The organism is Intestinimonas butyriciproducens, from assembly GCF_016901775.1.
Classification (GTDB): Bacteria; Bacillota; Clostridia; order Oscillospirales; family Butyricicoccaceae; genus Pseudobutyricicoccus.
This window is the reverse complement of sequence record NZ_JACJKW010000012.1, coordinates 56,928-97,732: the sequence shown is the minus strand read 5'-3', so window position 1 is coordinate 97,732 and position 40,805 is coordinate 56,928. Positions and strand designations below refer to the sequence as shown.

Sequence of the window (40,805 nt, the reverse complement as noted above, 5' to 3'; positions counted from 1 at the left end):
GGGATCATACGCCCAATGGGCACGGGCCCGTGGGCCCGTTAGCGGGCCATGCTGTCCTTTTCACCGAAAAATTTATCATGTAGTGCCTGCATGCTTTCCCCATGGGAGCCTGGCTCCCATGGGGGCCCCATTTGAATAGATCCCTCCGGCAAAGCCGAAGGGATCATACGCCCAATGGGCACGGGCCCGAGGGCCCGTCAGCGGGCCATGCTGTCCTTTTCACCGAAAAATTTATCATGTAGTGCTTGCATGGCCCGCTGGGCATCCTGGCTTCGGATGATCACCGACACCTTGATCTCGCTGGTGGCGATGAACATAATATTGATCCCCGCTTCATACAAAGCCTGGAACATATCGGAAGCTACGCCGCTGCTGCCTGCCATACCGGCTCCCACAATGGAGATCTTGCTCACCTCCGGGTCCATGGACAGGCTGGCGTATTCCACATCCTTCTGCTCCCGGATGATGGACAGCGCCCGCTCACCCTGACGCTTCTCCACGGTGAAGCAGATATGTTTGCACCCGTTTTCCCCGGCAGACTGAACGATCATATCCACGCTGATTTTTTCCTTGGCCAGACGGTCAAAAATCTGATAGGCAATGCCGGGCACATCGGCGGTGCCGGTCAGGCTGATGACCGCCACATCCAGATCCCGGGCAATGCCGCTGACTGTTCTCCGTTCCATGGTCTCCTCCTTTACTACCGTTCCCGGCGCATCGGTAAAGCTGGAGCGCACCTCCAAAGGCACACCGTGGCGTTTGGCCATTTCCACCGACCGGTTGTGAAGCACCTGTGCTCCCATGGACGCCAGTTCCAGCATCTCGTCATAAGTGATGTCATCCAGTTTCCTGGCCCCTTCCACCATCCGGGGATCGGCGGTATAGACCCCATCCACATCGGTATAAATGATGCATTTTTCTGCACCCAATGCGGCGGCCAGAGCCACTGCCGTAGTGTCTGAACCGCCCCGGCCGATGGTGGTGATATCCTTTTGTTCATCCAGCCCCTGAAAACCGGCCACTACCACGATCTTTCCCTTTTCCATCTCTTCTTTCAGCCGGGCATTCTCCACAAACCGCACCCGGGCCACGGTGTGCTGGCTGTCGGTGCGCACGCCGGCCTGCCAGCCGGTGAGGGACACCGCCGGGCATCCCAGCTGATGAAGGGCCATGGCGAGCAGGGCAATGGAAATCTGCTCCCCGGTGGCAAGGAGCATATCCATCTCCCGGGGCGGCAGATCGCGGCCGATCTCCGCCGCTTTTTCCAACAGTTCATCGGTGGTATCTCCCTGGGCGGAGACCACTACCACCACCTGATGTCCCTGCTGCCAATTTTTTTTCGCAATGGCGGCCGCATGGAACAGGCGCTCTTTGCTCCCCACCGAGGTGCCGCCGAATTTCAATACCATCAAAGACACGCTATCGTCCTCCAATATCTGAGGCGCGGGCCAAAGCCTATGCTCCGGCCTGCCGATTCATTACCAGTATATGAGCCCCCGTGCCAAAGGGCCGCTCTTCCTCTCCACATTTTAAAGGGGCTTTCTGTTTTTTTAAAGAGCAATGTTACATAATATTTTTAAAGCTGCCTGAGAGACTTTTGCCCATTGTCCCATAAAAGGAGTGAAACCCTGTGCATCTGCATGAAAACCGAGCCATTGACCTGCTGCTCAAGCTGATCTATCTTCTGCTCATCGCCGGAGGAGTGTGGCTGTTTTTCCGCTATTTCTTCGACTGGGTACTGCCGCTGGCCATCGCCTATCTCCTCTCCCGTCTGATCCAGAAGCCGGTGGCTTTCCTTCAGCAAAAATGCCGGCTTCCCCGGAATATGGCGGCCTTCCTTTGCACCATTCTCGCCGCAGGGATTCTGGGATTAAGTGTTTATTTTGTGCTGTCCCGCCTTTTTATGGAAGCCCTGGCCCTTTTCCAGGCCCTTCCCATCTATCTGGAAGATCTGCCCCAAAAGCTGGAGCAGGCCAATCAGGCTCTGGGGCAATGGGCTGCCCGGTGGCATCTCTCCTTCATCGACCCGGCCCTCTTATCCTTTGAAACCCTTCTGGCCCAGATCAAACCGCCCTCTGTGGATGTGACCCAGATTCTGAGCACCCTGGGATCGGCAGCCACCGGCCTGCCTTCGGCGCTTCTTACCCTGGCATTTATCCTGCTGGGCACCTATTTTATGAGCGGCGAACAGCACCGGATCTCCGGCTTTCTGGCCCGATGCCTGGGGGAAAAGGGCACACAGCTATGCCGGCAGCTGCGCTCCTTTCTCTATGAAAGCATGGGAAAGTGGCTGCGGGCCCAGTGCATCCTCATCTGCATCACCTTCTGTGAGCTTTCGGTAGGATTCTTCCTTTTAAAGCTGCCCTATGCCGGGCTTTTGGCCTTGCTCACCGCCCTCATTGACGCCCTGCCCATTCTGGGCGCAGGTACCATACTGCTGCCCTGGGCTTTCTTTTCCTTGCTCCTGGGGCAAAAGGGCCTGGCCCTGGGACTGGGGCTGCTTTACGCAGTGATGCTTCTGGCACGCAGCCTCCTGGAGCCCCGCATCGTGGGAGCCCAGCTGGGCCTTGACCCCTTTGTCACATTGCTGTGCATCTATTTTGGCTTCCGGATCGCAGGTCTTGCCGGCATGTTCATTCTGCCGGTGGTGGTGCTCACCGCTTTGAAACTGAAGGAATGGGGCTGTTTCCCTTTGGGAAAGGACACTGGATCTTCCCATGGAATGCAATAAAAAAGCCCCTTTTGCCCTGGCGACACCGGACCCGTAGTAACCTGCTCTTTCCGCAGGTGGGTCCGCTCTTCGCTGTTTCAGCGCTTCCAACTTCCGACTCTCCGAAGAGGGCGGGAGGCCTGCAATCCGCAGCGAAATACGCGGTCCCGTTTCGTTACTTTGTGGGTTAAAATGGATCCGGCGCCGCCAGCGCAAAAGGGGCGGCAAATCTTATGATATGGAGATAAGAAGATCAATATCCCTCTTTCCGGGCTTCTTCTTCCTCCAGCTCTTCGTAATAATCCTCCAGACGCTGGGAGAAGATCTCAAACACCTTTTCCAGCAGGTCTTCCTCTTCCACGGTGGCCAGGATCTCTTCTCCTGTCTGCTCATCGGGCTCCACCCGCAGGATCATCAGTTCGTATTCATCAGAGAGAGACATCTCGGCCGGGATGAAGGCCATATAGGTCTCTCCTTCATATTCCAGAGTGTCCAAGTGCTCCAGCTCCAGCTGATTGCCCTCATCATCGGTGAGGGTGAGAAAATCATTGCCGTAGCCGTCTTGGTTTTGGCTCAATGTGCTCATAAAGCATCTATCCCGCCGGAAGATCCGGCTTTTCCTTTCGGTTTTGTTTTTATCTTTCGTTTTTATTATTATACCACAATCAGGGCAAAGAAAAAGAGTTGACACAAAAAGATTTCGCTGGTATACTATCTTTGGTAAAACAAAGCAGGGCTGACCGCCCTCACCCTCATGGCTGACAGAAAGGGTTAAGACTGGATTTCTCTTTTCTTTTTGGGGAAAGAGCGGTTTTTGTAGCTTAGGCGGTCGCTTTGCGCCTGAGCTTTTTTCATTTTCAAGGAGGTGCTTTTACATTAGCATCATGGAACATCAAATCAACGAGGAAATCCGGGAAAAGGAAGTCCGGCTGATCGACAGCGAGGGCCAGCAGCTGGGGATCATGTCCCTCCAGAAGGCGCTGGAAGCCGCCGAAGAAAAGGGACTCGACCTGGTGAACATCTCCCCCAAGGCCAATCCCCCCGTCTGCAAGATCATGGACTATGGCAAGTTCCGCTTTGAGCAGGCTAAAAAAGAGAAGGAAGCCAAGAAAAATCAGCGCATTGTGGAAGTCAAAGAGATCCGCTTTTCTCCGAAGATCGATGTGCATGATTTCGAGGTAAAAGCCCGCAACGCCACCAAGTTCCTCACCGGCGGCGACAAGGTGAAGGTCACCGTCCGCTTCCGCGGCCGTGAAATGGCTCACACCCAGATCGGTATGGATCTGCTGAAGAAGTTCGCCGAAACCTGCAAGGAAGTGGGCAATGTGGAAAAAGAGCCCAAGCTGGAGGGCCGCCAGATGATCATGTTCCTGGCCCCCGTCAAGAAAAAACCATAACGGCTGTGCCGTTTGTTTTAAGAGAGGAGTTTCAAAAGCTATGCCGAAGATCAAAACTCATACAGGCGCCAAAAAAAGATTTAAGCTGACCAAGTCCGGCAAAATCAAGCACGGTTCCATCAACAGACGCCATTTCAACAATGGCCATGGCTATACCGCCAAGAGAAGACGCCAGCTGCGCAAGGCTGACTATGTGGATTCCACCAAGGCCGCTCAGATCAAGCGTCTGCTGCCCTACAACTAAACAAAGCATACACAGGAGGCTGAAATACAATGGCTAGAGTAAAAGGCGCGATGATGACGCGCAAAAGAAGAAAAAAGACCCTCAAGCTGGCGAAAGGCTACTGGGGCAATAAAAAGAACCATTACAAGGTTGCCAATCAGCAGGTGATGAAGTCCCTGAAGTATGCCTATGTGGGCAGAAAGCTGAAAAAGCGCGACTTCAGAAGACTGTGGATCACCCGTATCTCTGCGGCTTGTGCCCAGAACGGCATCAACTATTCCCGCTTCATGAACGGCCTGAAGAAGGCTGGTATCGGTCTGAACCGGAAGATGCTGGCCGAGCTGGCTGTGTCCGATATGGCTGCTTTCACCTCCCTGGTGGAAAAGGCCAAGGCTGCTCTGTAAATTTTATCGTTTATCAAAAAGCGAGACAAAATGTCTCGCTTTTTTCTTTTGCAGGACGGGAACTTTTCCCTCTCCCCTTCGTCTAAAGAAGGCACGAACCTCTATGAGACCGAAAGGAGACTGTATCCCATGAACAAAAAGCATTACCTGGCCCGGCCTGCGGCCGCAGCCCTTTCCCTTACCATGCTGTGGAGCGCCGTTTCCGCCGCTTCCTTCAGCGACATCCAGGGCCACTGGGCTGAGGAGAATATCTCCCGCTGGGTGGAAGCCGGCAAACTGGGCGGCTATGAGGACGGCACTTTCCGTCCCGACAACAACATCACCCGGGCGGAATTTGCCAACATTCTGGCCAACCTGCTCTCTCCGGCGGCCGAAACTCCCGAAAGCCCCTTCTCCGATGTGAAGGAAGGAGATTGGTACTATGCCGCTGTCACCAAACTGCTGGCCTATGGCGTCGTTTCGGAAGATACTTCCTTCCGTCCCTCCCAGAATATCACCCGCCAGGATGCCATGACCATGGCCGGGCGTGCTTTCCGCATCACCTCGGCAAACGCCGATGTGCTGGACAAGTTCTCTGATGGAGAGCAGGTGGCCGCTTATGCCCAGTCCTCTGTGGCCGGTTTTGTGGAAGAAGGCTATCTGGGCGGCTATCCCGACGGCACCCTCCGTCCTCTGGCCAACATCACCCGGGCGGAAAGCGTCAAGCTGCTGGATTCCCTGGGCCTGGTTCACGATGCCGATTCCCTGGAAGGGATCATTGAACGCACCTATGCCGGTCTGGAAGATCCCGATGCCATTCCTATGGTGACCACCACCCCCATCACCGATGAGACCGCCGAATACTTCCTGGGCCTGAAAGATCTGTCCCAGGTTTCTGAAGCGGTGGCTTCGGAAGCGGCCATTGGCTCTATCCCCCACTCGGTGTGCCTGGTGCGGGCCAAGGACGGCGTGGATGTGGAAGCTCTGAAAGAAGAAATCCGCACTTCGGTGAATCCCCGGAAGTGGATCTGCGTGGGCGTGGAGCGCGAGGACATCGTCATGGCCAACCAGGGCAACCTGATCCTGATGGTCATCAACCCCGATATCCCCCAGCAGATCGCCGACAGCTTCATGAAGCTGGACCTTTCCCCCAAACTCACACCGGACGCCAACGGCCTGATCCAGTATGAGGACTATTACATGGATGATATCGGCACTCTGCGGCCCGATTCGGTGAAAAATTTTGCCGCGAAGATCGAAAACCTGGCTGCCGATCAGCTGAAAGAAGCGGCCAACCTGTACTATTCCGTCATCCCCAGCAAATCCTATTTTGTCAATGACAAGCTGGAGACCTCCTTTGACTATGACCAGATGAAGTCCATTCTGGGCGAGAATGTGAAGAGCGCTCAGTATATCGACCTGTTCGGCGCACTTCAGCTGGAGGACTACTACAAGACCGATCCCCACTGGCGCCAGGAATGCCTGCAGGATGTGGTGGATGCTCTGGGCAATGTGATGGGCTTCTCTGTTGACCTGTCTACCTTCACCCAGAACACCACCATCGAAGGCATCACCGGCCAGCACGGCCAGGGCAAGGATGGCTTCCCCACCGAGACCCTGACCTATCTCACCTCCGCCGCCATGGAGCAGGTCAAGGTGGATAACTGGGATGAGACCGCTCCCGCTGCCATTTACGATGTGGCCGCTCTGGAGGGAGACTCCCCCTACGATGTGTTCCTCTCCGGCCCCACGCCCCTGGTAACGCTGGAAAACCCCAACGCCACCTTGGATAAGGAGCTGGTGATCTTCCGGGATTCCTATTCCTGCAGCCTGGCTCCCCTGCTGGTGGAGCAGTACAAGACCGTTACGCTGGTGGATCTGCGCTATATGATGAGCTCCTTCCTGCCCCAGTATGTGGACTTTGCCGGCAAAGATGTGCTCTTCCTCTATAACGAGCAGGTGGTCAACCACAGCGAAATGCTCAAGTAAATACACCTCTCCCCTTGCAGACTCCTGCCTGGGGGAAAACCGCACCGGGGAAAAAAATTTTTCCCCGGTGTTTTTTTTGTAAAGTTCCTGCAAAACCAGAGGATATCCTGTGAAAAAGTTGCGAAAATGAAACAACTGGATTGTGCTGGTTTTTGCCCCCTCTTGCGGCGCTGTGAAGGGGTGTGTTAGTATGGGGGCAAGGGAGCTGCCGCTCCCCCATCAAAAAGGGAAGGATGGGGAAGATGGACAAAAAGCAAGTCAACCGGGATATTTTCAAAATGGTACTGCCGATTATCATTGAGAATATGCTCCAGATGTCTGCCGGACTGGTGACCACGGCCATGATCGGACGGCTGATGGCCGATGACATTGCCGCTCAGGGTGTGGGCAACCGAATCATCAACACCTTCTGGGCTCTCTTCAAAGGCATCGGCATCGGCGCTACGGTCATTGTGGCCCTGCGCTATGGCCAGCAGCGATGGGATCAATGCCGGCGTACGGTGGAGCAGGCCTATGTGACGGTCATCCCCGTCTCCCTGCTTTGTGTGCTGGGCACATTGATTTTCCTTGACCCGATCCTTCATCTCTTTACCCAGGATCAGGCTTTGCTGGATACCGCCCGGGGCTTTGCCCGCATCGCCATTTTCGCTGTGCCCTTTATGGCCCTGTCCAGTCTGAACGCCGCCGCCTTCAACGGCCACGGCAACACCAAAACCCCTATGTACATCGCCTTTTTGATGAATGGGGTCAATATCGTCCTGGGCTTTTTGCTGATCTTCGGCCCTGGCCCTCTTCCGGCCCTGGGGCTTACCGGCGCTGCCATCAGCACCCTTTGCTCCTGGATGACAGGCGGACTCACCGGCCTTTTTCTTCTCTATGCCCCCAAAGGCTATTTCAGCCATGAAATCCACAACCAGTCCTTTTTCTCTCTGGACAAACATGTGCTGGCCCAGATCTATAAAACCGGCATCCCTGCCGCCTGTGAAAATGTATTCTGGCAGCTTTCGGCCATTGTGCTGAGCAATGTGATCCTGGGCTACGGCAGCGCCGCTTTCGCCGCTTACAACCTGGGACTTCAGGCCGAGACCATCTGCGAAATGCCGGGCATCGGCTTTGTCACGGCATCCACCGCCCTGGCGGCCCGGGCCATCGGCATGAATGACGATGCCCTGTACCGGCTGTACTTCAAACAGATGCGGAAGTTCTCCTTCTTCACCGGCGTCTTTGCCAGCGTGGCCCTCTTTACCTTTGCCGGCGGCTTTATGACATTGCTCACCGACAAAGGGGAGATCCAGGCCCTGGGCCAGGTCTATGTGTTCATCATGGGCTTCGCCCAGATCCCTCAGGACCTGGCCAAGGTCTATAACGGCACCATCCGCTCGGCGGGCTACCGGAATGTGCCCATGACGGTGTCTTTTGTGGGCATCTGGTGTGTGCGTGTGCCTATGGCCGTGATCTGCGGCAAACTTCTTCACCTGGATCTGTCTTTTATCTGGATCGCCATTGCCCTGGATCAGATCGTGCGTATTCTGATCAACATGGCTATTTTCCAGAAAAAACGAGTGATCGATGTGATCTCCGATGGGCGAGCCGCTCGCCTTCAGGGCGAAAAAACCTCTGTATCATGATTTTGAAAATCCCCTCACCGCCGGTGAGGGGATTTTTTTGTCCAAAAAATTCTTGACAATGGGGGATTCCTTGTGTATATTAGAAATAGAATAATTCTAATTCTTATTTCTTCAGGACTTCCTGGAAATTCATTTACAAGGAGGACAATGCTATGCGAAGCATCACCACACTGGATCTGCAATACGCCCATCGTTTTTACGGCTTCAAGGGAGAGGCCCAATATCTCCACGGCCACACCGGTGTTCTGACCATCGAGGTAGAAGACACCATCGAACCTGGGGTCAACATGGTTTTCCCCTGCAACGAAATTCAAAAGACCGCCTGGGAAGTGCTGAAGAACTTTGACCACGCTCTCATCCTGCGGGAAGACGATCCTTTGCTCCCCGCTGTTCTCCAGGTGTATGAGGACCAGGGCATCCGCAACGGCGCTCCCCAGAACCAGATGAAAGGCCCCGCTTTCCAGACCGAGCTGGCCAAGGCCTACCCCGAATGCCGCCTGGTGGTCACCAAGGAGACCCTGACGGTGGAAGGCATGATCAAAATCGTTTATGATCTGCTGAAGGACAAGCTGAATATCGCCAAGATCACCTTCACCAGCGGTGTCAATGCCGCTTCTGCGGAATTTGTCACCAAGAACCAGATCGACCGCTGCCCCCTGTGCGGCATCGCCCTGAATGAAAAAGGCATCTGCCCCAAGTGCGGCTATCAAAAGAAATAACTTCCTCCTGTTCTATAGATCAAAAGCCCTGGCCGTGCGGCCAGGGCTTTGCGTATCGGAAAAGTGGCAAAATCCACTTTTTCGAGTTTTTGCAAGGGGCTGCATGCACGCTTTGGCGCACACTTGCCCCTTGAAAGGTGCAAAAAGCTGCGCACAGGTCGCAGCTTTTTGCGGATTGATGAGGGGAAGGGCACATATTTCTCTCCAACTGGATCAGTTTTTCGACAGTCTGTCTATTATCCTTTTCCTTCCCGACGCAGTTTGTCCAGTATCACCTGATCGGCAGGGCAGAAGGGGTAATTTGTGATCTCCGCCGGAGTGATCCACCGCAGATCCTGATGCTCCAGCTTTTGGGGGATTCCCCGGACAATGGAAGCGTGAAACAAGGTGAGATGCACCGTGAGATCGGTATACTCGTGGGTTACCTCCAAAAAGACATCCCCCACCTGAATCTCCACATCCAGCTCTTCCCGGCACTCCCGGATCAGTGCTTGCTCCTTACTTTCCCCAGGCTCGGTCTTTCCCCCTACAAATTCCCACAAAAGCCCCCGGGCTTTGTGCTCCGGCCTCTGGCCGATGAGAAACCGATCCCCTTCCCAGATCAGCGCTGCCACCACCTCTGTCATGTTCTGCTCCTTTCTTTTGACCAAAAAAGGGCTTCCCGATTTGCAGGAAGCCCTTTTTGCCCCTTATTTGCCCAGCTTCTTGTTTTTCTCCGCAGACCCGGCCACGGCCTGGATGCAGGCGCTGCGCAGGCCGCCTTCCTCCAGTTTGGAGACGCCCACAATGGTGGAGCCTCCGGGGGAGCAAACAGCATCCTTCAGCGCACCGGGATGCTGACCGCTCTGGAGCACCAGGGAAGCGGCGCCCAGCACGGCCTGGGCCACATAGGTCATAGCCTTCTGCCGGGGCACGCCGGCCATAACAGCGCCATCGGCCAGACCTTCCATAAAGAGATAGGCAAAGGCGGGCACGCAGCCGGAAGCCGCTCCGGCCGCATCGGCCAGATTCTCACCGATCCGGTCAAACCGGCCCGACTGGGCCATGATGGTTTCAAACTCATCCACCAGTTCCGGCTTGCAGCATTCCGGATGAACCAGGGTCATGCCCTTGCCGATGGCCGCGGGGGTATTGGGCATAATACGCAGCATGGGTACGCGCTGAGAAAGGCCCAAATGCTGGTACATACTCTCCATGGTGACCCCTGCAGCCATGGAAACCAGAACCTTTTCTTCTCCCTGATCCATGCATTCCTTCACCACCGGGGCGATCTGGCGCAGCACTTCCGGTAGAATATGGGGTTTGACCCCCAGCATGATGAATTTGCTCTGGCGGGCCACCTCTTCATTGGTGAGCACCACCTGGCAGCCCACTTCTTTTGCCAGAGCCTGGGCCTTGGCCGGGGTGTGATTGGTTACCACCACCTGCTGGGGATCGATGCCTTTGCAAGCCGCCCGCACCAGAGCCGATCCCATGTTGCCTGTGCCGATGAATCCTATTGTGTACTGGAACATTTGCTTTCGTCCTCTCTTTCTTCCTTTTGCCGGATGGCGCTTTGGGGCACATAACTGTGATCATAGAGCACCCGGGCCCGGTTGCGCATCAGAAGAGTGTCTTCATACTTTCCTGTTTTCTTGTCCACTTTCCGGCGATAAATGGTATTATGGCGGTAAAGTTCCGCCCCTTCCTTTTCAAAATACTCGTCCTCCACCCGGAGGTGCCAGCAATAGGGCAGCGCCTCCTGGCACCGCAGCTGGCCGTGGAGATATTCCCCATCGATAAAGGCTTTCAGCTGAAAAACCTGCCGGGTGTCGTTTCGCACCCGGTAATCCAGGTAATTATAGGCAATGGAAGTTCCCACCCCGAAGGGCACCTGACGGCCAAAATCGGGGAACAGATCCATGCTGTCATGATGGTGATGCTCCAGAATGGTCAAGGGGCTGTGAAGCACCATGAAATGGATGAGATTTGTAAATTGGCACATTCCGCCTCCCACGCCCTGGCCTACCTGTCCCTTGCCGATGGTCATGCCCGTCTGATAGCCTTTGCGTCGGGTGCATCGGCCCACCAGATGCCAAAAGGAAAAGGTCTCCCCGGGATAGATCAGAATCCCATCCACCCGTGGAGCGGCCAGGGTCAAATTTACCTTTTTGTTTTGCTGCAAAGCCATATCCACATCCCCCAACCGGCGGAGGATGAGGGATTTGTGGTCATAGATCAGCTGAGGCAATGGTTCTTTCTGAACTGTCTTGGCAAAAGGACCCTGGGAAAGGTCTTTCATCTTCCGGCGAAGGATCTCCTTTTCCTGGGAGATGCGATAGGCCCAGGGGCCCCACTGGCAAAAGAGCTTTCTGGCCATAGGCGCCTCCTATTTCAGTTCACGCACCTGATATACATCCTCCCGGCGGGCAGAAAGCAGCGGCAGCTGCTGACGCACCTGCTGTACCTGCTCCATATCCAGCTCCACCACCTGGAAAGTTTCTTCCGCCCCGGCCCGCCACAAAACATCCCCCCAGGGGGAGACGGCAATGGAATTGCCATAGGACACATAGCAGCCCTTTTCATCCCGGGCCGGAGCCGCACCCACGGTGTAGCACTGGCCGTCCACTGCCCGCTGGCGGAAAAGAAGCTCCCAGTGGGCCGGGCCTGTGGTCATATTAAAGGCCGCCGGCACCACCAGCACCTGGGCCCCTCCCAGCACCATCAGCCGGGAAAGCTCGGGGAAGCGGAAATCAAAACAGATGCAAAGGCCGATTTTTCCCCAAGGGGTGTCAAATACCGTCACTTCGTCCCCGGCGGTAAAGGTATCCGACTCTTTGAAACTCTGGCCGCCCTTGACATCGATGTCAAACAAATGCATTTTCCGGTGGCGGGCCACCTGGCGTCCCTCCGGATCAAACACAAAGGAAGTGTTGTAAACCTTCCCCTCCTCATCGATCTCCGGGATGGAGCCGCCCACCAGCCACAGCTGATTGTCCTTTGCCATACAGGACAAGGCCTGCCAGCTCTTTCCTTTTACAGGCTCGGCATACGGCCGGAAATAATCGTTGGAATAAGGGCCGTTGAAAATTTCCGGAAGCACGGCGATATCCGCTTCCTTTTCCTTGCATTTCTTTACAAATTCTGCCGCCCGGAGAAGGTTTTCTTCCTTGTCCATTCCGGCTCCCATCTGGATCAATCCGATCTTCATGCTGTCCCTCCCTTATCCTTTTGTGCCCGGCGCCCGGACAGAGTGCCCGGGCGCCGGAAAACAGGCGGTTGTTTTTATTTCTTTTTGACGATCACACCGTCGCAGACTCCCTCCAGACCGGTGAGGGCCAGAAGCATCAGCAGAGAATGGGCCGGGCCAGGGTAATTGGGATCGGGCCGGTACCATTCCTCCGGGTTGTGGCAGTTGCCGCCGGTGCCGCCGTAACCCAGCACAGCCGCGGGGACACCCAGGCTCACCGGCACATTGCAGTCGGTGCTGCCGGCCTCGGAGATGTGCATGGTCTTGCCCATGGCCTCCATCACCTGGGAGAAGGTCTCCGCCATGATGCCATCATGGGGCTGAGAACCAGCCGGGCGGTCGCCGATTTTCTCAATGATCACATTCACATGATCTTCATGCTTCCAGTGATCGGTCTCCTCCTGGGCGGCCTTACGGGCCATATCCAGAATGGTGCTTTCCAGCTTCTCCAGCTCCTGGGCGCTGTTGGAGCGGATATCCACCAGCATATGGGTCTCGCAGGGAATGGAGTTGATGGAAGTGCCGCCGGAGACCACACCCACATTGAAGGTGGTCTTGGGCTCTTTCAGACCGTGAAGCTCCGAGATGGCGGCAATGGCCCGGCCCATGGCGTGGATGGGATTGGGCTTGCCGAAAGCGCCAAAGCTGTGGCCTCCTTCGGCGGTGTAGGTGATCTTGTACCGCTTGCTGCCGGTGGCATCCAGCAAAATCTCCTCCACGCCCCAGTGGTCTAGGGACACAAAGGCATCGATGGGCAGAGTGCGGAACAGCTCCTTGGTGCCCCGCAGATCGCCCAGGCCCTCTTCGCCCACATTGCCGCAAAGCAGCAAATTGGCGCGGGGCTTCAAACCGGTCTCCTGGAAAGCCCGGGCCAGACTGAGCACTTCGGCCAGAGCCCGGGTGTCATCACAGATGCCGGGGCAGTGGTAAACGCCGTCCTTCTCCTTCACTTCCAAAGGCAAAGTGCGGGGAAAAACGGTATCCAGATGCCCGGCCACCATCACAGTGGGAGCTTCCGGATCAGTGCCGGGAATTTTAACATATACATTGCCCACTTTATCGATGACGGGCTCATATCCCATTTCCCGCAGACGGCGGGCAAAATCCTCCGTCCGCTCTCCTTCGTCATTGGAGGGGGCCGGAATGGTGACGATCTCCAGCTGTTCCTTCAGGATATTGCCTGCATCCTGTTTCAGATAATCCAGAGCCTTCTGGACTTTTTCCTCCGCCAGGAGTTTCTGCACATTGTTCATGTTTCTTTCTCCCCTTTCCATAGTCTGCACAGCCCGCCCTGGGGCGGGCTGGTTTTCCCTTGACGCAGTTTATTCCATTTTTCAGATGTAGTTCTGGGCACACAGAAGCTCGGCCAGCAGCACGGCGCCGCCCGCCGCTCCCCGCAGAGTGTTGTGGGACAGGCAGACGAACTTATAGTCATACTGGCAGTCGGGACGCAGACGCCCCACCGACACCGCCATGCCATGTTCCAGCTGCCGGTCCAGACGGGGCTGGGGACGATCGGGCTCGGTGAAATAGTGGATGAACTGCTTGGGAGCCGAGGGCAGCTTCAGCCGCTGGGGCTCACCGGCAAAGTTCTTCCAATCCTCCAGGATCTGCTCCACGGTGGGCTTATTTTCAAAGCGAACGAACACCGCAGCCAGATGGCCGTCGGACACCGGCACCCGGATGCACTGGGAAGTGATGGAGGGAGAGGTTGCATTGGCGATTTTGTCTCCATCCACCCGGCCCCAGATCTTGAGAGGCTCCTGCTCGCTCTTTTCCTCCTCCCCGCCGATATAGGGATTCACATTGTCCAGCATCTCCGGCCAGGTCTCAAAGGTCTTGCCAGCGCCGGAAATGGCCTGATAGGTACAGGCCAGCACATCCTTCACCCCATACTTCATCAGGGGATGGATGGCAGGCACATAGCTTTGCAGCGAGCAGTTGGATTTCACCGCCACAAACCCCCGCTGGGTTCCCAGACGGCGGCGCTGGGCATGGATGATCTCCGCATGCTCCGGATTGATCTCCGGAATGACCATGGGCACATCCGGAGTACCCCGGTGGGCACTGTTGTTGGACACCACCGGCACTTCGGCTTTGGCATAGGCCTCCTCCAGCGCCCGGATCTCCTCCTTTTTCATATCCACGGCACAAAAGACGAAATCCACTTCCGCCTTCATGCCTTCCACATCCTGGGCATCTTTCACAATGATATCCCGCATATTGGCCGGCACGGGGGTATCCATAAACCACCGGCCTTCCACCGCCTGGGCATAGGTCTTTCCCGCACTGCGGCCAGAGGCGGCAATGGCGGTCACATGGAACCAGGGATGATTTTCCAGCAGTGTGGCAAAGCGCTGGCCCACCATGCCGGTGCCGCCTACAATGCCCACCCGATAGCTTTTGTTCATAGCCGATCCACTCCTTTATTGCATCTTGGCTAAATGCTCATGCCTCACATACTCTATGCGTCCTCCCCGGGACGCGGCCCCTTTTCCGGGGGGGATTTTTCCTTCTTCTTTCTCGTTTCAGTATAGCATAGCCCCCCCTTGCTTTCAAGCGCCGCAGGGTTTCGCTATATACTTCAGAATCTCGACAAAAAATTTGGAGTTTATCCTCTTTACTCTAAAACTTTTTTATTCTTAGTGAAAATACATGAAATATTTTTATGCTCCTCCCCTTTTTTCCCACATCTCCGGTCTTTTCATTCGGAAAGCCATACAGTATAATATTTTCAGTTGGAAACACCGGGGAAGAAAGCCTTTATACCCGGTTTTTAGGGAGGAGAGAGCCTATGGAGCAGCGTATCGATTATCAGGAGCTTTTGGACATTGCCACCCGGGTGGGAGTTTCCCTTCTGAAAAACGGAGCGGAGATCTACCGTGTGGAAGATTCCATCCAGCGCATTGTGGCGGCCTATGGGGTCAAAGAGGTGGATGTTTTTGCCGTCCCCACCACCATCATCGTCACCATCAACCCTCCCGAGGGCAAAACGCTTACCAAAACCAAACGGATCTACAGCCGCTCCACCGATCTGGATCGGATCTACCGGCTCAATGACCTGTCTTTTGATATTGTAGAGGAACGGCCCGCCTTTGATGAGATCGAGCGGCGGCTGAAAGCCATTGTATCACAGCCGGCCTATCCCCTTCCTGTTCAGGTGTTTGCCTGTGCTCTGGCCGCCTTCGGCTTTACCCTGTTTTTCGGCGGCAATCGGATGGACGCCCTTTGCTCCCTGACGCTGGGCGCGGCTATCCGGCTCATTGGCTACGGCATGGATCTGTTCCATACCAACGGCTTTTTCATCAACACCATTTCCAGCGCGGTCACCGCTTTTCTGGCGGTGTTCTGGGTGGAGATCGGTGTAGCCAGCCACATTGACAAAATGGTCATCGGCGCCATTATGAATCTGGTGCCCGGCGTGGCCATCACCAACTCCATGCGGGATATTATCGCCGGCGATCTTCTGGCTGGCCAGGCCAAACTGGTGGAGGCCCTCTTTATCGCCACCGCCATCGCTCTCGGCGCCGGTATGGTGCTCTCCCTCCATCGGCTGTTTTTCTAACCAAAAGAAAGGAGCCCCTTTATGCCTATCCATGAAATCTTACTGGCTTTCCTTTATGCCTATGTGGCCTGTCTGGCCTTTACCCTGATCTACAATATGCGGGGGAAATTCATCTTTCTGGCCCCCTTGGGCGGCTCCATCTGCTGGATCGCCTATAATCTTCTGAATTTCACCGGCAACGATATTCTGCAAAATTTTGTAGCCACCATGGCTGTGGCCCTTTATTCCGAGATTCTGGCCCGCATTTACAAAGCTCCGGTGACCATGTTCCTCATCGTGGGTATTCTGCCCCTGGTTCCCGGCGCTGGCATCTACTACACCATGGAATACTGTGTATCCGGCAATCAGATCGCCTTCGGTCAATCACTGGTACACACTTTGGCTGTTGCAGGCGCTCTGGCCCTGGGCATTGTGCTCATTTCTTCCCTGTTCCGCTTCTGTATGCTGTTCTGGTACCACCGGAAAAAAAAGAAGCATTGCACCAAGGTCTGATGACCATCACCGCCTTCCATGGGGAAGGCGGTTTTTTTGCACCCTTTTCTGCTTCTGGCATAGGATAAAGGGAAAAGGAGGAATGAACAGTGGCCTATTCGGACAGGGAGCTTCTGGCCCGGCTGGTCCAGTGCGAAGCAGGAGGCGAAGGGGAAAACGGCATGAAAGCAGTGGCTTCGGTGGTGATGAACCGGGTCCATGCTCCCGGCGGGGAATATGCCCGGGTGGGCCGGGGAAGTCTGCGGAACATCATTTTCCAGCCCGGCCAGTTTGTCTGCGCCTCCGAAACGGAAAATGGCCGATACAATGCCCAGAACATTTACAATATGCGCCCAGAGGCCATTCATTACGAGATCGCCGACTGGGCCATGGCGGGAAACCGCCTTTCTCCGCTGGGTCAGGCTCTGTGGTTTTACAATCCCTATTCCCCTCTCTGCCGGGAAAACTTCCCCAGCGAAGTGGGCATTTTTACCCATCGTATCGGTGACCACTGCTTCTATGACCCGCTGGATGCCTATTTTCAAACATAACGACAAAACCGGGAGGTACTTACTATGTTTTATGACACATCCTATGGCGGAAATCCTGCCCAAGGGCTGCACATGGGCCCTGACGAACCCATGAATCAGGTGCTGGACCCTCAGTCCAACGCCGATGTAAGCCGCGGCTCCATGCTTCAGGATCTGGCCGACAACCTGGGTTATTATGTGGAGATCGACTTTCTCATCGGTACCCAGAACATCGTCACCCGAGGCGGCATCCTCTATGCCGTGGGCAACAATTATGTGACACTGTATCAGGATCTGGAAGACCGGTATGTGGTATGCGATCTCTATTCCATCAAGTTTGTCACTTTCTACAACACCCGTTCCACGCCCCGGAGCCGGGGTACCATCAACGCTCCGGCCGGCAACGCCGGTTCCCGCTCCATGTAACAATTTGCAAGAAGAAAGCCGTCCTTCGGGACGGCTTTCTTTATTATGAACAGACCTGTTTGCCCGCTGCAAAACGGCTCTTACAGTTTGCTGTGGACGCTGCCCTGGAAAGCAGCCCCCATGGCCGCGGCCCAGGGACCCAGGCTTCCCAGCTCCACCCGGGTGGGGATCGGAGTCAGCACCCCCACTACCGCCCGGATATCCGGCAGCACCGGCTTCATATACTGGGCCACAATGCCGCCGATGACCACCACTTCCGGATTGAGCATGCTGGCAATGTTGGCGATCACCCGGGCCAGATCCCGGATAAAATAAGTCACCGCTCCCCGGGCCGGCTCCTTGCCCTGCACATAGGCCTGAAACATCTGCTCCAGATTCAATCCGCAGCTGGAGAGTGTACTCCAGATCTTCCGTTCCAGCACTCCCGGCTCTCCCAGCACATTCCGGTTGCTCATCTCCTGATCGATCTCCCCCAGCAGGTAGCCGATCTCTCCGGCCCGGCAGGCTGCGCCGTACACCAGCTCGCCATCGCAAATAATGGCGCTGCCCACCCCCTGGCCAATGTCCACATAGCAAAGATCATCTGCCCGGGCGCCGGTGCCTTTCCACCGCTCTCCCAATGCGGCGCAGTTGGCCTCATTGTTGATCTCCACCGGGAAGGGCAGCAGCCGCCCCAGCTCTTCCGCCAAAGGATAATCCTGCCATCCCAGGCTGTTGGCCCGGATCACCCGTCCCCGACGGTCCACCGTTCCCGGCAGACTGATACCCAAACCGATGGTTTTTTCCTCAGTCATCCCCGCTTTTTCCACACACCTGCGGGCCAGGGCAGCCATTTCTTCCGGTGTAGGCTCCATGGCGGTTTCGGTACGATAGAGGGTGCGTCCATCCAGATCGGTGACCACGGCCAATGCGTGATCCGGGTGAATATCGATACCCACACCACAGGCCGAAAGGGGATTGAATCCCAGCATTTTGGACGGGCGTCCGCTGCCCTTTTCCGGCCCCTTCTCTCCCAGGTCGATAACCATCCGGCTGCGCAGCAGCTCGTCACAAATGGCGCTGACGGTGGTTTTGCTCAAAGAAAGCTCCCGGGCGATCCGGGCGCGGCTGATAGGCTGATGGACTTTGATGGTCTCCAGCACCAGCTGGCGATTGATCTTTTTGATCATTTCCAGGCTGCCGGTTCTGCTTTTCATAACGGTCTCTCCTTTATTTTGCTGAAAAAGCGTCTGAAAGGCGAAAAATGTCCTTCAGACAGGGAATTTCGTTTGACACTGACCATCTTACCATATATCATGTAAATAGAGCAAATCCCTTTCCGGGAAAAACTCCAATTTTGAAAGAAACGCAGGTGGACGCCTTGAAACTGAACAAAAATCTCACCATGCTCACCGATTTTTATGAATTTACCATGGCCAATGGCTATTACAAAAAGGGCATGGGAGATACCATTGCCTATTTTGATATGTTCTATCGGAATGTGCCTGACAATGCCGGCTATTCCATCATGGCCGGTGTGGAGCAGCTGGTGGAATATTTGAAAAACCTCCACTTCACCCAGGAGGATCTGGAATATCTTCACAGCAAGGGCTGCTTCTGCCCGGAATTTCTGGACTATCTGAAAGACTTCAAATTTGCCTGTGATGTATGGTGCATTGCCGAAGGCACTCCCATTTTCCCCGGCGAGCCTATTGTCACCGTGCGGGGCCCGGTGGCCCAGGCCCAGTTCATCGAAACCATGGTTCTGCTCACCATCAATCACCAGAGCCTGATCGCCACCAAAGCCAACCGGATGGTGCGGGCAGCTCAGGGGCGGACGGTGCTGGAATTTGGCTCCCGCCGTGCCCAGGGCGGTGACGGCGCCGTTCTGGGCGCCAGAGCGGCCTACATCGGCGGTTGTGCCGGCACGGCCTGCGTCATGACCGACCGGGATTACGGCGTACCGGCAGCGGGTACCATGGCCCACAGCTGGGTGCAGATGTTCCCCACCGAATATGACGCCTTCAAAGCCTATGCGGAGATCTATCCCCAGGACTGCACTCTGCTCATCGACACATACAGCGTGATGAAATACGGCCTGCCCAATGCCATCCGCATCGCCAAGGAAGTGCTGGAGCCCCAGGGCTGCCGGCTGAAAGGCGTGCGCATTGACAGCGGCGACATTGCCTATGTGAGCAAGAAGATCCGTGCCAGGCTGGACGAGGAAGGGCTGACCGATTGCAAAATCGTGGTATCCAACTCCATGGACGAAGTGCTCATCCGTGACCTGATCATCCAGGGCGCCCAGATTGACACCTTCGGCATTGGCGAGCGGCTGATCACCTCCCGCAGCGCACCGATCTTCGGCGGCGTCTATAAGCTGGCCGCCATCGAGGACAAAGAGGGCCATATCATTCCCAAAATCAAGATCAGCGAGAATGTGGAAAAGATCACAACGCCCCATTTCAAGCAGGTCTGGCGTTTTTACGACAAGGAAACCGGTCTGGCTTCTGCCGATGTGGTGGCCCTCCATGAGGAGGAAATGCCCCAGGGCGAACCCTACACCATTTTCGACCCCACTTACACCTGGAAGAAAAAGACCCTCACCGATTACACCGTGGTTCCCCTGCTGCAGCCCATTTTCCAAAAGGGCAAATGCGTTTACGAAAAGCGGCCCATTCAGGAGATCCAGGCCTTCTGCCGCCAGCAGGTGGGCACATTGTGGCCCGAGGTCAAACGGTTTGAAAACCCCCATTCCTATATCGTGGATCTTTCTCCCAAACTGTGGAAGATCAAGCAGGATCTGCTGGAACAATATTAAAGCCTTGCAGGGCCGCCGGGAAACCGGCGGCTTTGTCACTTTGTTACAAAACCTTGAAAAAATCGCCGGGTAATGTTATAATTAGATTACATATTGGAACCACCAAGACCCAGGAGGGGATACCCATGAATCACAAAAAATCCATTACACGCCTTTTTGCATTGGGCCTTTCGGCTGTGATGCTGCTGGGGCTGTTCGGCTGCAATAAGCAGGAAGAGGCTTCCAAGGCAGAGCAGGAAGAGACGGAGCAGGCAGAAAACCCCACAGACGCGCCGGAGCAGCAGGACAAGGAGGAAACTCCCCTGCCCGATGTGACCGGGCCTTTGAACGAAGAGGAATATCTGATTGTTTGCCAGCAATATTATGACGAGCTGATGCTGGCCAGCAACGAGGCCTCCCTCAAGCTGGAGGAAGCCATGAGCGCGACCGCGGAAACCGAGGAAGAAAAGAAGTCCCAGCAGAACAAAATCGATGTGGCTATGGGTCTGATCAGCAATATGCGGCCCATGTATGAGCGTTTTGCCGAATTGCAGGCGCCGGAAAGCTACGCCGAAGCCCATGAGCTGGTGAAGACCGGAGCCACGGCCTCCAGCGAAGTGCTGCGGCTGACGGTGGAAATCGCCGAAGCGGCCAAGGGTGAAAACGGTGCGGCGGAAGCTCTGGTGCTCCAGGCGGAAATGGAGGAATACACCTCTGATGCCCAGAATTTCTCCAAGGGCCTGCAAATGGTGCTTGGCGATGTGGTAGGCACCGGCACAGACATGGACTAAGGCAGCGTGACGCTGCACCCATGTTGCGCTGCCGCGCTGGGCCTTGACACAAAGGGAAACTTCGCAGTATAATAAAGACAGAAAAGGGCGCTGCCGGTAAGTCGGTTAGTCCCCCTGATTTGGTGTAAGAAGTAACCGCATCAGTTGGGCCTGGGGCGGTTACTTCTTTTTATTACCGGCCTGGATGACCAGACTAATAACGCCTATGATCACAAGGCAGAAAGTGAGCAAATCACTTAATGTCACATATGTAACCACGGTCATCCCCCCTTTCCTGTATAGGGTCGGGGGGCAAGAAGTTTCCCCCCTTTTTGAAACAAGGGGGACTAACCGCCTACCGTTACTGGCAGCGCCTATTTTCAGTATAGCATAGTATGACATTTTCCGCAATCAATAAGACCCCACGGAAAATTCCGTGGGGTCTTTGCATTGGCGGCGCGTTATTTCGGCGCATAGCCGAAATAACCAGCATCCCGCAAAGCGACGCCGCCACTGGCTCTCGGGGAAAAACTAAGTTTTTCCCCGACCCTTTTCCAGCCTCCCGGCGGGGTCCCCATCGGCTCCAAGTGGACACGACCACCGGCCCATGCTATAATGAAGAAAAAAGACGAAAAAGGCGCAAAGGAAGATGAAAATGTACCAAAAGCGGATCAACGAATATGGGATCACAGTGGGGAGCCTGCCCCGGGGGCAGCGGAACAAGATCACCGATGTGGAAGGAGTGCGGGTGGGCCACTGCACCATTGATAACGGAGAAAACAAAACCGGCGTGACGGTGATCATCCCCGGGCCGGGGAACCTGTTTACGGAGAAGATGCCGGCGGCCAGCTTTGTGTGGAACGGCTTCGGCAAGACGGCGGGGCTTTTGCAGGTGGATGAGCTGGGGACGCTGGAAACCCCCATTGCCCTGACCAATACCCTGAACGTGGGCCTGGTGCACGACGCCCTGGTGGAATACACCCTGGAGCAATGCGAAAAAGACGGGGTTGATCTGTGGAGCCTGAACCCGGTGGTGGGGGAATGCAACGACAGCAAGATCAACCGCATCGGCCATCGTGCCGTGGGGAAAGAGGAAGTTTTTGCCGCTATTCAGAATGCGGGGGCGGATTTTGAAGAAGGGGATGTGGGGGCCGGAAAGGGCACCATCTGCCATGGGCTGAAGGGGGGCATCGGTTCGGCCTCCCGGCGGATTTTGCTGGACGGCAAAAGTTACACCCTGGGGGTGCTGGTGCAGAGCAACCACGGCAAGCTGGAAGACCTGACGGTGGATGGCATCCGCCTGGGGGCCGGGCTTGCGGTGCGCAGCCTGGGGGACACCCCGGTGGATCAAGGGAGCATCATGATGGTGGTGGCCACCGACCTGCCCTGCTCCACCCGGCAATTAAAGCGCATCCTCAAGCGGTGCAGCGTGGGGCTGGCCCGGCTGGGAAGCTATGTGGGCCACGGCAGCGGGGAGATCATGATCGGCTTTTCCACCGCCCGGCGCATCCCCTATGCGCCCAATCAGGATATTCTGGAATGCCAGGAGATCAGCGAGCGGCGAATGGACCTTTGCTTCCGGGCGGTGGCGGAGGCCACGGAAGAGGCTGTGCTCAACAGCATGGTGTGCGCTTCCCCCGGCCAGCGGCTGGACGGCCAGATCGTCCACAGCCTGCGGGAATTTTTATAAGAAGATAGCACAAAAGCCCGGGAACATTCCCGGGCTTTTCTTCTGCCCCAATGCAGAAGGATAGAAAAAGGGACGGCCGAAGCCGTCCCTTTTATTTGGTTAGCTATTGTGCTAAGTCTATACGCTTAGTTCCACAAGGAAGCAGCGCTGGCACCGTCAACCTCAACAAAGATGTCGGTGATAGTCATGACGCCATTCACATCCTGCACATAAGCCAGAGCAGACTGATTATCAGCAGCACTTTCCGTATCGGTAGCAGGAACCTTGGAAGCGCTATCAATCACTGCATAAGCATTTGTTGTGCAATCCACATAGTGAATCTTTACATCAGAAGCAACAGCAACCAGTTCTGCATCAGCCTTCTTGTTGACTTTCACATTAGCAACGGAATTATTCCAGCCAACGATCTGCAACTTGTTCCAAGTCTCATCGGCCAAGGCAGCGCTATCTTTGGCTACAGTTACAGCTTCAACATCGCCGTCAACATAACCGTCAACATCGATTTCGTAGGTCACAACATTGCCGCGGAAAGCGTTCCAGTCAGCGACAGCATCCTTAGCGCTGGCCGCATCAGAGAATTCCTTCTGGATGACTTCCTCAGTGCCATCAGGCAGGATAACAGTCATCTGAGCCAGATGATCGCCATCAACCAGAGCGTAGTTAGCAACAGTCTTCACAAAGGCGTATTCCGCTTCGCTGGACACAACAGAGCTCTCCAGCTCCAGAACACCAAACAGGAAGGTGGGGATGCCGCTCACATCCTTATAGCCAAAGGAAGCATCGGTAATGGAAGTCTGAGTCTTGTTCAGCTCGGAAGCCTTCACAACACTGTACTTCACATCGTTTTCATCCTTCGAATTCTTCACGAAGAAGTAAGCAGTATCGGCAACAGCATACTCATCTTTATCAGTTGTAAACAGATTGTCAGATGCAACCTCAACCTTCTTGCTATTATAGTTATACTTCTGATACTTGCTTTCAAAGGTAGTGGTGCTATCATTCTTCAGAGCACGCAGGGTGATCTCGTCACCGGAGATGCTGTAGGAGTACACCTGATCAATGGCTGTGCCAGTGCTCGAAGTATACAGCTTATCCAAGTCAGCTTCCTTGGTGATCTTGTCGCCCTTAGCATCATAGCTAGCAGCCACAGTATACTCACCAGTGCTGCCATTCGCCAACAGAACTCTTACTTTGTAGGTGTGTTCACCCCAAGACTGAGTAAGGTTAGCAGCAGTGACATAAGCCAGATTCTCAACAGAAACAGTGGCTTCTCCACCAGTGGAATAAATGATGTACTTGCCATCGGTGTAGAAGGTGGTGTCGTTCAGAACAGTGCCGTTGTCAGTGCTCTTGTCATACTGAGCCATAGCAAACTTACCAAACTTGGTGGAAGTGCCATTGATAGTAACAGTATTGTATTCCTTGCCATCGCTGTTCAGAGTATAAGCTGTGACAGAAGAAGTCATAGGCTCAACCTTGGAAACAACGACCATCTGCTTGCCGGAGGTGGTGTCGATGTTGATCGCAACAACATCATCCTCGGCAATGGTGCCTTCGACCTTCACATGGTCCATCTCTTCAGCAGAATCGATGGCAGTGTTATTGATAGCAGCAACATTGGGAACAGTGACAGGATCACCCTCAGCATCTTTGAACTTCAGGATGTTCTTGTCGGTGTTGTACTCATCAACAATGGCATACTGTGTGGTGGTGACGAAAGCCAAATCAATGTAGCCATTGTTGTCCACATCCACAAAGCGGACAGGATTGCTGGAGTTGCCGTTGATAGAAGCAAACTCGCTCACTTCGGTGTTAGCCGGATTCTGCTTAGCAGGAGTAAGGGTATCAACAGTGTTCAGATTGTAAACAGCTACGATAGAGTGCTTATCAGTATACTTCTTAGCAACGCCATTGTTGTAGCCTTCGAACTTGATAGACTCGTAGTCTTCATCCTGCATCTTATTGCTGACGGTCACATCGCCCAGAGTGGTCTCATAGACCTTGGAGTCGCCAGTAGCCAGAACAGCATAGACCTTATGGGTGTCGGTGGTTGTGCCGGCTCTGTAATAGACCTTCACATCCTGGCCCAGCAGGGAAGCATCCACAGTGGTCTTGAAGCTTACGCCACCAACTGTGATGTACTCGCCATCATCGTCCAGAGCAACACCATTAACTGTCTCCGATTTATCATCATAACTCAGGGCAACCTTACCGGCATCAGTCAGAATGCCTTCTTTGGTGTTCAGCTTCAGAGCAAACGCAGCATAGGTCAGCTCGTCATAGGTCAGTTCGCCCTTGTTGTAGGACACAGCATAGGCATCCAGAGCATTGGTCATCAGACGAGCAGTCCACTGACGGGGAGTAGCGCCGTACACGGAAGGCACAAACTCAACGGACAGGCCGGAAGTAGCGGCGTCGACCAGAACATTGGTCTGCCAGCCGTTGCCGGTGTAGCCCTGCACATCAGCCTTGTAGCCGATCATGCACAGCAGCATCTTCATCAGCTCAACGCCGGTGACATTGCCGTTGGGATCGAACTTCTGCACGCCGTTCTCCTGCCAGCCACCCATGTAGCCCAGGTTGGTGCAGTAGTTGATGTAGCCCTCAGCCCAGTGGCCAACGGGAACATCGGAGTACTTGGATACGCCCTGGAAAGCAACAGCGCCGTCATCGACACCGTTGTTCTTCAGAACATAGATCATCTTGGCAGCTTCAGAACGCCGCACATTGTCTGTGGGGTTGAAGTTACCATTCTCGTCGCCCTTGAAGACGCCGAGAGCTGTCAGCAGCTGGATGTCGCTAGTCAGGGAAGGATCAATCTTGTCCTGATCCTTGAACGCAGCACCAGCCATCATGGTGAAAGCCATGGCAAACACCAGGGACAGCGCAAGAACTTTTTTCAGAGTTCTCATGTGGTTCATTCCTCCTATAAAAATTTTTGGGCACATCGTACCCTTCGTAATGCATGATACCAAAAGCCGATTTTTTTTGCAAGACTTTGCAGGGGATTGTAACATAAGTGTAACACTGTCGCCAGAACACCTGCTGCGGCAGGGCAGCGTGACGCTGCACCCATGGGGTGCTCCCGCACCCGGTCATGCAGCCTGGCTAACTGGTGCGCTGGGCTTCACAATCCCCCCGGCATGGCTTTGCCACGCTGTCCCCCCTTTGCACAAGGGGGGCTTTTCTTTGCCCTGCGGCATACAACGGACTTGGGGCAATCATTCAGCATGGCCGGTTGTGTTCACTCAGGCAAAGACGGCTCCCTTGTGCAAAGGGAGCTGTCGGCGAACGCCGACTGAGGGATTGCCAGCGTGCCTGGCTGATGATGCCCACACCCGGCGGTTGGTATCATCCATTTGCCTGTGTGCCATCAATCCCCCCGGCGTGGCTTTGCCATGCTGTCCCCCCTTTGCACAAGGGGGGCTTTTCTTTGCCCTGCGGCATACAACGAACTTGGTGCAATCATTCAGCATGGCCCGTTGGATGCACTCAGGCAAAGACGGCTCCCTTGTGCAAAGGGAGCTGTCGGCGAACGCCGACTGAGGGATTGACGGCGAGCCGCCGCACCCAAGCGGTGCTCCCGCACCCGGTCATGCAGCCTGACTAACTGGTGCGCTGGGCTTCACAATCCTCCCGGCATGGCTTTGCCATGCTGTCCCCCCTTTGCACAAGGGGGGCTTTTCTTTGCCCTGCGGCATACAACGAACTTGGGGCATTGACACAGCACGGCAAAGGGTTGTATAATATTACATAGAAAAAGGGCGCTGCCGGTAAGTCGGTCAGTCCCCCTGATTTAGCACAAGAAGTAACCGCATCAGTTGGGGCTGGGGCGGTTACTTCTTTTTATTGTTGACCTGAAAAAACAGGCTGATAATGGCTACGGTTAAAATGCCGATTTGTATTAAATCAGAATATGTAACCATGACCATCCCCCCTTCCTATACACAGGGTCGGGGGGCAAGAAGTTTCCCCCCTTTTTTGAAACAAGGGGGACTAACCGCCTACCGTTACTGGCAGCGCCTGTTTGCAGTATAACATATTATGACATTCTCCGCAATAAACAAGCCGCCGGAAAACCGGCGGCTTATTTATTGGGGAAGTTCTTCAATATTGACAATCTTGTCGGGGTAGTGTTCTTTGAAATAGCGAAGATTTTCGTTTTTCTGGCCTTGCAGGGTGGAGCGCTGGCCCTTCTTATAATATAAGGTGACCGGGCCGGGGGGTGCATTGCGGAGCACTTCTTCACACTGGCGGCGCAAAATGCGGCTTTGCACCAGCTGCCCCAGGGCCGGGTGATAGACCCCGGCGGCCACCTGCTCTTCCAGCTCCCGGCTGGGATTGAGCCCCAGGCGTATGACGGGGATGCCCTTTTCCTGGAAAACCTCCAGGGCGTCGGCGCTCCACTCCACCCCCTCTTCCAGGGTGAGTGGGGTGTATTCCCCCCGCTCCATCATGGCAAAAAGGGGCGTATGACAGAGCACGCAGACGGGATAGAGCCGCACCCCCTGGGGATGCAGGGCCGCCACCTGCCGGGCCGAAGATAAACTTTTTTCCCGGCTGTCTCCCGGCAGGCCCACCATCAGCTGCAAAATCAGCTCAAAGCCCTTTTCCTGCACCAGGCGGGCTGCCCGAATGGTATCCTCCGCCCGGTGGCCCCGGCCGGAAAGACGCAGCACTTCATCGTCCATGGACTGGGCCCCCAGCTCGATGGTCCGGACGCCGTATTTTTTCAAAAGAGCCAGCCCTTCCTCTGTGATGCAGTCGGGCCGGGTGGACACCCGCACCCCCTGGGCCTGACCGCTCTGCACATACGGAAAAGCCGCCTCCAGGTACTCTTCCTGTAAGGCGGCGGGTATGGCGGTGAAGCTGCCTCCATAAAAGGCGATCTGGGGGTTCTTCCCCAAGGGGAGCCCCTCCTTGATGATGCGCTCCACTTCCCGGCCAGTGGGGGCTTTCTGCCCGGTGATGGCCTTTTGGTCGCAGAACACGCACTGGTGGGGACAGCCCACATGGGGAATGAACACCGGCAGAATACGCTTTGTCACTGCCCCATCAGCTCCAGCGCCTGCCGGGCCGCCTCCTGCTCCGCTTCCTTCTTGCTCCGCCCTTCCCCTTGGGCGATCACATTGGAATTGATCAGAAGCTCGATGAGAAAACGCTTGTCATGATCCGGACCGCTTTCTCCCTTGAGCCGGTAAGTCAGGGTCTCCTCCCGGTTCTTCTGCACGATCTCCTGGAGGGCCGTCTTATAATCCAGAGGGTGCCGGGTGTGGGACACCGTCTCGGCCTTTTCCTTGATGTAGTCCAGGATGAAACCCTTGGCCGCTTCCATGCCGCCATCCAGATAAATGGCCGCCAGCATGGCCTCCACCGCGTCGGCCAGCACCGAGGGCCGCTTCCGTCCCCCGCCGCTCTCTTCTCCGTGACCCAAAAGCAAGTGCTCTCCCAGGTTCAGACGCTGGGCATATTCATACAGCGACTTCTCGCACACGATGGACGCACGCAGCTTGGTCAGCTCCCCCTCCGGCATGTGCCGGAAGTGACTATAAATATATTCCGCACAGATGAAGCCCAGCACCGCGTCTCCCAAAAATTCCAGCCGCTCATTGCTGCGCACTCCCTTCTCCCGGTTCTCATTGGCATAGGAGCTGTGGGTCAGCGCATTCTGCCGCAGCTGATCGTTGTGAAACCGATACCCCAGCTTGAGCTGTGTTGCCATGGATTCTCCCTCCTTCTTCCCTTCCAGCAGAAAAGGGCCGGGGCAAATGCCCCATGCCCCTTTTCTTCCGGTTTGCTCGATTATTCCTCGACCCGCTCTTTGATGAAGTTCACCACATCGCCTACGGTCTTCACATTCTCCAGGGTGTTGTCCTCCACCTGGCCCAGTTCAAAAGCCTCTTCCACGCTCATGATCAGCTCCACCAGATCCAGGGAATCGGCGCCCAGGTCGCCCACAAATGTGGTCTCTTCGGTGATCTCGTCCTGATCCACCCCGAACTGCTGGGCGATAATGCCCTTCAGCTTCTCCAGTACCATCTTTGCCACCTCCCGCTTGTCGAGATTTTCTATTTATCCCGTTATATGCTCTTTCTACGCCAGGGGCCTGCCCCCGCCGTACAGTCAGTGATTATAGCAAACCCCTCAAGCCTTGTAAAGTGGCAGTTTCAATTTTTTCCCGGTGCCGATACCGTCATGTGCTCGATGTTTTCGGTGATGGCCTGGATGATGCCGCTTTCGGCATACTGCACCGCCTGGCGGATGGCGCTCTTGAAGGCCCGGGGGTCGCTGGAGCCGTGGGCCTTGATCACCGGCTTGCAAATGCCCAGAAGGGGTGCGCCGCCCACTTCCTTATAGTCCATCTTCTTTTTCAAAGCGCCCAGACCGTTCTTCACCAGCAGGGCCGCCAGCTTGGTGCCCAGGTTCTTGAAGAAGATCTTCTTCAGCTCGCCTACAAAATACAGGCCCACGCCCTCATAGGTCTTGAGCAGCACATTGCCGGTAAAGCCGTCGCACAAAATCACATCGGCCATGCCAAAGGGCACATCCCGGCCTTCGATGTTGCCCACAAAGTTGAGCCGGCCCACTTCCCCGGCCTGCTTCAGAAGGCCGTAGGTCTCTTTGATCATGGGGGTGCCTTTGCTCTCCTCGGCGCCGTTGTTGATCAGGCCGATGCGGGGCGAGGCGATCTTCATCTGCTTCTGGCAGTAGAAGGAGCCCATATAGGCAAATTGCAGCAGATATTCCGGGGTGCATTCCACATTGGCGCCGCAGTCGATGAGCAGCGCGCCCCCCTTGTCGGTGGGCAGAATGGGGGCCAGCGCCGCACGGCGGATGCCCCGGATACGCTTGACATACATGGTGGAGCCTACCAGCACTGCACCGGTGTTGCCGCCGGAGACCATGGCGTCCCCTTTTCCCTCGCCCAGCAGCCGCAGCGCCACGCCCAGGGAGGAATCTTTCTTCTCCTTGGTGACGCTCATGGGGCTGTCACACATGTCGATGACCTCCGGGGCGTTGACCACTTCGATCTTCCCCGCCACATCATCGCTCTTCACTTTTTCCAGGCAGGACAGAATGGCTTTCTCCTGCCCCACCAGCACGATCTCTACGCCCAGTTCCCGGGCGGCCAGCACGCTGCCTTCCACCGTGCTCTGAGGGGCGTTGTCACCGCCCATGGCGTCTACAATGATCTTCATTCCGTTGTCCCCTCCATTACCGTGTTCCGATATGCTTCGATCTGTTCCAGAGAGCGGCGGGAGATCTCCATGTACCGCTCCCGCTTGCCCTTGACCCGTCTGTCCAGCCCGTCGATCAGGCCGAAGTTGATGTTCATGGGCTGAAAATTCTTGCCTTCATAACAGCTGATGTGCCGGCTGAGGGCTCCGATGGCCGTCTGGGTGGAAAACTCCAGCAGCGGCAGGCCCAGCATGCTCCGGGCCATATTCAGCCCGCAGGCAAAGCCGGAGGCGGTGGATTCCACATACCCTTCCACCCCGGTCATCTGCCCGGCAAACATCACCCGGGGATCTTTTTTCGCCCGGTAGAATCCATCCAGCACCCGGGGCGAACACAGATAACTGTTGCGGTGCATCACTCCATACCGGAGAAATTCCGCTTTTTCCAGTCCCGGGATCATGGAAAATACCCTCTTCTGCTCAGGGAAGCGAAGATGGGTCTGGAAACCCACCAGATTGTACATGGTGCCCTGGCTGTTTTCCCGCCGCAGCTGCACCACGGCATAAGGCTCTTTCCCCGTCTTGGGGTCGGGCAGGCCGATGGGCTTCAGAGGGCCGAAACGCAGGGTATCCTCTCCCCGCCGGGCCATCACCTCCACCGGCATACAGCCTTCAAAGACCCGCTTGTCCTCAAAGCCGTGGACCGGGGCTTCCTCGGCCTGGCACAGCTCCTGCCAGAAAGCCAGGTACTGCTCTTTGTCCATGGGGCAGTTGATATAATCCAAACCGGTGCCTTTGCCATAGCGGGAGGCAAAATAGGCTTTGTCCATATCCAGGCTGGCTCCCGAAACAATGGGGGCTGCGGCGTCATAGAAACTGAGGACCTCTTCCTCCCCCAGCCATTCCATCATATTTTGGGCCAGGGGACCTTCGGTGAGGGGGCCGGTGGCCACGATCACATGGCCGCTTTCCGGGATGGCATCCACCCGCTCTTCCTCGATATGCACCCGGGGATGCTGCCGCAGCCGCTGGGTCACCAGGTGGGAAAAGGCCTGCCGGTCCACCGCCAGCGCCCCTCCCGCGTCCACCTGGGTGGCGTCGGCACAGGCCACGATCAGGCTGCCCAGCCGCCGCAGCTCTTCTTTCAAGAGCCCTGCGGCATTGGTCAGTTCCCCCGAACGGAAGGAGTTGGAGCACACCAGCTCGGCAAAGGTATCCATTTTGTGGGCCGGGCTCTTCTGCCGGGGCTTCATCTCCAGCAGCCGTACTTCGATTCCCCGGCAGGCCAGCTGCCAGGCCGCTTCACTGCCCGCCAGCCCCGCTCCGATCACTGTGGCTTGCATCATTCTTTGTTTTCCTCTTCCGCTTCCGTCTTCTCTGCCGCCTTCTTCGCACTTGTTTTCCGGGTGGTTTTCTTTTTAGGTGTTTCTTCCCCTTCACCTGCGACCTTTCTGGTGCTCTTCCGAGTGGTCTTTTTGGGCTTTTCCTCCCCGGCTTCCTCCTGGGCCTTGGCTTTGGCCGTCCTGGTGGTCTTGGCCGTCTTGGTGGTTTTCGCAGCCTTTTTGGCCTTGGTGGTCTTTGCGGTCTCCGGGGTCTCCCCTGCATTCTCGGCAGCCGTTACCACGGTCTGCTCTGCCGCCGGGGCTTCCTCATCCTTCTTCTTGCTCTTGCGCTGGGGCAGATCTTCCTCATAGCCGCAGTCCGGCTTGTAGCACACATATTTTTTCTCTGCCTTGGTATAGCGCTTATAGAGAGGCTCGCCGCAGTTGGGACACTTTTTATTGGTAGGCTTATCCCAGGTCATAAAGGTACAGGTGGGATTTTTCTCGCAGCCATAGTAGTAATAGCCGCTGCGGGATTTTTTCTTCACCACTTTGGCTCCGCACAGGGGGCACAGCACACCGGTGTCCTCGGTGATGGGCTTGGTGTTTTTGCACTCGGGATAACCAGGGCAGGCCAGGAACTTTCCAAACCGGCTGGATTTGATGACCATCTTCCGGCCGCACAGCTCGCAGACCACATCGGTCTCCTCATCCTTGATCTTGATGCGCTTTTTTTCCAGGTCCTTTTCCGCCTTCTCCAGCTCGCCGGAAAAGCCGGTGTAGAACTTGCGCAGAATATCCACATAATTGGTGTTGCCCTGCTCCACCTCGTCCAGCTGCCGCTCCATGCCGGCGGTGAACTTGATGTCGATCACATCGTGGAACTTGTCGATCATCAGATCGGTGACCGCCTCGCCCAAGGGGGTAGGCCGCAGGGACTTGCCCTCCTTCACCACATAGTCCCGGCCCAGAACCACCGAAATGGTGGGGGCGTAGGTGCTGGGACGGCCGATGCCCTTTTCCTCCATGGTGCGGATGAGGGAGGCTTCGGTATACCGGGCCGGCGGCTGGGTGAAGTGCTGCTTGGGCTCGGTCTTTTTGTGCTTGGGCTCGTCGCCTTCGCTGAGGGGCGGCAGGGGCGCCAGCTCGTCGTCGCTGCGCACTTCGTCCAGTCCCTCTTCGTACAGGGCCAGAAAGCCGGGGAACGCCACCGTCTGGCCGGTGGCCCGGAAGATATAGCCGTTACAGCCGATGTCCACCGATGTGGTGTCCATCATGGCATCGGTCATCTGGCTTGCAGTAAACCGGGACCAGATCAGCTTATACAGTTTATACTGGTCGGCGGACAGACTGCTGCGGATGCTCTCCGGATCCAGCAAAGGATTGGTGGGACGCACTGCTTCGTGGGCGTCCTGGGCGTTCTTTTTGGTTTTGTAATGCCGGGGTTTGGCGGGGAGATAGTCATTGCCGAACCGGCCGCCGATATAATCCCGGGCGGCGGCCAGGGCATCGTCGGAGACCCGGAGGGAGTCGGTACGCATATAAGTGATCAGACCGGTGAGTCCCTGGCCCTCGATGGCCACGCCTTCATACAGCTCCTGGGCCACCATCATGGTGCGCTTGGCCGTCATGGACAGCTTCCGGGAAGCCTCCTGCTGCAAGGTGGAAGTGATGAAAGGCGGCGCAGGCGTCCGCTTCTTTTTGGCCTTCTTCACTTTTTCCACCCGATAGCCCGCCCCATCGATGGCGGAGAGCACTTTTTCGGTCTCTTCCTGGCTGGAAAGCTCCATCTTTCCCTCTGCTGTCCCATAGAAACCGGCGGTGAAGTTTTTCCGGCCGGCGGTGAGGGTTACATCAATGGACCAATATTCCTTGGGCACAAAAGCCTGGATCTCCCGCTCCCGGTCCACGATCAGGCGGGTGACCGCCGACTGGACCCGGCCTGCCGACAGCCCGGCCCGCACCTTCCGCCAAAGGAAGGGGGAAAGCTGATAGCCCACGATCCGGTCCAGGATCCGCCGGCCCTGCTGGGCATCCACCAGATTCATATCGATGTCCCGGGGATGTTCCACCCCGGCCAGCACCGCTTTTTTCGTAATTTCGTTAAAGGTGACCCGCTTGGTTTTGCTGTCGGGCAGATGGAGCATCTCCTTGAGATGCCAGGAAATGGCTTCCCCTTCCCGGTCCGGGTCGGTGGCCAGGTAGACAAATTCGCTTTCCTCCGCCGCTTTTTTCAGCTCGTCGATGATCTTGTCCTTGCCCTCGATGGGCTCATATTGGGGGGTGAAATCCCCGTCGATGTCGACGCCCATCTTCTTTTTGGGCAGATCCCGCAAATGCCCCATGGATGCCTTGACCACATAGTCAGACCCCAGGTATTTGCCGATGGTTTTCGCCTTGGCCGGCGATTCCACGATGAGTAATTTTGACATTGCGTTCCTCCCGGCGGCTCCTGCTGCGGGCCGCCCATTTTTTTGGCCTCCCCTTTCCGGGGGCAAAGCCGGTCTATCTACAATATGATACTATGGTTTTCATATGATTTCAAAATATTTTGCCCCCCGCTCCCGCACCAGGCCCCGGATCTGGAGCATGGTCAGGCTGGTGAGCACTTCCCCTGTGGCAAGGCCGGTGTTCTGGCAGATCACATCGATGTGGGTCAGGCCATCCATGCTGTCCACAATGAGCTTCTCCCGGCCGGTCAGGCCAACCGGCGCCGGCTTGCTCTGGTGCACATCCCGCTCTTCCCTTTCCGGCTCATTTGCCTCCGGCTTTTCCGATAGCCCCATCACGAGCGCAGGAAAACGCCCGGCATATTCCTGGCAGATCTCCACCGGGTCTGTGCACAAGGTAGCCCCCGAGCGGATGAGCTGGTTGCAGCCTTCGTATTCCGGCCTGTCGATGGAGCCAGGGACGGCAAACACATCCCGCCCCTGTTCCAACGCCGTAGCCGCCGTGATCAGACTGCCGCTTTTCCTGGCCGCTTCCACCACCAGCACCCCCAGACTCAGTCCGGAAATGATCCGGTTGCGCCGGGGGAAATAGCCGGGATAGCCCCGCCGGGACGGTGGATACTCGCTGAGAACGGCGCCCTCTTTCTCCAGGATACGCCGCAGCAATCCATTGTGGGAGGCGGGATAACACTGGTCGATGGCCGTGCCCAGCACAGCCACTGTGGGCGTGGGACCTTCCAGCGCCCCTTGGTGGGCCGCTCCATCCGCCCCCTGAGCCAGGCCGGAAACGATGAGAAAACCGTGGGCCGACAGCACCCGGGCAAAGCGGCGGGCGGTCTCCAGCCCCAAAGGGCTGGCCTTGCGTCTGCCCACAATGGCCAGAACCGGCATCTCTCCCCATTTTGGCATAGTGCCCCGCAGATAGAGCACCGCCGGTGGGTCGTAGATCTGCCGCAGATCTTCCGGGTACCCGTCCTCTTCATAGCAAATGGCCCGGGCCCCTGCTTTCCTGCAATTTTCCAGTACCTTTTCCGCTCTTTTCCAGGAAGCGTTGGCTTTCTGTTCCCTCTCCCGGGGCGTAAAAAAGAGATCGCCCTCATTCAAAGCACGGCAGGCTTCCAGGGCCCCTCCGAAATGCTCCCGGGCTTCCCGGATCCGGCGGGTGGACAGCCTGGCTTCTTCCCGCAGCCAAATATGAGCCAGCACAGCTTCCATGGCATTTCCTCCTCGTGACCTAGCGGCGCATCTCCCACATACACAAAGCGGCAGCTACGCCGGCGTTCAGGGATTCCGCGCCCTTTATCGGGATGATCACCTGGAGACGACTGTGCTCCAGAAGCTCCCCACTGACGCCGTGGGCCTCGTTGCCGATGGCCACCGCTGCTCCCTTCAGATCCACCTGACGGATGTCCCGGGCGCTTTTGCTCAAAGCGGCGGCGTAAAGGGGAATGTTTCTTTCCTCCAGCGCCTGCCAGAGCTCCGGCCGGGACAGGCGGAACACCTGACACCGGAACACCGAGCCCATGGTGGAACGGACCACCTTGGGGTTATACAGCTCGGCACAGTTCCCCGTCAGCACCACCGGCAAGGAAAAGGCCTCGGCCGTGCGCAGAATGGTGCCCACATTCCCCGGGTCCCGCACATCTTCCAGCACCAGACAGGCGCCTTCCGGCAGATCCTTCCGGGGAGGGGGAATACGGCAGACAAACAGCACGCCCTGGGGGCTTTCCACCCCGCTCATCTGGGCCATCAGGGAGGAGGGCACCAAAAAGGTGGGCACTCCTCTGTCCCTCTGCTGCTCCAAGGGCAGGTCCCGGCTGAGAAAGACCTGAACCACTTCCACTCCCGCCGCCAGGGCCTCCTCCAGCAGCTTTTCCCCTTCGCAGCAGAACAGCCCTTCCTTTTCCCGCATCCGTTTGCTGTCCATCAGCCGGCAGACCCGGCGGATACGGGGATTGTCCCGGCTGGTTATCTCTTCCATAATTACCCCAATTTCTTGATGTCGTCGTTGGCGCCGATGACCACCAGCGCGTCCCCCCGGCGGATCACATAATCCGGCTCAGGGGAAACATGAATGGTCTCGCCATTGTGGGTCTTTACCGCCAGGATGTTGATGCCGTAACGGGCCCGCACATCGATCTGGCGGATGCTCTTGCCGCCCCACCGGTCGGGGGCCGCCACTTCCACAATGGAATAGTCCTCGGAAATATCGATATAGTCAATGATGTTGTTGGAGGCCACCATCTGGGCAAACCGGGCGCCCATATCGGCCTCGGGGAAGACGATCCGGTCGGCACCGATGCGCTTGAGCACCTTGACATGCAGATCGTCGTTGCCTTTGGCGATCACATTCTTCACCCCCAGCTCCTTGAGCATCAGGGTGATGAGGATGTTGTCCTGGATATTGTCGGCAAATGCCACCACCGCATGATCAAAGTTGCGCACGCCGATGGATTTGAGCACCTGCTCATCCCGGGCATCGGCAGTGATGACATGGCTCACCGAGTCGGATACCCGGTGCACCGCTTCTTCGTCCTTGTCCACCGCCAGCACTTCATGTCCCAGGCGGTACAGTTCCCTGGCCAGGGTCATGCCGAAGCGTCCCAGGCCGATAACCACAAACGATTCCATCTTGTTTCCTCCTTTAGCCAATCATTACCCGTGCTTCGGGATATTTGATCTTGGCGTCCTTTTTGCCGCGCATCATAGCGGCCATGCCGATGGTGATGATACCCACCCGCCCCAGATACATCAGCGCCACCAGCACCAACAGCGAAGGGGTGGAAAGTTCCGGGGTGATGCCCAGTGTGAGCCCCACCGTACCGAAAGCAGATGTGCATTCAAAAAGTGCCGCACTGAGGGTGACTCCATCAAAGGCCGACAGCATAAATGTGCCGATCGCCACCGAGCAAATCCCCAGCAGGAACACCGACAAAGCATCCATCACCAGCTTATAGGAAATGGACCGGCCGCCCACTGTGGTTTGGTAAGTGCCCCGCAAAGAGGAGCGAGCCGCCATCAGCAGCACGGCCAGCGTCACCGTCTTGACACCGCCCGCCGTACCGCCGGGAGAGCCGCCTACAAACATCAGCGCCACGCTCATGGCTTTGGAAGCGCCGGTGAGATAGGCCTGGTTCAGCTGGGCATATCCCGCCGTACGGGTGGTGGTGGACTGGAAAAATGCAGAGAGCAGCTGACCAAAAAGGTTCTGATTCCCCATGGTCTGAGGGTTGTCGTGTTCCGCAACCAGGAAAAAGAGCGTACCCACCAGCAAAAGAAGGGCTGTGGAGCGCAGCACGATCTTGCTCTGGGTGTGGAGCCGGCCTTTGTTGTCTCTGGCCGAATAGATATCGCTCCACACAAAAAAGCCCAGGCCGCCCAGAATGATCAGCAGGCTGATGGTCACCGTCACCACAAAATCTCCGGTATAGCCGCCCAGAGAGATGTAGGCGCCCTGATCTCCCAAAATATCAAACCCGGCATTACAGAAAGCCGACACCGAATGAAAGATCCCCCGGCTGATGCCGCCCAGGATGCCATATTCCCGGGAAAAACGCACCGACAGGATCAGTGCTCCCATGCCCTCAAAGAGCAATGTGCCATAAAGCACCCGCTTGACCAGGCGCACCATACCGGAAAGCCCGTCCATATTCAGCGAAGTGCTCACCAGCTGCCGCTCCCGCAAAGAGATCCTCCGCCGCAAAAGCAGGGACAGGGCAATGGCAATGGTCATAAACCCCAGTCCGCCGGTCTGGATTAGGCAGAGGATGACCGCCTGGCCGAAGGGGCTCCAGAACAAATAGGTATCTTCCACAATAAGCCCTGTGACACAGGTGGCCGAAGTGGCGGTAAACAGGGCGGTGACCGCGCCGGCACTCTCTCCGGTGCGGGTGGCAAAGGGAAGCATCAGCAGCAGGGTGCCGATCAGGATGACAGCGGCAAACCCCACGGCCATCACCCGCACAGGCGCTGCACGGCGCACGGCGGCGTTGCTCTGCTGGAGTTTCTTCAGATGCTCCCTGGCAAAATGCTTTAGTTTTCTTTTGAATGACTGCATATTGGTCTCCCTCCGGGACCTGAATCCCATCGATCCTTTGGATTTTTCCCAAAAATCCGCCTTTCCGGAAAAGCGCAGACAGACCTGACGCCGATGGCGTCAGGCCCGCTTGCGTTCTTTACCCAAAAAGGGAAGAAAGATTTCCTCCTGCTTTCCCTTGGGCAAAGCCGCGTTTTTAATACAGCTTGGCGCCGGCGGGGATATGGTTGTCCACCATCAGGCAATGAAGCTTCTCCACGCCGTTTTCATGATGGACGGCCGAAATGATCATGCCGCAGGAGTCGATGCCCATCATCTTGCGAGGGGGCAGATTGGTGATGGCGATCAGCGTTTTGCCCACCAGTTCCTCCGGCTCATAGGTATCGTGGATGCCGCTGAGGATCACCCGGTCTTCTCCCGAACCGTCGTCCAGCACAAACTTCAGCAGCTTCTTGCTCTTGGGAACCGCAGTGCATTTCTTCACCTTCACCGCCCGGAAATCCGACTTGGAGAAGGTTTCAAAGTCTACAAAATCAGAGAACAGAGGCTCCACTTCCACCTGGGAGAAATCGATCTCTTCCACTTTCTGCTCTGCTGCAGGAGCTGGGGCGGCAGGTTCCTCTTCCTTCTTCTGGGAACCATTGTTGTCCAGCGGCTTCATCGTCGGGAAGAGCAGCACATCCCGGATGCTGGCCGAATCGGTGAGCAGCATCACCAGCCGGTCCAGACCGAAGCCCAGGCCGCCGGTGGGAGCCAGACCATATTCCAGAGCGTTGATGTAATCGTAGTCCACCTGGCTGGTGTCCTTGGGATTGGCTGCCTTCCGCAGGGCCACCTGCTTTTCAAACCGCTCCTTCTGATCGATGGGATCGTTGAGCTCGCTGAATGCATTGCCAAATTCCATGGCATTGATAAAATACTCAAAGCGTTCGGTGAAGGCCGGCTCGTCCTTCTTCCGCTTGGCCAGCGGGCTGTTTTCCACCGGATAATCATAGATAAAGGTGGGCTGGATCAGCTTCTCTTCCACAAAAGCGTCGAACAGTTCCACCAGCACAGCGCCCTTGGTGGCGTCCTCAGGCACCGGCACATTCTTCTCCTTTGCGGCCTTCCGGGCGTCCTCATCGGTCTCCCAGGTGTAGTAGTCGCAGCCGGAATACTTCTTCACCGCTTCCACCATGGTCAGCCGCTCCCAATGGCTCATATCGATGGTCTGACCCATATAGGGAATGGTCAGGCTGCCGCAGACGGTCTGGGCCAGGTGCTTATACAGGTCTTCCACCAGGTCCATCATGCCCTTGTAATCGGTGAAGGCCTGGTACAGCTCGATGCTGGTAAATTCCGGGTTGTGCTTTGTATCCATGCCTTCGTTGCGGAAGATACGGCCTACTTCATACACCCGGTCAAACCCGCCCACGATGAGCCGCTTGAGGGCCAGCTCGGTTTCGATGCGCAGGTACATATCCATATCCAATGTGTTGTGATGAGTGACGAAGGGACGGGCGGAAGCGCCGATCTCCAAAGGCAGCAGAATGGGGGTATCCACTTCCAGGAAGCCCTGGCCGTCCAGATAAGCGCGGATCTCCCGCAGGATCTGGCTGCGCTTGATAAAGGTGTCCTTCACCTCGGGATTGACAATGAGATCCACATACCGCTGGCGGTAGCGCAGGTCGGTGTCCTTCAGGCCGTGCCATTTTTCCGGCAGGGGACGCAGGCTCTTGGACAGCAGCTGGATCTTCTCCACCTTGATGCTGATCTCGCCCATTTTGGTGCGGAAGATTTCACCTTCCACGCCCACTACATCGCCGATGTCAAACTTTTTGAAGGCGGCATATTCCTCGTCGCCCACATTGTCCCGGCGGACATAGAGCTGAATATCTCCGGTGGTATCCCGCAGATCGGCAAAGCTGGCTTTGCCCATCAGCCGCTTGCTCATCAAACGGCCGCCCAGACGGACGACCTTGCCGGTCTCCTCTTCATTGGCGATGCCGGCAAACTCTTCCTTGATGTGGGCGGCGTAGTGGTCCACAGGATACTTGGTGATGGCGAAGGGGTTCTTGTCCTCCTGCTGCAGGGCAGCCAGCTTGTCCCGGCGGATGCGCAGCAGTTCCCCCATTTCCTGCTGGGCGGCCTGTTCTGCCGCCACAGCGCTCTTTTCTTCCTTCATAATCTTCCTCCATATCAAAAGACAGCCGCAGCCATTGCCGCTGCAGCCGTTTTTTCTTTCTTTTTACCGATCGATGGCCACGATCCGGTAAGTGATGGCGCCGTCGGGCGCTTCCACTACCACGGTATCGCCTACACCGTGACCATAAAGAGCCTTGCCCAGAGGGGATTCATCGGAAATGCGGCCCTGCACAGGGTTGGCCTCCTGAGAACCCACAATGGCATATTCTTCGGGCTCGTCTTCAAAGCCTTCTTCCACCACGGTGACCCGGGTGCCCATGCTTACATGCTGGGTGGTGATGGCATCCTCGTTGATGATCACAGCGCCGGCGATCACATTCTCCAGCTCGGCAATGCGGGAATACAGCTTGCCCTGTTCGTTTTTGGCTTCGTCGTATTCACTGTTCTCCGAAAGGTCGCCGAAAGAACGGGCTTCTTTGATCTGCTCGGCCACTTCTTTCTCCCGGACGGTCTTCAAATATTCCAGCTCATTTTTGATCTCTCTGAGCCTTTCTTCGGTCAGCATAAACTGTTTTTGCATAGTTTCCTCCCCTTTGCCCCTGAAAATGGGCATAGATATTCAGGATAATACTTCACATTATATGGTGCTCGTTCCCATGTGTCAAGCGTGGTTTTCCCCTGGCTGGGAGAAATCATCCTGTTTTTCCCCTTCTTCTCCCTTTGTTTCTTTTCCTTTCACTCCCAGATCTTCCGGGCGGCACAGACCGCTTTCCAGCAGCATGGCGGCATACAAAGTATCCCCCATCCGGGGCGGTTTTTGCTCCATGGCCCACTGGGGAGGTGCAAACTCCATTCCCGGCCAGCCGCCGTCGGACAGCATCAGCAGATCCTCTCCCCGCTCTGCCCTTTCTCCCGGCTGGGGAAAACGGATGCGCAGACAGGGGTATTCCGGCGGGGCGCTCTGCTGGGGGGCAATACCGAACTGTTCATACAGTGCTTCCTCCAGCTTTTGCTGTCCCACCTTGATGCTCACCGACAGATACCGCACCTTCCCACCCAATATTCTGGCGCAGCGCACCACATCCCGATCACAACGCTGGGCCTCCAGACGGCAAAAAGCCTGTTCCAGCGGGATGCCCCGGCTGCGGAGGACCCACAAGGCCCCCTGCCCGGCTCCCTGCCGCCA

Annotated in this window: 38 protein-coding genes and 1 other RNA gene (1 of these 39 only partly in view); 14 read left to right on the top strand and 25 right to left on the bottom strand. The window is 56.3% G+C overall.

Translation table 11 applies throughout. The annotated features are described in order from the left end of the window. Window positions 1-197: 197 nt before the first annotated feature. A complete protein-coding gene (locus H6A25_RS07965; protein ID WP_204751431.1) occupies window positions 198-1,418 on the bottom strand; it encodes an aspartate kinase in 1,221 nt (406 codons plus the stop codon). A 212-nt stretch (window positions 1,419-1,630) separates the two neighbouring features. On the opposite strand from H6A25_RS07965, the gene ytvI reads away from it, so the two are divergent. Beyond that, entirely contained in the window at window positions 1,631-2,731 is a 1,101-nt protein-coding gene (gene ytvI / locus H6A25_RS07960) for a sporulation integral membrane protein YtvI (protein ID WP_204751430.1), read from the top strand. Here the strand turns inward: ytvI and ssrS are convergent. Both ssrS and H6A25_RS07950 read right to left on the bottom strand, forming a co-directional pair. Beyond that, window positions 2,731-2,937, bottom strand: a non-coding RNA gene (gene ssrS, locus H6A25_RS07955) — 6S RNA. The genes ytvI and ssrS overlap by 1 nt on opposite strands. A 26-nt stretch (window positions 2,938-2,963) precedes the next feature. Then, entirely contained in the window at window positions 2,964-3,296 is a 333-nt protein-coding gene (locus tag H6A25_RS07950) for a DUF1292 domain-containing protein (RefSeq protein WP_204751429.1), read from the bottom strand. Between the two features lie 298 nt (window positions 3,297-3,594). Here H6A25_RS07950 and infC point away from each other — a divergent pair, with 298 nt between their 5' ends. From infC to H6A25_RS07920, 6 genes are all read left to right on the top strand, one after another. Continuing rightward, complete coding sequence (gene infC, locus H6A25_RS07945; RefSeq protein ID WP_204751428.1) at window positions 3,595-4,107, top strand: translation initiation factor IF-3; 513 nt, start codon at window positions 3,595-3,597, stop codon at window positions 4,105-4,107. A gap of 40 nt (window positions 4,108-4,147) precedes the next feature. Continuing rightward, window positions 4,148-4,351 carry a 50S ribosomal protein L35 gene (gene rpmI / locus H6A25_RS07940; RefSeq protein WP_118427757.1) on the top strand — a complete coding sequence of 68 codons (204 nt, stop codon included), beginning with the start codon at window positions 4,148-4,150 and terminating at the stop codon, window positions 4,349-4,351. Between the two features lie 29 nt (window positions 4,352-4,380). Continuing rightward, window positions 4,381-4,734: a 50S ribosomal protein L20 gene (gene rplT / locus H6A25_RS07935; protein ID WP_204751427.1), complete on the top strand. Its 354-nt coding sequence runs from the start codon at window positions 4,381-4,383 to the stop codon at window positions 4,732-4,734. Window positions 4,735-4,863: 129 nt separating this feature from the next. After that, window positions 4,864-6,702, top strand: coding sequence for a DHHW family protein (locus tag H6A25_RS07930; protein WP_204751426.1), 1,839 nt, complete (start codon window positions 4,864-4,866; stop codon window positions 6,700-6,702). A 242-nt stretch (window positions 6,703-6,944) separates the two neighbouring features. Further along, window positions 6,945-8,330, top strand: coding sequence for an MATE family efflux transporter (locus H6A25_RS07925; protein ID WP_204751425.1), 1,386 nt, complete (start codon window positions 6,945-6,947; stop codon window positions 8,328-8,330). A gap of 152 nt (window positions 8,331-8,482) precedes the next feature. After that, complete coding sequence (locus H6A25_RS07920; protein ID WP_204751424.1) at window positions 8,483-9,049, top strand: 6-carboxytetrahydropterin synthase; 567 nt, start codon at window positions 8,483-8,485, stop codon at window positions 9,047-9,049. 236 nt (window positions 9,050-9,285) lie between these two features. On the opposite strand, the gene H6A25_RS07915 is transcribed toward H6A25_RS07920, so the two are convergent. The 6 genes from H6A25_RS07915 to asd all read right to left on the bottom strand — a co-directional run bounded on the left by H6A25_RS07915 (window position 9,286) and on the right by asd (window position 14,689). Then, on the bottom strand, window positions 9,286-9,675 hold the full coding sequence (locus tag H6A25_RS07915) for a (deoxy)nucleoside triphosphate pyrophosphohydrolase (protein ID WP_204751438.1): 390 nt from the start codon (window positions 9,673-9,675) through the stop codon (window positions 9,286-9,288). 63 nt (window positions 9,676-9,738) lie between these two features. Further along, window positions 9,739-10,563 (bottom strand): pyrroline-5-carboxylate reductase, encoded by an 825-nt coding sequence (gene proC, locus H6A25_RS07910; RefSeq protein WP_204751423.1) that lies wholly within the window; start codon window positions 10,561-10,563, stop codon window positions 9,739-9,741. Further along, window positions 10,545-11,408, bottom strand: a complete 864-nt coding sequence (locus tag H6A25_RS07905; protein ID WP_204751422.1) for a VanW family protein — start codon at window positions 11,406-11,408, stop codon at window positions 10,545-10,547. Before H6A25_RS07905 ends, proC begins: the two co-directional genes overlap by 19 nt. A 9-nt stretch (window positions 11,409-11,417) precedes the next feature. After that, the gene (locus tag H6A25_RS07900) at window positions 11,418-12,239 is read right to left on the bottom strand and encodes a carbon-nitrogen hydrolase family protein (protein ID WP_204751421.1); all 822 of its coding nucleotides are present in this window, start codon (window positions 12,237-12,239) and stop codon (window positions 11,418-11,420) included. A gap of 74 nt (window positions 12,240-12,313) precedes the next feature. Continuing rightward, window positions 12,314-13,531: a M20/M25/M40 family metallo-hydrolase gene (locus H6A25_RS07895; RefSeq protein ID WP_204751420.1), complete on the bottom strand. Its 1,218-nt coding sequence runs from the start codon at window positions 13,529-13,531 to the stop codon at window positions 12,314-12,316. 81 nt (window positions 13,532-13,612) lie between these two features. Next, window positions 13,613-14,689 carry an aspartate-semialdehyde dehydrogenase gene (asd, locus tag H6A25_RS07890; protein WP_204751419.1) on the bottom strand — a complete coding sequence of 359 codons (1,077 nt, stop codon included), beginning with the start codon at window positions 14,687-14,689 and terminating at the stop codon, window positions 13,613-13,615. A gap of 383 nt (window positions 14,690-15,072) precedes the next feature. Here asd and H6A25_RS07885 point away from each other — a divergent pair, with 383 nt between their 5' ends. The 4 genes from H6A25_RS07885 (at window position 15,073) to H6A25_RS07870 (ending at window position 17,270) form a co-directional block, all read left to right on the top strand. Beyond that, a complete protein-coding gene (locus H6A25_RS07885; RefSeq protein WP_204751418.1) occupies window positions 15,073-15,843 on the top strand; it encodes a threonine/serine exporter family protein in 771 nt (256 codons plus the stop codon). Window positions 15,844-15,864: 21 nt separating this feature from the next. Next, complete coding sequence (locus H6A25_RS07880) at window positions 15,865-16,335, top strand: threonine/serine exporter family protein (RefSeq protein WP_204751417.1); 471 nt, start codon at window positions 15,865-15,867, stop codon at window positions 16,333-16,335. 89 nt (window positions 16,336-16,424) lie between these two features. Further along, window positions 16,425-16,865 (top strand): cell wall hydrolase, encoded by a 441-nt coding sequence (locus H6A25_RS07875; RefSeq protein WP_204751416.1) that lies wholly within the window; start codon window positions 16,425-16,427, stop codon window positions 16,863-16,865. Window positions 16,866-16,889: 24 nt separating this feature from the next. After that, window positions 16,890-17,270 (top strand): hypothetical protein, encoded by a 381-nt coding sequence (locus tag H6A25_RS07870; protein WP_204751415.1) that lies wholly within the window; start codon window positions 16,890-16,892, stop codon window positions 17,268-17,270. Window positions 17,271-17,350: 80 nt separating this feature from the next. On the opposite strand, the gene H6A25_RS07865 is transcribed toward H6A25_RS07870, so the two are convergent. After that, the gene (locus tag H6A25_RS07865) at window positions 17,351-18,466 is read right to left on the bottom strand and encodes an ROK family transcriptional regulator (protein ID WP_204751414.1); all 1,116 of its coding nucleotides are present in this window, start codon (window positions 18,464-18,466) and stop codon (window positions 17,351-17,353) included. Between the two features lie 164 nt (window positions 18,467-18,630). Here H6A25_RS07865 and H6A25_RS07860 point away from each other — a divergent pair, with 164 nt between their 5' ends. From H6A25_RS07860 to H6A25_RS07850, 3 genes are all read left to right on the top strand, one after another. Beyond that, entirely contained in the window at window positions 18,631-20,070 is a 1,440-nt protein-coding gene (locus H6A25_RS07860) for a nicotinate phosphoribosyltransferase (RefSeq protein ID WP_430651166.1), read from the top strand. 125 nt (window positions 20,071-20,195) lie between these two features. Beyond that, the gene (locus H6A25_RS07855; RefSeq protein WP_204751413.1) at window positions 20,196-20,840 is read left to right on the top strand and encodes a hypothetical protein; all 645 of its coding nucleotides are present in this window, start codon (window positions 20,196-20,198) and stop codon (window positions 20,838-20,840) included. A 628-nt stretch (window positions 20,841-21,468) separates the two neighbouring features. Next, on the top strand, window positions 21,469-22,509 hold the full coding sequence (locus H6A25_RS07850) for a P1 family peptidase (RefSeq protein WP_345941595.1): 1,041 nt from the start codon (window positions 21,469-21,471) through the stop codon (window positions 22,507-22,509). Between the two features lie 125 nt (window positions 22,510-22,634). Here the strand turns inward: H6A25_RS07850 and H6A25_RS07845 are convergent, their stop codons facing one another. From H6A25_RS07845 to H6A25_RS07780, 15 genes are all read right to left on the bottom strand, one after another. Next, window positions 22,635-25,421 carry an S-layer homology domain-containing protein gene (locus H6A25_RS07845; RefSeq protein WP_204751412.1) on the bottom strand — a complete coding sequence of 929 codons (2,787 nt, stop codon included), beginning with the start codon at window positions 25,419-25,421 and terminating at the stop codon, window positions 22,635-22,637. A 924-nt stretch (window positions 25,422-26,345) separates the two neighbouring features. Next, the gene (locus H6A25_RS13075; protein ID WP_345941594.1) at window positions 26,346-26,435 is read right to left on the bottom strand and encodes a putative holin-like toxin; all 90 of its coding nucleotides are present in this window, start codon (window positions 26,433-26,435) and stop codon (window positions 26,346-26,348) included. 165 nt (window positions 26,436-26,600) lie between these two features. Continuing rightward, window positions 26,601-27,557 (bottom strand): radical SAM protein, encoded by a 957-nt coding sequence (locus H6A25_RS07840; protein WP_204751411.1) that lies wholly within the window; start codon window positions 27,555-27,557, stop codon window positions 26,601-26,603. Next, the gene (rnc, locus tag H6A25_RS07835) at window positions 27,554-28,231 is read right to left on the bottom strand and encodes a ribonuclease III (protein WP_118427238.1); all 678 of its coding nucleotides are present in this window, start codon (window positions 28,229-28,231) and stop codon (window positions 27,554-27,556) included. Before rnc ends, H6A25_RS07840 begins: the two co-directional genes overlap by 4 nt. 80 nt (window positions 28,232-28,311) lie before the next feature. Beyond that, the gene (acpP, locus tag H6A25_RS07830) at window positions 28,312-28,548 is read right to left on the bottom strand and encodes an acyl carrier protein (protein ID WP_118427007.1); all 237 of its coding nucleotides are present in this window, start codon (window positions 28,546-28,548) and stop codon (window positions 28,312-28,314) included. Between the two features lie 128 nt (window positions 28,549-28,676). Beyond that, entirely contained in the window at window positions 28,677-29,708 is a 1,032-nt protein-coding gene (gene plsX / locus H6A25_RS07825; RefSeq protein ID WP_204751410.1) for a phosphate acyltransferase PlsX, read from the bottom strand. Then, a complete protein-coding gene (trmFO, locus tag H6A25_RS07820) occupies window positions 29,705-31,033 on the bottom strand; it encodes a methylenetetrahydrofolate--tRNA-(uracil(54)-C(5))-methyltransferase (FADH(2)-oxidizing) TrmFO (RefSeq protein WP_430651165.1) in 1,329 nt (442 codons plus the stop codon). Before trmFO ends, plsX begins: the two co-directional genes overlap by 4 nt. Further along, window positions 31,030-33,441: a type I DNA topoisomerase gene (gene topA / locus H6A25_RS07815; RefSeq protein ID WP_204751409.1), complete on the bottom strand. Its 2,412-nt coding sequence runs from the start codon at window positions 33,439-33,441 to the stop codon at window positions 31,030-31,032. The genes trmFO and topA overlap by 4 nt, the downstream gene beginning before the upstream one ends. Before the next feature lie 99 nt (window positions 33,442-33,540). Next, window positions 33,541-34,674 carry a DNA-processing protein DprA gene (dprA, locus tag H6A25_RS07810; protein ID WP_204751408.1) on the bottom strand — a complete coding sequence of 378 codons (1,134 nt, stop codon included), beginning with the start codon at window positions 34,672-34,674 and terminating at the stop codon, window positions 33,541-33,543. Between the two features lie 19 nt (window positions 34,675-34,693). Next, window positions 34,694-35,440, bottom strand: coding sequence for a TrmH family RNA methyltransferase (locus H6A25_RS07805; RefSeq protein ID WP_204751407.1), 747 nt, complete (start codon window positions 35,438-35,440; stop codon window positions 34,694-34,696). Window positions 35,441-35,442: 2 nt separating this feature from the next. Beyond that, the gene (locus tag H6A25_RS07800; protein ID WP_118427017.1) at window positions 35,443-36,090 is read right to left on the bottom strand and encodes a potassium channel family protein; all 648 of its coding nucleotides are present in this window, start codon (window positions 36,088-36,090) and stop codon (window positions 35,443-35,445) included. A 13-nt stretch (window positions 36,091-36,103) separates the two neighbouring features. Next, window positions 36,104-37,516 (bottom strand): TrkH family potassium uptake protein, encoded by a 1,413-nt coding sequence (locus H6A25_RS07795; protein ID WP_204751406.1) that lies wholly within the window; start codon window positions 37,514-37,516, stop codon window positions 36,104-36,106. 175 nt (window positions 37,517-37,691) lie between these two features. Continuing rightward, window positions 37,692-39,659 (bottom strand): lysine--tRNA ligase, encoded by a 1,968-nt coding sequence (gene lysS / locus H6A25_RS07790; RefSeq protein ID WP_204751405.1) that lies wholly within the window; start codon window positions 39,657-39,659, stop codon window positions 37,692-37,694. 63 nt (window positions 39,660-39,722) lie between these two features. After that, window positions 39,723-40,199: a transcription elongation factor GreA gene (gene greA, locus H6A25_RS07785; protein ID WP_204751404.1), complete on the bottom strand. Its 477-nt coding sequence runs from the start codon at window positions 40,197-40,199 to the stop codon at window positions 39,723-39,725. Between the two features lie 81 nt (window positions 40,200-40,280). After that, window positions 40,281-40,805 carry the 3' portion of a hypothetical protein gene (locus tag H6A25_RS07780; protein ID WP_204751403.1) on the bottom strand. Its footprint extends 276 nt past the window's final position, so 525 of the gene's 801 nt are visible here — the last part of the coding sequence; its start codon lies beyond the right edge, outside the window — the gene reads right to left on this strand; the stop codon is at window positions 40,281-40,283.

What these genes read in the sequence shown, in the direction of transcription:
- H6A25_RS07850 (WP_345941595.1), top strand. Translation starts at nt 21,469, where the DNA reads ATGAAAATGTACCAAAAGCGGATCAACGAATATGGGATCACAGTGGGG.
- plsX (WP_204751410.1), bottom strand. Translation starts at nt 29,708, where the DNA reads ATGAAGATCATTGTAGACGCCATGGGCGGTGACAACGCCCCTCAGAGC.
- lysS (WP_204751405.1), bottom strand. Translation starts at nt 39,659, where the DNA reads ATGAAGGAAGAAAAGAGCGCTGTGGCGGCAGAACAGGCCGCCCAGCAG.
- H6A25_RS07895 (WP_204751420.1), bottom strand. Translation starts at nt 13,531, where the DNA reads ATGAACAATGTGCAGAAACTCCTGGCGGAGGAAAAAGTCCAGAAGGCT.
- H6A25_RS07915 (WP_204751438.1), bottom strand. Translation starts at nt 9,675, where the DNA reads ATGACAGAGGTGGTGGCAGCGCTGATCTGGGAAGGGGATCGGTTTCTC.
- H6A25_RS07905 (WP_204751422.1), bottom strand. Translation starts at nt 11,408, where the DNA reads ATGGCCAGAAAGCTCTTTTGCCAGTGGGGCCCCTGGGCCTATCGCATC.
- H6A25_RS07855 (WP_204751413.1), top strand. Translation starts at nt 20,196, where the DNA reads ATGAATCACAAAAAATCCATTACACGCCTTTTTGCATTGGGCCTTTCG.
- H6A25_RS13075 (WP_345941594.1), bottom strand. Translation starts at nt 26,435, where the DNA reads ATGGTTACATATTCTGATTTAATACAAATCGGCATTTTAACCGTAGCC.
- H6A25_RS07950 (WP_204751429.1), bottom strand. Translation starts at nt 3,296, where the DNA reads ATGAGCACATTGAGCCAAAACCAAGACGGCTACGGCAATGATTTTCTC.
- rnc (WP_118427238.1), bottom strand. Translation starts at nt 28,231, where the DNA reads ATGGCAACACAGCTCAAGCTGGGGTATCGGTTTCACAACGATCAGCTG.
- H6A25_RS07925 (WP_204751425.1), top strand. Translation starts at nt 6,945, where the DNA reads ATGGACAAAAAGCAAGTCAACCGGGATATTTTCAAAATGGTACTGCCG.
- H6A25_RS07800 (WP_118427017.1), bottom strand. Translation starts at nt 36,090, where the DNA reads ATGGAATCGTTTGTGGTTATCGGCCTGGGACGCTTCGGCATGACCCTG.
- trmFO (WP_430651165.1), bottom strand. Translation starts at nt 31,033, where the DNA reads ATGATGCAAGCCACAGTGATCGGAGCGGGGCTGGCGGGCAGTGAAGCG.
- H6A25_RS07865 (WP_204751414.1), bottom strand. Translation starts at nt 18,466, where the DNA reads ATGAAAAGCAGAACCGGCAGCCTGGAAATGATCAAAAAGATCAATCGC.
- H6A25_RS07930 (WP_204751426.1), top strand. Translation starts at nt 4,864, where the DNA reads ATGAACAAAAAGCATTACCTGGCCCGGCCTGCGGCCGCAGCCCTTTCC.
- H6A25_RS07845 (WP_204751412.1), bottom strand. Translation starts at nt 25,421, where the DNA reads ATGAGAACTCTGAAAAAAGTTCTTGCGCTGTCCCTGGTGTTTGCCATG.
- topA (WP_204751409.1), bottom strand. Translation starts at nt 33,441, where the DNA reads ATGTCAAAATTACTCATCGTGGAATCGCCGGCCAAGGCGAAAACCATC.
- H6A25_RS07870 (WP_204751415.1), top strand. Translation starts at nt 16,890, where the DNA reads ATGTTTTATGACACATCCTATGGCGGAAATCCTGCCCAAGGGCTGCAC.
- H6A25_RS07880 (WP_204751417.1), top strand. Translation starts at nt 15,865, where the DNA reads ATGCCTATCCATGAAATCTTACTGGCTTTCCTTTATGCCTATGTGGCC.
- H6A25_RS07920 (WP_204751424.1), top strand. Translation starts at nt 8,483, where the DNA reads ATGCGAAGCATCACCACACTGGATCTGCAATACGCCCATCGTTTTTAC.
- infC (WP_204751428.1), top strand. Translation starts at nt 3,595, where the DNA reads ATGGAACATCAAATCAACGAGGAAATCCGGGAAAAGGAAGTCCGGCTG.
- acpP (WP_118427007.1), bottom strand. Translation starts at nt 28,548, where the DNA reads ATGGTACTGGAGAAGCTGAAGGGCATTATCGCCCAGCAGTTCGGGGTG.
- H6A25_RS07795 (WP_204751406.1), bottom strand. Translation starts at nt 37,516, where the DNA reads ATGCAGTCATTCAAAAGAAAACTAAAGCATTTTGCCAGGGAGCATCTG.
- H6A25_RS07900 (WP_204751421.1), bottom strand. Translation starts at nt 12,239, where the DNA reads ATGAAGATCGGATTGATCCAGATGGGAGCCGGAATGGACAAGGAAGAA.
- H6A25_RS07885 (WP_204751418.1), top strand. Translation starts at nt 15,073, where the DNA reads ATGGAGCAGCGTATCGATTATCAGGAGCTTTTGGACATTGCCACCCGG.
- greA (WP_204751404.1), bottom strand. Translation starts at nt 40,199, where the DNA reads ATGCAAAAACAGTTTATGCTGACCGAAGAAAGGCTCAGAGAGATCAAA.
- dprA (WP_204751408.1), bottom strand. Translation starts at nt 34,674, where the DNA reads ATGGAAGCTGTGCTGGCTCATATTTGGCTGCGGGAAGAAGCCAGGCTG.
- H6A25_RS07805 (WP_204751407.1), bottom strand. Translation starts at nt 35,440, where the DNA reads ATGGAAGAGATAACCAGCCGGGACAATCCCCGTATCCGCCGGGTCTGC.
- rplT (WP_204751427.1), top strand. Translation starts at nt 4,381, where the DNA reads ATGGCTAGAGTAAAAGGCGCGATGATGACGCGCAAAAGAAGAAAAAAG.
- rpmI (WP_118427757.1), top strand. Translation starts at nt 4,148, where the DNA reads ATGCCGAAGATCAAAACTCATACAGGCGCCAAAAAAAGATTTAAGCTG.
- proC (WP_204751423.1), bottom strand. Translation starts at nt 10,563, where the DNA reads ATGTTCCAGTACACAATAGGATTCATCGGCACAGGCAACATGGGATCG.
- asd (WP_204751419.1), bottom strand. Translation starts at nt 14,689, where the DNA reads ATGAACAAAAGCTATCGGGTGGGCATTGTAGGCGGCACCGGCATGGTG.